This window comes from Pseudomonas sp. MIL9 (assembly GCF_016887925.1).
Lineage (GTDB): Bacteria > Pseudomonadota > Gammaproteobacteria > Pseudomonadales > Pseudomonadaceae > Aquipseudomonas > Aquipseudomonas mohnii.
Genome location: NZ_JAFEHE010000009.1, coordinates 112,599 through 163,825 on the forward strand (window position 1 = coordinate 112,599; position 51,227 = coordinate 163,825).

The window sequence follows — 51,227 nt, forward strand, 5'->3', positions numbered from 1 at the left end:
ACGCCTTCCCGTACATGTGGGGTTCGATCGGTATCGGTTTCAACGCCGAGAAGGTCAAGGCTGCACTGGGTGCCGACGCACCGACCGATTCCTGGGACCTGATCTTCAAGCCTGAGAACGCCGCCAAGTTGAAGTCGTGCGGTATCAGCCTGCTCGATTCGCCAACCGAGATGATTCCGGTGGCGCTGCACTACCTGGGCCTGCCAACCGACAGCCAGAAGAAAGAAGACATCGACAAGGCTGAAGCGCTGATCATGAAGGTTCGTCCTTCGATCGCTTATTTCCACTCTTCCAAGTACATCTCCGACCTGGCCAACGGCAACATCTGCGTGGCCGTGGGTTACTCGGGCGACATCTACCAGGCCAAGTCCCGCGCGGCTGAAGCCGGCGACAAGGTGAAAGTCAGCTACAACATTCCGAAAGAAGGTGCGGGCAGCTTCTACGACATGGTCGCCATCCCTAAAGATGCCGAAAACGTCGAAGGCGCCTACAAGTTCATGACCTTCCTGCAGAAGCCGGAAATCATGGCTGAAATCACCAACGCCGTGCGTTTCCCGAACGGTAACGCGGCTGCCACGCCACTGGTGGATAAAGACATCACCAGCGATCCAGGCATCTACCCGCCAGCGGACGTGCTGGCCAAGCTGTACGCGATTGCCGACTTGCCGGCCGCGACCCAGCGGATCCTGACTCGCAGCTGGACCAAGATCAAATCCGGTAAGTAACAAGTAAACCTTGTGGAAGCGAGCTTGCTCGCGATGAGCCTGAGAGCACCGCGGGGTGTCAGGCACCCCGCGTCATCGTTGACGACCATCGCGAGCCGGCTCGCTCCTGCAAGTATCTGCATAAAAGTTTTGCTGGAACGGTTTTTCGAGGGTAAGTTGCGCGCCGGTTTTGTTGCCAGGCAGCCATGGCTGTCATGTAACGCGGGGCAACTTGGGCCCAACTAATTTTAGAGGACCTCCACTTGCCTATTTTTTCTTTGTTGCGCAATGCCATGCTGGTTGCTGCCGGGTTGACGCTTGCCGTCAATGTTCAGGCCGCCGGCACCGTGCATATTTATAACTGGTCGGACTACATCGGTCAGACCACCCTGGCAGACTTTCAGAAAGAGACCGGCATCAAGCCGGTCTATGACGTCTTCGACTCCAACGAAACCCTGGAAGGCAAGTTGCTGGCCGGGCATACCGGGTATGACGTGGTCGTGCCTTCCAACCACTTCCTCGGCAAGCAGATCAAGGCCGGTGCTTTCCAGAAGCTCGACAAATCGCAGTTGCCGAACTATTCGAACCTCGACCCGGCGCTGCTCAAGCGCCTGGAGCAGAACGACCCGGGCAACCAGTATGCCGTGCCGTATCTGTGGGGCACCAACGGCATCGGTTACAACGTCGACAAAATCAAGGAAGTGTTAGGCGTCGACAAGATCGATTCCTGGAGCGTGTTGTTTGAGCCGCAGAACATCAAGAAACTGCAAAAATGCGGTGTGGCGTTCCTCGACTCCGCTGATGAAATGATGCCCACGGTCCTCAACTATATGGGCTTGAACGCCAACAGCACCGACCCCAAGGACTACGAAAAAGCGACCGCCAAGTTGCTGGCCGTGCGGCCTTACGTGACTTACTTCAACTCTTCCAAATACATCTCGGACCTGGCCAATGGCGATATCTGCATCGCCGTCGGATTCTCCGGCGATATTTTCCAGGCCCGCACCCGCGCCGAAGAAGCCAAGAAAGGCATCAACATCGCCTACACCATTCCGAAAGAAGGTGGCGCGCTCTGGTTCGACATGCTGGCGATTCCGAAGGACTCGGCCAACGTCAAAGAGGCCCATGCCTTCATCAACTATTTGCTGAAGCCTGAGGTGATCGCCCAGGTCAGTGATTACGTCGGCTATGCCAACCCTAATCCGGGGGCGGACAAACTGATGGAACAATCCATTCGCACCGACGAAGCGGTTTATCCACCGCAAACCGTGCTCGACAAGACCTACGTGTCCATCGAGTTACCACCGAAGATTCAGCGTTTGATGACCCGCAGCTGGACCACGGTCAAGTCGGGTAAATAGCTTCAAGGCTCAAACTATCCAAGGTTGGCTCACCTTGAGCGAACTGCACTCTTTTTTTCTGGGAGTTTCGTAAATGGCAGTTGCCTCCGGCGCCTATAAGAAAGCCCTCGAGGGCGACCAATCACCTAAAGAGGTGTTGGTCAAAATCGACCGGGTCACGAAGAAGTTCGACGAGACGATTGCCGTGGACGACGTGTCCCTGGAAATCAAGAAAGGCGAAATCTTCGCCCTGCTCGGCGGTTCGGGATCGGGCAAATCCACCTTGCTGCGCATGCTCGCAGGTTTCGAGCGTCCAACCGAAGGGCGGATCTTCCTCGATGGCGTAGACATCACCGATATGCCGCCGTACGAGCGGCCGATCAACATGATGTTCCAGTCCTACGCCTTGTTCCCGCACATGACCGTGGCGCAGAACATTGCCTTCGGCCTCAAGCAGGACAAGCTGCCGGCCGCGGAAATCGATGCGCGCGTGGCCGACATGCTCAAGCTGGTGCAGATGAGCCAGTACGCCAAGCGCAAACCGCATCAGCTGTCCGGTGGTCAGCGTCAGCGTGTGGCCCTGGCCCGCTCCCTGGCCAAGCGGCCGAAGCTGCTGCTGCTCGACGAACCGATGGGTGCACTGGACAAGAAGCTGCGTTCGCAAATGCAGCTGGAGCTGGTCGAGATCATCGAGCGCGTCGGCGTAACCTGCGTCATGGTGACCCACGACCAGGAAGAGGCCATGACCATGGCCGAGCGCATCGCGATCATGCACCTGGGCTGGATCGCCCAGATCGGCAGCCCGATCGACATCTACGAAACCCCGACCAGCCGCCTGGTCTGCGAATTCATCGGCAACGTCAACATCTTCGACGGTGAAGTGATCGATGACGCCGAAGGCCACGCGACCATCACCTGCAAGGACCTGGATCGCCAGATCTATGTCGGCCACGGCATCAGCACCTCGGTGCAAGACAAGTCCGTGACCTACGCGATCCGCCCGGAAAAACTGCTCGTGACCCCGACCATGCCGACCTGCGAATACAACTGGTCCAGCGGCAAGGTGCACGACATCGCCTACCTCGGCGGTCACTCGGTGTTCTACGTCGAGCTGCCGAGCGGCAAGATCGTCCAGTCGTTCGTCGCCAACGCCGAGCGCCGTGGCCAGCGGCCGACCTGGGGTGATCAGGTTTACGTTTGGTGGGAAGATGACAGCGGCGTGGTGCTTCGCTCATGAACATGCGCAAATTCAAACGCCGCCTCAATCGAATAATTCCCGGTGGCCGTCAGTTGGTCATCGGGGTTCCTTTCATCTGGCTGTTCCTGTTCTTCATGTTGCCGTTCTTCATCGTCCTGAAGATCAGCTTCGCCGAAGCCGACGTGGCCATTCCGCCGTACACCGAGATCTACAGCTACGCCGAGCAGAAGCTGCAGGTGCTGTTGAACCTGGGCAACTACGCGATGCTGGGCGACGACGAGCTGTACATCGCCGCCTACCTCGGCTCGTTGAAGATGGCGCTGATCAGCACCATCCTCTGTCTGCTGATCGGCTACCCGATGGCCTACGCCATCGCCAGTGCCCGCAAAGAGCTGCAAACGGTGCTGGTGCTGCTGATCATGATGCCGACCTGGACCGCGATCCTGATCCGCGTGTATGCGTGGATGGGGATCCTCAGCAACAACGGTCTGCTCAACGGTTTCCTGATGACAATGGGCTGGATCGACGAGCCGCTGCAGATCCTCAATACCAACCTGGCGGTCTACATCGGCGTGGTTTATTCGTACCTGCCGTTCATGATCCTGCCGCTCTACGCCAACCTGGTGAAGCACGACAACAGCCTGCTGGAAGCCGCTTCCGACCTCGGTTCGAGCACCTTCAACAGCTTCTGGAAGATCACGATCCCGCTGTCGAAAAACGGCATCGTCGCCGGCTGCATGCTGGTGTTCATCCCGGTGGTGGGTGAGTTCGTTATCCCGGAACTGCTCGGCGGTCCGGAAACCCTGATGATCGGTAAAGTGCTCTGGCAAGAATTCTTCAACAACCGTGACTGGCCGGTGGCGTCTGCCCTGGCGGTGGTGATGCTGGCGATCCTGATTGTGCCGATCATCCTGTTCAACCGCAGTCAGGCCAAGGAAATGGAGGGTAAAGAATGAAGCGCTTCCGTTTCTCCAGCCTGATGCTGGTACTGGGTCTGCTGTTCATTTATGCGCCGATGCTGATCCTGGTGATCTACTCGTTCAACGCCTCGAAACTGGTGACGGTGTGGGGCGGCTGGTCGATCAAGTGGTACGTCGGTCTGCTCGACAACACCCAGCTGATGGGCTCGGTGGTGCGCTCGCTGGAAATCGCCTGCTACACGGCGGTGGCGGCGGTGGCACTGGGCACACTGGCGGCATTCGTCCTGACCCGTATCACCCACTTCAAGGGGCGTACCCTGTTCGGCGGCCTGGTGACCGCGCCGCTGGTCATGCCCGAGGTGATCACCGGTCTGTCGCTGTTGCTGCTGTTCGTGGCCATGGCGCAGATGATCGGCTGGCCGCAGGAACGCGGCATCGTCACCATCTGGATCGCTCACACCACGTTCTGTGCGGCGTATGTGGCGGTGGTGGTCTCGGCGCGTTTGCGTGAGCTGGACCTGTCCATCGAAGAGGCCGCCATGGACCTCGGCGCACGGCCGTGGAAGGTGTTCTTCCTGATCACCATCCCGATGATCGCGCCATCCCTGGGTGCGGGCGGCATGATGTCCTTCGCCCTGTCCCTGGATGACCTGGTGTTGGCGAGCTTCGTGTCGGGGCCGGGTTCCACCACCCTGCCGATGGAAGTGTTCTCGGCGGTGCGCCTGGGCGTGAAGCCGGAGATCAACGCCGTGGCCAGTCTGATTCTGCTGGCGGTGTCGCTGATGACGTTCCTGGTCTGGTTCTTCAGCCGACGCGCAGAAGAAGCGCGCAAGCGTGCGATCCAGCAGGCCATCGAAGAAAGCGCGGCCGATTCGTGGAAGCAACCGGACGTGCGTCGTGCGCAGGCACCGGAAGCGGCTTGAGCTTGATGTGGGGTTGGCCACCATTTCGTGGCTGACCCTGATCCACTGTAGGAGCGAGCCTGCTCGCGATGGACTCCCAGTCGACATCTTCGTTGACTGACACTCCTTCGCGAGCAAGCTCGCTCCCACAGTTTTTTGCGGTCAGGCAACCCAGGGAGATTTGCGGATGACCTCGACAAAGTTCATCGGTTTGAACCCCGGCTCCTGATCCATCAACACATCCGTCTTCACGTTGCCGAACGTGGTCTGCGGACGATGGCGCAAGCCGTCGGCAAAGGCGCAGATGATGCATTCCTTGAACCCTTCACCCCGTGGATGCGCATGCACCACGGCTTCGCGCTGCGCGGTGGGAAACGCTGCGTAGTCCATCCCCAGCACGTCCATCTCGACACCGGCGGTCACCAGCGCGACGGTTGGCCGCAAATGTTGGGGCACGCCGGGGGTGGTGTGCAGGGCGATCGACAACCAGACTTGCTCGATATCGTCATCGCTGAGCCCGTAGGGCTTGAGGAACGCGGCCGCCGCATTGGCGCCATCGACTTCGAAGCGCTCGTTGTCGCTGCGGTAGCCTTCCACCAGGCCGAGGTCATGGAACATCGCGCCGACGTACAACAGCTCAGGGTTGTAGGCCAGTTGCTTGCGCTCGCCGCTTAGCGCGCCAAACAGAAACACCCGGCGCGAGTGGTGGTAGAGCAGGTCTGATTCGATGTCGCGGATGTATTCGGTGGTGGCTCTGGCCAACGCGCTGTCGGGGATTTTGATACCGGCAATGGTGGTGCTCATGGGAGTTCCCTCGTGATGAACGCCGTGACGGCGCTGAGGGTTTCAGTCTGTTCGTCCACCCCCAAACCGGACAATCGATCCATGGCTGCGATCACGGCCAATGAGCGTGCATATCGCGCCAACCTCGCTTGTTGAGTGTGGATTGGCTAAGTTTGCACACAGCCCCTGTAGGAGCGAGCCTGCTCGCGATGGACGTCAACGATGACGCGGGCTGTCTGGATAAACACAGCGCCCTCACGTCCATCGCGAGCGGGCTCGCTCCTACAGGCATCGGTGTGATCCGATCCATAAAAGGCAATTCACGTCATGAGTAAAACCGTTGCCATCGTGGTGTTCGCCGGCGTGCAGTCGCTGGACGTCACCGGTCCCATGGACGTGTTTTCCGAAGCCAATCGATTTCTCGCCCCCGAGGATCACTATCAGCTGGAAGTGATTGGCGTCGAGCGCGGTGCGATGGCGTGCTCCAACGGCCTGTCACTCAACGCCCACCGACATTTCAGCGAAGCATTGCTAGCCTGCGACTTGCTGCTGGTGGCGGGTGGACCTCAGTTGCCGTTCACGGATTTCGGTGCGGCATTCAATGCCTGGCTGCATGAGGCCTGTGGCCGGGCGCAACGTTTTGGCTCGATCTGCAATGGTGCATTCATGCTCGCCCGGGCGGGTTTGCTGGAGGGGCGCACCGTGACCACGCATTGGAATGATGCCGCCGCGTTGGCGGCGCTTTGCCCGACCACTCGGGTCGAAGCCGATCGCTTGTACGTGCAGGATGACGAGCTCTACACCTCGGCCGGCGTCACGGCGGGGATCGACTTGTCGTTGTACCTGCTGGGTCGCGACCATGGGCCGGAAGTGGCGTTGAGCGTGGCCAAACGACTGGTGGTGTTCACCCAGCGCTCGGGCGGCCAGTCACAGTTCAGCCCGTTCCTGACACCCCACGCCGAACCGACTTCGGCAGTGGCGATGGTTCAGCACTACGTGCTGGCCAACCTGACCGGCGACCTGACCATCGCCGATCTGGCCAACGCCGCCAACATGAGTGCGCGCAACTTTTCCCGAGTGTTCGCCAGAGAAGCGAAAATCACCCCGGCCGAATTCGTCGAGCGGGCCAGGGTGGACGCGGCGCGAGTGATGCTGGAAAGCACGGGTGCGCCGCTCAAGACCGTGGCCTATCAATGCGGCTTCCGCGATGCCCAGCACATGCGCAGTGTGTTCAACCGCAGGCTGGGGGTGACGCCGCAACAGTTCAGGCTGAACTTTGCGGCGATGGTTTGAGTCAGGAATTGCGTTGTTCTCGCGGGCCTCATCGCTAGCAGGCTAGCTCCCACAATGGATCTGCGTGCACCGGATCAATGTGGGAGCGAGCCTGCTCGCGATGAGGCCAGTCCAGCCAAAAAGATTTACTGAGCGCCCCGCGCCGGCAACAGCTTCAACGTACTGCGCGTATTGGCTGTCACCTCTTCATCATTGAGATGCGCCTGGTAGTAAACCCCTTCGATATACGCCTCGGCCTGATCGTCATAGTGACGGTCGAACAGTACGCCGCTCTGGCCGACCGGGTTGACGGTCAGGCTGTGAGCCGGGTCGGCGAAGTCGATCAGGCGTCGGGTCGACGGGCCATAAGTCACCGGCCAGGGTGCCGGACCGATCCTGGCCGACAGGTTATTCGGCACTTCATGACTGCCGGGGGCGGCGAAGGGGCCGATATTGAAGAGGCGGTCCAGCGGCTTTTGCTGCCCCAACGGATGACCATGGGTCAGCGTATGGGCCTTGCCCCACTGCCATTGCGCGAAGTCCGGACCGAGGGTGGTCTTGAGGTGGGCGATGCTGGCCCGCCACGCAGCCTTGACGGTATCGGCGCGGGTTTCCTTGCCAAGCGTGTTGCGATTGTCCCACCAGGGTGAGTCGGGGCTGGCGGCCAGGCGTGGTAGCGCGGCGTCGATCACGCGGGTCGAAAGCAGTGTTTCGAAGAAGTCGTTGCCCAATTCATCGTGCATCGTCGCGTCAGCCAGATTGAACAGGAACTGGTTGAACAGCGTGGCACTGGTGGATTCCAGCGGGTAGTCGCCCTTCCACTGGGCCAGTTGCTCCACCAGTTTGAGTTCGGCCGGGTCGCTGACCACCGAACGCAACACCGGCAGCAATGGCGCCAGGAGGCGAGGGCCGTAGGCGGTGGTGGTGCCCAGTTGCAGCTTCTGGCTGGATTCCAGGTCCCACTTGATGCCCTTGTCGCTGAGCTGCTGATTGAGCTGCTGACCACGGTCGGCGAGGTTGTAATAACCGGGAATCTCCATACCCGTCGGTGACACTGGCTGGAAGTTGGCCGAGACGATGTAGCCCCGCGCCGGATTCTCTTCCTGCGGGTTGGCGCTGAAGGGATAGAAACCGTCCTTGTCAGCATCAGCGGTGCTGCCGTCGAGGATAAAGCCGGGGCGCACACCCGCGGGGCGCTTGGGTAGCTGTGCGGCGGCCCACCAGCCGATGTCACCCTTGGCGTTGGCCCAGACGATGTTCAGGCCGGGTGCCTGGACCTTGGCGGCAGCGCTGCGGGCCTTGGCCAGGGTGTCGGCGCGATTGAGCTGATAGAAGCCCTCGAGGATCGGGTTCTGGCTTTCGAGAAAACCCCACCACATGGCGATCGGCGTCTTGCCCACACCGCTGCCCAGCGCATCGTTGACGATCGGGCCGTGGGGCGACTGGCGCAATACCAGTGTGACCGGTGCCTGACCCTTGACCGCGATTTGTTGTTCGCTGGTCACCATGTCCACCCATTTGCCGCGATACCAGACCTGGTTGGGGTTATCCGGATTGACCTTCTCGGCAATCAGGTCGAGGTCATCGTTCTGGAACATGGTGATGCTCCAGCCGAAGTCACGGTTCATGCCCAGCGAGGCGAAGGGCATCAACGCCTGATAGTGGCCGTAGAGTTCGAAACCCGGCGCCGAGAGTTGCGCTTCGTACCACACCGACGGTGCGGAAAAACGGATATGCGGGTCACCTGCCAGCAGCGGTTTGCCACTTTTGGTTCGGCTGCCGGCGACGACCCAGGCGTTGCTGCCTTCGAATTGCGGCAGGCCATTGTCGGCCAGCGCCTGTTCGCTGAGGCGGGCGAGGGCGTTCAGGTCTTTCCAGTCAGTACTGGCCAGCGACAGCGCCGTGCCGTTGTGACGCTTCGCCAATACGCCTTTGGGCTGCCAGTCGAGATCGAAAATGTTCAGGTAGTCGGCGCCCAACTGATCGCGCACGTAGGTCAGCAGGGGTTCGGTGCGAAACGCCGCGGCAAAACTGTAGGCCATGTAACCGGCGATGCTGATGGTGTCCCGGGCCGTGAACGGCCGCTTGGGGATGCCCAGTACGTCGAACTCCACGGGTTTCGCGTGAGTGTCCTGATACTGGTTGATGCCATCCAGATAGGCCTGCATGGCGATGAAAGCGGGGGATTGTTTGTCCAGGTTCGCGAGGTAGGTTTCGGCGCGCTCGCGAATGCGCAGGCTGCGCATCAACTTGTCAGTGTCGAGCAGTTTTGGCCCCAGCACTTCAGCCAGCTCGCCACGGGCCAGGCGACGCAGGATTTCCATCTGGAACAGCCGGTCCTGGGCATGGACGTAGCCGAGGGCGCGGTAAAGATCGGATTCGTTTTCGGCGCGGATGTGCGGGATGCCACGTTCGTCGTAGCGCACGGTGACCGAACCTTGCAGGTGTTGCAGTTCCACCATGCCCTGGCGTGACGGCTGCTTGCTGTAGACGTACCAGCCGGATCCAGCGGCAAGCACGACGATCAGCAAACCGAGTGCGGTCAGGCTACGTTTCATGGTGTCTCCTTGTTGTCATGTATGAACAGCGATTCCCAGGCGCCACTGTTTAACATGGCAGGCCGGTTTGGCCCATCGCCCGTAGGAGGGGTTCGTATGGCCCTGCGTTTCCCTACTTTGCGGTATCGACGCGCCAGGGGCAGTAACAACCCACCGCGAGCGTGTGCGTGGCACTCACTTCACGACCTTCGTTCAGTGCTTGCAGAATCGGTTCGATAAAGCTGTTGCTCGAGTTGCAGGTCAGGCCCTCGCTGTAGGGGCCGAAATACGCCAGTTTGCCGCTGCGATCCCAGATCGCCACGGCCGGGCTGGCAGGGATTTGCTCGGCACCGGGCAAAACCTCGATGCTTTTCAGGCGGCTCAAGGTGTCGGGTAGCTGGCCATGGCTGCCGGGCTTTTGAACCGCAAAAAACTCCACCCCCTGCGGTACGTAGCGCTCGACCAGTTCGATCAGGTGTTGTTGATTGCCGACGTTGCACGGACAGGACGGGTCCCAGAAATGCACCAGGCGGATGGCGCCAGGGCCGGCGAGGTCAGCGGGAAGGCGCAGCGGATCACCGGAGAACAAGGCGGTGTGATCGCTGAACGCACGCAGGTAACGCCCCTGAAACCAGTCGTAAGCAGCCCACAGCACCCCGGCACACACGAGCGCTAGCAGGGTGACAAACAGGGTGGCGCGGACGGGCGAGCGCATGGGTTCACTCCTTGAAAGTCGGCTAGCTTGCCATGCTTGCTGCGACAGATGAATATCGCAGATCCATAAAGTCCGTTTCACTCTCTGGAATAATTCATGCCGGCCACCTTCGACCCTGATCACCTGCGCGCCAGCCTGCGTCCATTGGCCGAGAGGCAGCCGCTGTCAGTAGAGGCACAGGCTTATCAGCGGTTTTACGGGCTGGACTTTTCTACGCGCAATGTACGCAGCGGACTGGGGCGTTTTCAGGTCGATGGCTATGAAATCGTCAGCCAGTTCTGGTGGCCCGAACGGGCGAAGGCGACGCTGTTTGTGTTTCATGGCTTTTATGACCACACCGGACTTTATCGGCACGTGATCGAGTGGGCGCTGGATCAGGGGTTTGCCGTGATTGCCTGCGATTTGCCGGGGCATGGGCTGTCCAGCGGCGAGCGGGCGAGCATCAGGGATTTCGCCGAGTACCAGGACACCCTGCAAGGGCTGTTCAACGAGGCGCAATCCCTGGAGCTGCCGCAACCGTGGCATTTGTGCGGGCAAAGCACCGGCGGCGCCATTGTGATCGATCATGTGCTGAATGCGGGGGCGAGCAGCCCGGCGCAGGGCCAGGTGATTCTGCTGGCACCGCTGGTGCGGCCGCGGGCGTGGGGTTGGTCGAAATTCAGCTATTACCTGCTCAAGCCTTTCGTCAAAGGCATTGCCCGACGTTTCAGCGAAAACTCCAACGACCCGGAATTTTTGCCCTTCCTGCAGGCCGATCCTTTGCAGCCACTGCGTCTGCCGACGGCTTGGGTAGGCGCGCTGGCACGCTGGATCAAACGCGTCGAAGCCGCACCGGCGAGCCCCCGGCGACCACTGATTGTGCAAGGCCAGGCGGACATGACCGTGGATTGGGAACATAACCTTGAGGTGTTGCGGGGCAAGTTTGATCGGCCGCAGGTGCTGATGCTGCCCGAGGCAAGGCATCATCTGGCGAATGAAATGCCGGCGTTGCGAGGGCAGTACTTCGGGTTCTTGACCAAGCGGATCAAGGGCCGGAATGGTCAGTGACCATACGTGCCCCATCGCGGGCAAGCCCGATCCCACAGGATGTGTGGCCTTTCAAAATTGACCAACGACCTGTGGGAGCGAGCCTGCTCGCGATGGCGATTGATCGGGCTCCCAAAAATTACTGGGCCAGGTTCGACGTGCTTTGCCCCACCGCCAGCCCCGCCCGAATCGCCGCCAGTGCCGCCTGGTAATAAGCCTTGCCCTCTGCCGACTCGGCAAATGTGGCGAACTCTTCCAGTTCTTCATCCGACAGGTCGCGATAGACATACAGCAGAGTGTTGTTCAGGTCGCTGCCGATCTGCTCCATCAAGCGCTGGCGCTGTCCGTTCAACATGCCTTGCGCCTGGCCGGCGCCGAGCAGGCCGGGGATCATCGCGCTCAGGCTGTCGGCCGCGACACCGGCAATCGCCAGGCTGACTTCCGCGCCGGCCTCGCGAGCGGGCAGGGCCTGGGCCAGGTGACCGATGATCAACAGGCGGCTGTCGCTGGCCTGCATCTTCGGCAAGCCCTTGGCGTTTTTCGCCAGTTGATCGCGGCGGGTCGCCAGCAATTCGGCGGTGACGATCTTCTTGCCCAGGGGCGACTGGAAGAAGTCCAGTGCCGGTTTCGGATCGGCGAGGTGCTTGCGCAGCTGCGATTCGGCGCGCTGGTCCATGGCTTTGGGGTCAAAGCGCTGATTGCTGTTGTTGATCAGTGCCTGGAACACGGCGGGTGGCAGGCTGCTCTGGTAGCGCTGCTGGGCGGCTGAAAGGGCATCGTTGAAATGCGCGCGTTGTTCTGGCCAGCCGGCGACCTTGTACAACTGGTCATGGCCGTCTGCCCAAGCGGGCAACACGCAGAACATCAGCAGGGAGAAAAGCAAACGGCGCATAGGGACTCCTGTCAGCAGGCGACTATTCTCCGTGTGGCATACGGACTTGTCGAGAATTCGTATCAACCCGCTGCGTGGCTCTGTCGGATTTTCAGGCGCAGGAATACTATGCGCGCCATGCAAATACCTTCTGATCACCCGTTGCTGTTACGAATCGTCGATGACCTGGCCGCCAATGGCTGGTCGCAGCAAAATATTTTCCTGCCTCTGGATCTGACCCGAGCACTGGCGGCCGAGTGCCGTAAACGTGCTGCCGAGGGTGAACTGGCCCCGGCTGCGGTAGGGCGCGGGCCCACCTCGGAGATTCGCGAGGGCATTCGCGGCGATCATATCCAGTGGATCGAGCCCGGCCAGGCCGAGGCTTGCGACAGCTATCTGGGATTGATGGACAGCCTGCGCGAGGCCATGAACCGCGATCTGTTCCTGGGCCTGGAAGATTTCGAAAGCCATTTCGCGATGTACCCGCCCGGGGCGTTCTACCTCCAGCACGTCGACCGGTTTCGCGATGACGACCGGCGCATGGTCTCGGCGGTGGTCTACCTCAACGACGCCTGGCTGCCCGAACACGGTGGTCAGTTGCGCATGTACCTGGATGAAGGTGCGGCATACGATGTGATACCGACTGGCGGCTGCCTGGTGGTCTTCCTGTCGGGCGAAGTTCCCCATGAAGTGTTGCCTGCGACCCGCGAGCGCCTGTCGCTGACCGGGTGGTTCCGGCGTCGCGGCAACGAGCCGTTCTGATCATGCAGAAAATTCTGGTAAGCCGCTGTCTGCTGGGGCATCGCGTACGTTACGACGGCGGGGCCAGCGGGCCGTTCGATCCGCTTCAGGCATGGCTCGACGAAGGCCGCGTCGTGCCGTTGTGCCCGGAGGTCGCCGGAGGATTGCCGACACCACGGGCCGCTGCCGAAATTCCCGGTGGGCAGGGTGGCGAGGTGCTGGATGGCCAGGCGTCGGTGCTGACGACCGAGGGTGAGGACGTCAGCGCGCAGTTCCTGAGTGGTGCCCGTCAGGCACTGGAACTGGTGCAGCAGCACGGCATCCGCATTGCCATCCTCAAGGCCAACAGCCCGTCCTGCGGCAATCTGCTGACCTATGACGGCACGTTCAGTGGGGTGAAGGTCAGTGGCGAAGGCGTGACGGCTGCACTGCTCAAGCGCCACGGCGTGCAAGTCTTCAGCGAGCTGGAGCTGGCTGAAGCGGCGGCAGCCCTGGAAAACCTGAGCTGACCCCGAACTCAAGGAGCTGGCTTGTCGGGTCGCCACATCGCAGCGATGGCCGTTAACGATAACGCGTGTGAGCTGGGTAAACGCGGCGCACTTGAGTCCTTCGCGCGCAAGCTCGCTCCTGCAGAGTCATTGTTTCAGCGTTGCATCCGCATCTGCCCCAAACCACTTCTCCTCCAGCGCCTGAAGCCGGCCATCGGCCTTGATCCGCTGCAATGCGTTTTCCAGGCTGGCATGAAATGCCGGATTGCCCTTCTGAAACGGAATCGCCAGGTTCACGGGTGAACCGGTTTTCGGCTTCTCTTCCGTCAGTGATTGCACCAGCAGCATTGAGCGTGGCTCATCCTTCTGCGCGATCAATTGTGCATCGGCGCGACCGTAAGGTTCGCTGAAGTCGAAACGTTCCTTGAGCGCCGGGGTCTCTGTTATGTGATTGATGGCGATGTCGTACTTGCCGCTTTCGACACCGGTCAGCAAATCGCTGCCGTCGGTGACGACGAAGTCAGCCCGAACATCCAGTTCGTCGGCGAGCAGTTGACCCAATTCAACTTCGAAGCCCTCAAGCTTGTCGTCTTTCTTGAAACTGAAAAGGGGTGTATTAGCCTCAAGGGCTATGCGCAGTTCGCCGCGGTCGTTTACGTCATCAATCAGTTCGGCATGAGCCAAAGGGCTCAGAAGGGGTAGCAGGCAGATCAGGCCAGGCAGAAAGCGCATGGTCACTCCTTTGAATTTTTTATCGCGACCCTCTGATTCAGGCTCGCTTTGCTATGGTTGTCGAGTGCCTTCGACAACGATTGACCATGAAGTTGTGATGGTCACGCGGATTTTACGGAAAAACTGGAGAAGAGAATGAAAACCTTTATGTCACGTGCTGCTTTGGCTGGCCTGCTGATGGGCGTTTCTGTGCTGGCCAGTGCTGCGACTCCGGCGCCTGCGGGTGCTGAAGTGTCCATCGTTTCTCCTAAAGACGGTGCGACGGTCCCACAGACTGTCGTCGTCAAGTTTGCTGTCGAGAATATCGCGCTGGCGCCGGCAGGCGATCCCACCAAGAACACGGGCCACCATCACCTGCTGATCGATGTGGACAAACTGCCGGCGGCGGGCGCGCCGATTCCGAACGATGCCAACCACCTGCACTTCGGCAAGGCGCAGACCCAGGCTGAAGTAACCCTGACACCGGGCAAGCACACCCTTCAACTGGAGTTGGGCGACAGCGGCCACATGCCGTTCGATCCGCCGATCGTTTCGAAGAAGATCACCGTAAACGTCAAATAACGCTGTTGCGCGCATGAAAAAGGGAGCCTTGAAGGCTCCCTTCTTTATCAGCTCACGATCAGAACAGCACGCGGCTACGGATGGTGCCGTTGACGTGTTGCAGCTTCTCTTGCGCCAGCTCCGAGTACTCGGCGTCTACGTCGATAACCACGTAGCCGACTTTCTCGTTGGTCTGCAGGAACTGACCGGAAATGTTGATGCCGTTTTCGGCGAAGACCTTGTTGATCTCGCTCATCACACCCGGAATGTTCTCGTGGATGTGCAACAGGCGATGCTTGCCAGGGTGAGCCGGCAGGGCCACTTCCGGGAAGTTCACGGACGATACCGAGGTACCGTTGTCGCTGTACTTGACCAGTTTTTCTGCCACTTCCAGACCGATGTTGGCTTGCGCCTCGGCGGTGGAACCACCGATGTGCGGGGTCAGGATCACGTTGTCCAGGCCACGCAGCGGGCTTTCGAACTCTTCATCGTTGGAGCGTGGCTCCACCGGGAATACGTCGATGGCAGCGCCGATCAGGTGCTTGTCCTTGATGGCAGCGGCCAGGTGGTCCAGTTCGACCACGGTGCCGCGCGCGGCGTTGATCAGGATGCCGCCCTTCTTGATGGCGCGGATTTCCTTCTCGCCGATCATCCACTGGGTCGCAGCGGTTTCCGGCACGTGCAGGGTCACGATGTCGGACATGCCCAGCAGCTCGTTCAGGCTGCCGACCTGGGTGGCGTTACCCAATGGCAGTTTGGTCACGGTGTCGTAGAAGTACACCTGCATGCCTAGGCCTTCAGCCAGGACCGACAGTTGAGTACCGATCGAGCCGTAGCCGACGATGCCCAGCTTCTTGCCACGGATTTCGAAGGAGTTGGCCGCGCTCTTGATCCAGCCGCCACGGTGGCAGGAAGCGTTCTTCTCAGGGATGCCGCGCAGCAACAGGATCGCCTCGGCGAGCACCAGCTCGGCAACGGAGCGCGTGTTGGAGTACGGTGCGTTGAACACAGCGATACCGCGCTCGCGGGCCGCGTCCAGGTCGACCTGGTTGGTGCCGATGCAGAAACACCCTACAGCCACGAGCTTTTTCGCGTGATCGAAGACTTCTTCGGTCAGTTGAGTGCGCGAACGAATGCCGATGAAGTGAGCATCAGCGATCTTTTCCTTGAGCTGGGCTTCCGGCAGAGAACCTGTGAGGTACTCGATGCTGGTGTAGCCCGCCGCCTTGAGGACGTCGACAGCCGATTGGTGGACGCCTTCGAGAAGAAGGAACTTGATCTTGCTCTTATCGAGAGAAGTCTTGCTCATCTGCGTAAACCTGTATCCCGGAGAAAAATGGCAGGGAAGGGAGCAGCCCGGAGCTGACCCGGACGGCAGGAAAGCCGTCGCCGCAGAACAGCCGTTGGGCACTATGCTGCGGGGTCGGTATGCTAGCATATGCGCCCCGCTAAACACTCATTCCTGCGACGTGAAGCGTTCTCAGGATGACCATGAATTGTTCGAGAGTTCTGTCGATGACCAATCCTGCCCTGATTGATGAGCTGAAGACCCTGGTTGAGCCCGGCAAGGTGCTGACCGATGCCGACTCCCTGAATGCTTACGGTAAGGATTGGACCAAGCATTTTGCCCCGGCCCCGACCGCCATCGTGTTCCCGAAGACCACCGAACAGGTCCAGGCCATTGTCCTGTGGGCCAATAAACACAAGGTGGCACTGGTGCCATCCGGCGGTCGTACCGGGCTTTCCGCCGCCGCCGTGGCCGCTAATGGCGAAGTGGTCGTGTCATTCGACTACATGAACCAGATTCTCGATGTGAACCTCACCGACCGCACCGCCGTTTGTCAGCCGGGCGTGGTGACCGAGCATCTGCAGAACGTGGCCGAAGAAAACGGCCTGTACTACCCGGTGGACTTCGCTTCGGCAGGTTCGAGCCAGATTGGCGGCAATATCGGCACCAATGCCGGCGGGATCAAGGTGATTCGCTACGGCATGACCCGTAACTGGGTGGCCGGCATGAAAGTGGTCACCGGCAAGGGCGACGTGCTGGAACTCAACCGCGACCTGATCAAGAACGCCACCGGCTACGACATGCGTCAGCTGTTCATCGGCGCCGAGGGCACCCTCGGATTTGTGGTCGAAGCGACCATGCGCCTGGATCGGGCACCTAAAAATCTCACCGCGATGGTCCTCGGCACCGCCGATTTCGACTCGATCATGCCGGTGCTACACGCGTTCCAGAGCAAGCTCGACCTGACCGCCTTCGAATTCTTCTCCGATAAAGCCCTGGCCAAAGTCATGGCCCGTGGCGACGTGCCGGCGCCGTTCGAATCCGATTGCCCGTTCTACGCGCTGCTCGAATTTGAAGCGACGACCGAAGAAGTGGCCAATCACGCGCTGGAAACCTTCGAGCACTGCGTCGAGCAGGGCTGGGTGCTGGACGGCGTCATGAGCCAGAGCGAAACCCAGCTGCAGAACTTGTGGAAGCTGCGCGAATACATCTCCGAAACCATTTCCCACTGGACGCCATACAAAAACGACATTTCGGTCACTGTGTCGAAAGTCCCGGCGTTCCTGAAGGAAATTGACGCGATCGTCGGCGAACACTACCCGGATTTCGAAATCGTCTGGTTCGGTCACATCGGTGACGGCAACCTGCACCTGAACATCCTCAAGCCGGATAACCTGAGCAAGGACGAGTTCTTCGCCAAGTGCGCGACCGTCAACAAGTGGGTATTCGAAACCGTCGAGAAGTACAACGGTTCGATCTCCGCCGAACACGGTGTTGGCATGACCAAGCGTGATTACTTGACCTACAGCCGTTCCCCGGTTGAGATCGAGTACATGAAAGCCGTCAAAGCGGTGTTCGACCCGAACGGCATCATGAACCCGGGCAAGATTTTCGCTGTTTGATTTTCGAATTTAAGCGCTACGAACCAGGAGTCGGTCCATGAGCTATCAGCACCAGTATGTCGACGGTACGCGTATTCATTTCCCGCTGGGGAAAGTGGTGTGCATCGGCCGTAACTACGCGGAACACGCCAAGGAACTGGATAACCCGGTCCCGACCGAGCCATTGCTGTTCATCAAGCCGGGCAGTTGCGTGGTGCCTCTGGAGGGTGGCTTCAGCATTCCGACCGACCGCGGTTCGGTGCATTACGAAGCGGAAATCGCGGTATTGATCGGCAAGCCATTGTCGACCAAGCCAAGCCGTGAAGAAGTGCTCGACGCCATCTCCGGTTTCGCCCCGGCCCTGGACCTGACCCTGCGCGACAAGCAGGCCGAGCTGAAATCCAAGGGCCTGCCCTGGGAAATCGCCAAGTCCTTCGACGGCGCGGCGGTGATTGCGCCTTTCGTCTCCGGCAGCACCTTCGCCGACCTCACCGACATCGGCATTCGCCTGACCATCAACGGCGAAGTTCGCCAGGATGGCAACAGCAGCGTGATGCTCAATCCGATCGTGCCGATGATCCAGCACATGGCCGGCTGCTTCTCGCTGCAGGCCGGTGATGTGATCCTCACTGGCACGCCAGTGGGCGTGGGGCCGTTGAATGTCGGTGATGAGATTGTCCTGGAACTGCCGGGCGCCAGCCGCTTCACCAGCAGCGTTCGTTAGTCGAGACACCGCTGAATCTTGTGGGGGCGAGTTTGTTCGCTCCCACAAGACGTTCCCGCCATTTCCCGTTTTTTTCACATTCTGTCTGGATAATTCCAGGGTTTCGGCATTTGAGCCGATCCCAACTGTGCTATTACCCATAGCCTGAATTTCTGGATGCATTCCCTGATGGCTACCCAACCGCTGCCCACGTCGAAACCTGCCCGTCGTTCGCGCTTCGTCATGCGTTGGTATTCCTGGCTTTTGCTGGTCGTCGCCGTCGCCTATGGCCTCGCGTATGCCATGCATTGGGGCAATCGTGGCGTGCTGTGGGTGCGCGAGCAGTTCAGGAGCCCGGCCGAGCGCCAGGCGAGCGTCTGGCTGCCGGATTATCGCGCGGTGATCGACGCCAAGCCCCTGTCGGGTATGGAAAAGGACGAAGCGTCGGACCTGGCCTACGATCCGCAGACCAAAACCCTGTTTTCGGTCATGGGCAAAAAACCGTTTCTGGTCGAGTTGACGTTGCAGGGCGATGTGCTGCGCAAAATGCCGCTGGTGGGCTGGAGTAATCCGGAAGGCGTCACGGTGCTGGGTAACGGCTTGTTGGCCATTGTCGATGAGCGCGCGCACTTGATTACCATCGTCAAGGTCGATGCCGATACCCGCGAGCTGAACATCGCCAATTTCCCGAAATACGACCTCGGCCCGTCGAAAGACCAGAACAAGGCGTTCGAAGGGGTCACTTGGGACTCGCGCAATCAGCAATTGATGCTGGGCGAAGAGCGCCCGCCAGCATTGTTTGCCTGGAAAGGCGACGGCAAGGTGCTCACCGGAGACAAGGTCAAGCTTGTCAGTCATGCACTGGACATGCGCAATCTCTCGGCCCTGACCATCGATCCGCGGACCGGGCACATGCTGGTGCTGTCCGCCGATTCCCATCTGTTGCTGGAGCTGGATAAAAAGGGCGAGCAGGTCAGCTTCATTGCCCTGCTGGGTGGTTTCAATGGCCTGAAAAACACCATTCCCCGCGCTGAAGGCGTGACCATGGACGACGCCGGCGCGCTGTACATGGTGAGTGAGCCCAACCTGTTCTACCGCTTCGAGAAACAACGCTGACCAGCGGCTGTTCCTGCATTGTTTTTCAGCGCTCATGACCTTTAAGCTTGAATTCAGACAGGCGTGATATTTCATCCGTCTGTTTTGATTCCGAGCTGCCTGAATGCGTCGACTTGCCCGCCCCAAACCATTGATATTGATTCTCTCGGTGATTGTGCTGATCGTGTTGTCTGCGATTGGCCAGTACCTGCGCCTGTTCGAGCGCGCCTGGTTCAACCTGAACACGCTTTGGCAGCCGATGAATGCGCAATCCATTGGCCTGGACCGCTATCAAGTGGTGCTGGAGGGACAAGTCATCGAAGGCCTGGATGACGATGTTTCGGCCTTGACCTTCGACCCGGTACGCAAAAGCCTGTTCACCGTGACCAATAAAAACGCCGAGCTGATCGAGCTGTCCCTGGACGGCAAAATTTTGCGTCGCGTGGCATTGATCGGCTTTGGCGATCCGGAGGCCGTTGAGTTCATCAGCGCCGACACCTACGTGATCACAGATGAGCGCCAGCAGCGCCTGATCAAGATTCATCTGGAGCAGGGCACCACTTTCCTCGATGCGGCGGACGCCGAACAGATGACGCTTGGCGTGCACATGAGCGGCAACAAGGGGTTTGAAGGACTGGCATACGACTCGGTGGGCAAGCGTCTGTTTGTCGCCAAGGAGCGCGACCCGATGTTGATCTACGAAGTGCACGGGTTTCCGCATTTCAACCCGGAAAAATCCTACGCGGTGCATGTCATCAACAATCCCAGGCGTGATGCCGGGATGTTCGTGCGGGACCTGTCGAGCCTGCAATATGACGAGCGCAGTGGCCACCTGTTGGCGCTGTCCGACGAGTCGAGGCTGATTCTTGAACTGGATGTGGACGGTCGACCGCTGAGCACCCTGTCGCTGAACAAGGGCCGGCAGGGGTTGCAAAAGACCGTTCCGCAAGCGGAGGGGATCGCCATGGACGACGACGGCACGATGTACCTGGTGAGCGAACCGAACTTGTTCTACGTCTTCAAGAAGCCGCCGCAGCCTTGACCAGCACTGCAAAACCAATGTGGGAGCGAGCCTGCTCGCGATTTCGGTCCATCATTCAACATCTGAGTCGACTGATCAGGCCTGATCGCGAGCAGACTCGCTCCCACAGTTTTTGTGTCTGGCTTACTCGGCGCGCAGGGTCTTCACGCCTTCACGGGTCCCCAGCAACAGCAAATCCGCAGGGCGCGCAGCGAACAGGCCATTGGTGACCACGCCGACAATCGCGTTGATCTGCTTTTCCAGTTCCACCGGGTTGGTGATCTGCATGTTGTAGACATCGAGAATGATATTGCCGTTGTCGGTCAGCACGCCTTCACGATAGACCGGGTCGCCGCCGAGCTTCACCAGTTCGCGGGCCACGTGGCTGCGGGCCATCGGGATCACTTCCACTGGCAGTGGGAAGTTGCCCAGCACCGGCACCAGTTTGCTGGCGTCGGCGATGCAGATGAAGGTCTTGGCCACGGCCGCGACGATCTTCTCGCGGGTCAAGGCTGCGCCACCGCCCTTGATCAGGTGCAGGTGTTCGTCGCTTTCATCGGCGCCGTCGACGTAGAACTCCAGGTCGCTGACGGTATTGAGCTCGTACACCGGAATGCCATGACCCTTGAGGCGGGCGGCCGTGGCTTCGGAGCTGGCAACCGCGCCGTCGAATGCGCCCTTGTGCTGGGCCAGGGCGTCGATGAAGCAGTTCGCGGTGGAGCCGGTGCCGACCCCGACGATGCTCTTGTCATCGAGTTTCGGGAGGATGAAGTCGACGGCGGCCTGAGCCACTGCCTGTTTGAGTTGATCCTGGGTCATGCGGGCTCCGAGGTGCCGAAGAGGGGAAACGAAAGGCCAGCATTATAGGCCTTGGGAGCGGCGCAGGTCATTGCCCGATTGGCGGGTCAGATGCACACCCAATTACTGTAGGAGCGAGCTTGCTCGCGATGGTCGTGAACGATAACGCGTAAAACCTGATGCCCCGCAGTGCCTTTGGTATTTTCGCGAGCATGCTCGCTCTTACAGGGAGTGATCTCTTTCGGGTGACTTAAAACCATCGGTTTAGTGTGGTCGTCTGCCCAAAAGCCGGGTTAGACTCCGTGGTCCTGCCCAACCCGCTCAGTGATGCTTTCCGATGCTTGAACAGTACGTCAAAAAGATCCTCACCTCGCGCGTTTATGACGTTGCCGTAGAAACCCCATTGCAGACTGCCCGTCAGCTCTCCGAGCGGCTGGGTAACAGTATTTTGCTCAAGCGCGAAGACTTGCAGCCGGTGTTCTCATTCAAGATTCGTGGCGCTTACAACAAGCTGACCCAATTGAGCGACGAAGAGCGCGCCCGTGGCGTGGTCACCGCTTCGGCGGGCAACCATGCGCAAGGCCTGGCCCTGGCGGCCAAGGTGTTGGGCGTGAAAGCGACCATCGTGATGCCCAAGACCACGCCCGAGATCAAGGTCGAAGGCGTGCGCTCCCGTGGCGGCAAAGTGGTGCTGCACGGCGATTCGTTCCCGGAAGCCCTGGCCTATTCGCTGAAACTGGTCGATGAAAAAGGCTACGTCTACATCCACCCTTATGACGATCCCCACACCATTGCCGGGCAGGGCACGGTGGCCATGGAGATTCTGCGCCAGCATCCAGGGCGCCTGGACGCGATTTTCGTCCCGGTGGGCGGTGGCGGGCTGATCGCCGGTATCGCGGCTTACGTGAAATACCTGCGTCCCGAAATCAAGATCATCGGCGTCGAGCCAGACGACTCCAACTGCCTGCAGGCCGCCATGGCGGCCGGTGAGCGCGTTGTGCTGCCGACCGTGGGCATCTTCGCCGACGGCGTCGCGGTGGCCCAGATCGGTCAGTACACCTTTGATATCTGCAAAGACCACGTCGATGAAGTGATTACTGTCAGCACCGACGAAATCTGCGCCGCGATCAAGGATATCTACGACGATACCCGCTCGATCACCGAACCTGCCGGCGCCTTGGGCGTGGCGGGCATCAAGAAGTACGTCGAGCAGCACGGCGTCACCGGGCACACCTTCGTGGCCATCGATTCCGGCGCCAACGTCAACTTCGACCGTTTGCGTCACGTGGCCGAGCGTGCCGAGCTGGGTGAAGGTCGCGAAGCCATCATCGCCGTGACCATTCCCGAGAAACCGGGCAGCTTCAAGGCGTTCTGCGAAGCCATCGGCAAGCGCCAGATCACCGAATTCAACTATCGCTACAACACCGGCAGCGAGGCGCACATCTTCGTTGGCGTGCAGACGCACCCCGAAACCGACCCGCGCAGTGCGCTGATTGCCAGCCTCAGCGAGCAAGGCTTCCCGGTGATCGACCTGACCGACAACGAACTGGCCAAGTTGCACATTCGCCACATGGTCGGCGGCCGCGCGGCCCAGGTGGTCGATGAAGTGATCCTGCGCTTCGAATTCCCTGAGCGTCCGGGGGCATTGTTCAACTTCCTCAACAAGCTCGGCGGGCGCTGGAACATTTCGATGTTCCACTACCGTAACCATGGTGCGGCGGATGGCCGTGTGGTTGCCGGCCTGCAGGTGCCGCACGATGAGCGTCACCTGGTACCCGCAGCGCTTGAGGAAATTGGCTATCCGTATTGGGACGAAAGCGACAACCCGGCCTATCGGCTGTTTCTTGGCTGAACGGCTACGCTGATGGGCAAGCCATAAGGAAATCGAGCCATGGAAACGTTGACTGCCCTGAAAGCGGCGCACATGGTGGCGACAGTCGTGTTGCTGCTGGGCGCATTGGGCTTGGGGATCTGGGTCTGGCGGGCCCGGCGCAACGGTGATGCGACGGCGGCAAGTCGCACCCTGCAAAGGCCGCGGGTGTTTGTCTGGCTGTTGATGGGGCTGGCGCTACTGAGCATGCCGTTTACCGGCTGGGGAATGGTCCACCTGGTGGGGTGGCCCTTGGGGCAGACCTGGCTGCTGGCATCGAGCGTGTTGTACACCGTGGCGGCGCTGGCGTGGTTCTGGCTGCTGGTGCGCTTGAACCGGTTGCGCAAGACGCCGGGCGGTGTCGGCAAGTTCAGCTTTGCCTTGGCGTTGTTCAGCTTTGTCTGTTTTATCGCCATTGCCGGCTTGATGGGCGCCAAGTCAGTGTAGGAGCGAGCCTGCTCGCGAAAAACCCAAGATCACCGCGGGGCATCAGGTGCCCCGCGTTTTCGTTAACGACCATCGCGAGCAGGCTCGCTCCTACAGTAGGGTCATCAGTCAGTCGCGCAGACTGATGACCGGCCAGCCACGCTTTTGGGCTTCAGCATGGAGGTTGGGGTCCGGATCGACGGCCACCGGATTCGCCACCTGCTCCAGTAACGCCAGGTCATTCATCGAGTCGCTATAGAAGTAGCTGTCTTCCAGCGAATGCCCAGTCTCGTCCAGCCAACGATTCAATCGCGTCACCTTGCCTTCACGGAAGCACGGCACGTCGGTGCTGCGCCCGGTGTAACGGCCGTCGACCATCTCGCATTCGGTGGCGATCAGGGTTTCGACGCCCAGGCGTGCGGCAATCGGCCCGGTCACGAAGCGATTGGTGGCGGTGATGATCACCAGTTTGTCGCCGGCTTCGCGGTGCCTGTCCAGCAGTTCAATCGCCTTGGGCAACATGATCGGCTCGATGCAATCGCGCATGTAGTCGTTGTGCCATTGATCCAGCGTGGCCATTTCGGTGCGGCCGAGGACCTCGAGACAGAAATTCAGGTAGGCGTCGTTATCCAGCTTGCCAGCCAGGTAATCCTGATAGAACTCGTCGTTGCGTGTCTTGTAGGCCACGGCGTCGAGGAAGCCGCGCTCACAAAGGTAATCGCCCCACGCGTGGTCGCTGTCGCCGCCCAGAAGGGTGTTGTCCAAGTCGAATAAAGCCAGCCGCATTGCAGTTACTCGCTGAAAAGTCTGTAGAAAGGCGTCCAGAATACGGACTTTTCACAAGAGTGCACATAAGGTAGGCCGGCGCGTTGCTGCCTTCACGACCTTTGTGGAACAATGCGACGACATGCGTTTGCGAGGTTGTTGCCGTGATCGACCCCGATGGTTTCCGTCCTAATGTCGGGATCATTCTCACGAATGATGCCGGACAGGTGCTATGGGCTCGCCGTATCAATCAAGATGCCTGGCAGTTTCCCCAAGGTGGAATCAACCCCCAGGAGACGCCGGAAGACGCCTTGTACCGCGAGTTGAACGAAGAAGTGGGCCTGGAGCGCGAAGATGTTGAAATTCTCGCCTGCACCCGGGGCTGGTTGCGCTATCGTTTGCCGCAACGTCTGGTCAGGACCCACAGCCAACCGCTGTGCATCGGCCAGAAGCAGAAATGGTTTCTCCTGCGCCTGATCTCCAACGAGCAGCGGGTGCGGATGGATTTGACCGGTAAACCGGAGTTCGATGGCTGGCGCTGGGTCAGCTATTGGTATCCGTTGGGCCAGGTTGTGACATTCAAGCGCGAGGTGTATCGACGCGCCCTCAAAGAGCTTGCCCCGCGCCTTTTAGCGCGCGACTGACGACGGAGTTCGACCCCGAGCCATGCTCAATACGCTGCGCAAGATCGTCCAGGAAGTTAACTCCGCCAAGGATCTCAAGGCGGCGTTGGGGATTATTGTGTTGCGCGTCAAAGAGGCCATGGGCAGCCAGGTCTGCTCGGTCTACCTGCTTGATCCCGAGACCAACCGTTTCGTGCTGATGGCCACCGAGGGCTTGAACAAGCGCTCGATCGGCAAGGTCAGCATGGCGCCCAATGAAGGTCTGGTCGGTCTGGTCGGCACGCGTGAAGAACCCCTGAACCTCGAAAATGCCGCGGATCACCCGCGCTACCGCTACTTCGCCGAAACCGGCGAAGAGCGCTACGCCTCGTTCCTCGGGGCGCCGATCATCCATCACCGTCGCGTCGTCGGCGTGTTGGTCATTCAGCAAAAAGAACGCCGCCAGTTCGATGAGGGTGAAGAAGCCTTCCTCGTGACCATGAGCGCGCAGCTCGCCGGAGTTATCGCCCACGCCGAGGCCACCGGTTCGATCCGTGGCCTGGGCCGTCAGGGCAAAGGCATTCAGGAAGCCAAGTTCGTCGGCGTACCGGGTTCGCCGGGCGCGGCGGTCGGTACGGCAGTGGTCATGCTGCCTCCGGCCGATCTGGACGTGGTGCCCGACAAGACCATCATCGACATCGACGCCGAGCTGGGGCTGTTCAAGACCGCCATCGAGGGTGTGCGCGCCGACATGCGCGCATTGTCCGCCAAGCTCGCCACCCAGTTGCGCCCCGAAGAGCGCGCCCTGTTCGACGTCTACCTGATGATGCTCGACGACGCGGCGCTCGGCAGTGAAGTGACCACCGTGATCAAGACCGGTCAGTGGGCCCAGGGCGCGTTGCGTCAGGTGGTCACCGATCACGTCAACCGTTTCGAATTGATGGACGACGCCTACTTGCGTGAGCGCGCCTCGGACGTCAAGGACCTGGGCCGGCGCTTGCTCGCTTACCTGCAGCAAGAGCGTCAGCAAACCCTGGTCTACCCCGACAACACCATTCTGGTCAGCGAAGAACTGACGCCGGCCATGCTCGGCGAGGTGCCGGAAGGCAAGCTGGCAGGTCTGGTCTCGGTACTCGGTTCGGGTAACTCCCACGTGGCGATCCTGGCGCGCGCCATGGGTATCCCGACGGTGATGGGCCTGGTCGACCTGCCGTATTCCAAGGTCGACGGCATCCAGATGATCGTCGACGGCTACCACGGCGAGGTCTACACCAACCCGAGTGACGTGCTGCGCAAGCAGTTCGCCGATGTGGTCGAGGAAGAGAAACAACTGGCACTGGGCCTCGATGCGCTGCGCGATCTACCGTGCGTGACCGTCGATGGCCACCGCATGCCGCTATGGGTCAACACCGGCCTGCTGGCGGATGTGGCGCGAGCGCAGAAGCGCGGGGCCGAAGGCGTTGGCCTGTACCGCACCGAAGTGCCGTTCATGATCAACCAGCGCTTCCCCAGCGAAAAGGAACAACTGGCGATCTACCGCGAGCAGCTCGCCGCGTTCCACCCGCAACCGGTGACCATGCGCAGTCTGGACATCGGCGGCGACAAGGCGCTGTCGTATTTCCCGATCAAGGAAGACAACCCGTTCCTCGGCTGGCGCGGCATTCGCGTGACGCTCGACCACCCGGAAATCTTCCTGGTCCAGACCCGCGCCATGCTCAAGGCCAGCGAAGGCTTGAACAACCTGCGAATCCTGCTGCCGATGATCTCCGGCACCCATGAACTCGAAGAAGCCCTGCACCTGATTCACCGGGCCTGGGGTGAAGTGCGCGACGAAGGCACCGACGTGCCGATGCCGCCCATTGGCGTGATGATCGAGATACCGGCGGCGGTGTACCAGACCAGGGAACTGGCGCGGCAGGTGGACTTCCTGTCGGTCGGCTCCAACGACCTGACCCAGTACCTGCTGGCCGTGGACCGTAACAACCCACGGGTAGCCGATCTCTACGACTACCTGCACCCGGCGGTACTGCAAGCACTGCAAAACGTGGTGCGCGACGCCCATGCCGAAGGCAAGCCGGTGAGCATTTGCGGTGAGATGGCCGGTGATCCGGCGGCGGCGGTGCTGTTGATGGCCATGGGTTTCGACAGCCTGTCGATGAACGCCACCAACTTGCCGAAAGTGAAGTGGATGCTGCGCCAGATCAACCTCAGCAAGGCCAAGGAATTGCTGGCCGAGCTGATGACCATCGACAACCCGCAAGTGATCCACAGCTCGCTGCAACTGGCGCTGAAGAACCTCGGGTTGTCGCGGATGATCAATCCGGCTTCGGTCAAAACCCTCTGAAACACTGACCGCCCCATCGCGAGACAAGCTCGCTCCCACACTGGATTTGCGAACGACGCAAACCCCTTGTGGGAGCGAGCTTGCTCGTGATGGGGCCTGTCCATGCACTACAAAATCAAAGCCTGATCTCTATCTCCCCCAAATGCCCGCCATAGGGCCCGAAACTCCTTTCGACCAAATGCCGCGAACCGTCCGCGTGCACGATCAGCGCCGTACTCGCCCGGGTGCCGTAACTCTGGCTGGCAATGAACACGCTCGACAGCAACGTCTCGGTCGCCAGTCCCACCCCCGTATCCGGCAACTCGGCGAACGGCGCGGTCTGCGGATCGCTCAGCAAGGCCAATAGCACCTCGGGTCGTGGATCATCCAAGGCTGCGCTCAACGCAGCCTTGGCCCTGAGCAGCTTCGGCCACGGTGTATCCAGACTGGCATTCGACACCCCGTAGATTCCCGGTTGCAGCATGACGGCTTCCGACTCCCGGGCATTGAAATGCCACAGCTCGTGCAGGTTGCCCACCAGCAGGTTAAAGCCACCATATTCCGGCGAACGTGCGACAACATCGGCTAAATACTCATCAATGGGTATTTCTCCGTCAAGAAAGCGTGCCACCAGTTCGCCGCGGGATCTGCGTCCGGGCGGTCGATGCGGATCGCGAATATTGGTCAGCGCGGCAAAGCGACCGTTGGCGCCGATGCCGAGCCAGGTTCCACCCGCCTCCAGGTCGCGTCCGGCGTGGACCTGCGGTGTTTCGGACCATTGCGCCAGCGGCAGGCTGGGGCGGGCGTAGAATTCGTCGCGGTTGGCCGCCACGATCAGTGGTTGGGCATGGTCCGGGCGCCAGGCGAAAACAATCAGGCACATAAGGTTGTCCTTGTGTGTTTTTTGCTCACTCTACGCAGTCATCGTGCGGGTATCCATCGCCATCCAGTGGAGCCGGGGGCCATGCATCCGTTACCATGCCGCTCCGGTTTTGGGGTTGGATGGTGAAGCACCATGGAATTTCTGCTCTATCTGGCGCTCGGCGCCTGTGCCGGCGTGCTGGCCGGGCTGTTTGGCGTCGGCGGCGGGATCATTATCGTCCCGGTGCTGGTCTTTAGTTTCAAGGCGCAAGGGTTCGATCCGTCGATCCTCACGCACCTGGCAGTCGGCACGTCCCTGGCGACCATCATTTTTACTTCGGTCAACGCCATTCGCGAGCATCACCGGCGCGGCGCCGTGCGTTGGCCGATTTTCGTCTGGCTGACCGTTGGCATCCTGATCGGCGCCGGTTTCGGCGCAGTGACGGCCGAAGCGATCTCCGGGCCAAACCTGCAAAAGATCATTGGTGTGTTCGCCCTGGTCATCGCCGCGCAGCTGGCGCTGGATTTCAAACCCAAGGCCAGTCGAACGGTGCCGGGTAAATTCGGTCTGACCGTGGCCGGCAGTGTCATTGGCTGGGCGTCGGCAATTTTCGGGATTGGCGGTGGCTCGCTGACCGTGCCGTTCCTGACCTGGCGCAGTGTGCCGATGCCGCAAGCGGTGGCCACGTCATCGGCCTGCGGCTTGCCGATTGCGTTGTCCAGTGCATTATTTTTCATGATTCTGGGCTGGCACGATCCATTGCTGCCGGCCCATAGTCTCGGTTTTGTTTATTTGCCGGCATTGCTGGGCATTGCCCTGACCAGCATGTTCTTCGCCCGCATCGGCGCGCGATTGGCTCACAAGCTGTCGCCGAAGTTGCTGAAAAGACTGTTTGCCGCTTTGCTGTTCTGCGTCGGCCTGAACTTCTTGCTCTGACGCACCGCGCAATCCTGGCTTAATCCTGAGGTGGCAGCGTCGCCCGGGAATTTTTGAGATTTGAACTCTAACGAGGAGTCGCAATGCTGCCTTACCCGCAGATCGACCCGGTGGCCCTGGCCATCGGTCCGCTGAAAATCCACTGGTACGGTCTGATGTACCTGATCGGCATCGGCGGCGCCTGGCTGCTGGCGTCGCGCCGGATGAACCGCTTCGATCCGACCTGGACCAAGGAAAAACTCTCCGACATGGTGTTCTGGATGTCGATGGGGGTGATCGTCGGTGGCCGCCTCGGCTACGTGCTGTTCTACGATCTGAGTGCGTACCTGGCCAACCCGACGCTGATTTTCGAGGTGTGGAAGGGCGGCATGTCGTTCCATGGCGGCTTCATCGGTGTGATGCTGGCGGCCTTGTGGTTCGGTAAAAAGAACAACAAGTCGTTCTTCCAGCTGATGGACTTCGTCGCGCCCATGGTGCCGATCGGCCTGGGTGCCGGGCGCATTGGCAACTTCATCAATGCCGAGCTGTGGGGCAAGCCGACCGACGTGCCGTGGGCAATGATCTTCCCGCCGTTCAGCGATCCGGCGCAGTTGCCGCGTCACCCGTCGCAGTTGTATCAGTTCGCCCTCGAAGGCGTGGCGCTGTTCCTGATCCTGTGGCTGTTCTCGCGCAAGCCGCGGCCAACCATGGCGGTCTCCGGGATGTTCGCGCTGTTCTATGGCATCTTCCGTTTCATCGTCGAATTCGTCCGCGTGCCGGACGCACAACTGGGCTATCTGGCCTGGAACTGGCTGACCATGGGCCAGGTGCTGTGCGTGCCGATGATCGTTGGCGGGCTGTTCCTGATCTGGCTGGCGTATCACCGCGCCCCGGCAGCTCCAGCGGCAGCCGTATAAATTCGAACCCCGCAGCGACGGCTGCGGGTTCAAGGACACAGGTAACTCATGAAGCAATATCTCGAACTGGTCGCCCACGTCATCAAGAACGGCACCAAACAGGCCAACCGCACGGGCGTGAACACCATCAGCTTCCCTGGGGCGATGCTGCGTTATGACCTCAAGGAAGGCTTCCCGGCGATCACCACGCGCAAGATGGCCTTCAAATCCGCCATCGGCGAGATGTGTGGCTTTCTGCGGGGCGTGAACAACGCGGCAGAATTCCGCGCCCTGGGCTGCAAGGTCTGGGACCAGAACGCCAACGAAAACGCCCAATGGCTGGCCAACCCGTTCCGCCAGGGTGAAGACGACCTCGGCGAGATCTACGGCGTGCAATGGCGCAAATGGCCGGCGTACAAGCAGATCCCGGTCAGCAACCAGGCCGCCATCGAGCAGACCCTGAAGCAAGGCTACCGCCGGATCGCCGAAGGCGAAGAAGACGGCCAGGCCTACGTGGTGCTGTACAAGGCCATCGACCAGGTTCGCCAATGCGTCGATACCATCATCAAGGACCCGGGCAGTCGCCGTATCCTGTTCCACGGCTGGAACGTTGCCCAGCTCGATGAAATGGCCCTGCCGCCGTGCCACCTGCTGTACCAGTTCCACCCGAATGTAGAGACCAAGGAGATTTCCTTGACCCTCTACATCCGCTCCAACGACCTGGGCCTTTTATATGACCACTCTGATTTTGCACAGTACGCAATAGCTGCGTGAAAAAAATTTGTCTTCATCTGTGGTTTATATGTAGCAGTCAGGATTGCACATAATGCATGGTGAGGGAGTGGAAGGTTCGGGAGCATGCAATGAAGGTAGTAGTAGTCAATCAGAGGAGGCTAGACCTTGGGGAATCGTTGCTGAATGAGGACGGGCCGACGGTCTCTGGCACACAGATGGTCGTGGGTGCCGCACTATTCGATGAGGATGAGCGCATTGTCCCCCTCGTATCGGAGTTCCTCACCAATGCAGCCAGAGAGCAGTCACTAGCGTTCCCATCCGTCAAAACCTATGGGCGCAACATTGGCTACTTCCTGTCCCATGCCCGCGCGCAGGATGCTTATAAACATCTGAGCCACGATGAGGTATTGCTAACCGTCAATCGCCTTACCATCGCTCAGTATCTGGAGCACCTGCGCAATGTAGAGGAGCTGGACTCTACGACAATACGCAATCGAGATGCATGCCTTCGGACGATCATCAGCGGCTACCTATGCGTTGCCCGGGACGATAGCCCAGCCCTAAGAACTACCGACCCATATTCATTGGGGTTCATCTCTCCCAAGCCCAAACGTAGGCTTGTTACTGCCTGCTCCCTGAGTGACCTCAAGGTGCTTATGCTCAGGTCGCCCTATGAGCGCGAAAGAGCAGTGTTGCAGTTCATTTTCGATACCGGCGTACGAAGATCTGAGCTTGGGCGGGTGACGGCAGAGGCTATCAATACGGCATTGTGTTTCGCCGCTTCTAATTTCATTTGCGATGGTGATGAGACGCCCATCAAGCCTGAGTATTGCCCGCTCTATATCCATGGCAGCAAGGGCCGAGGCAACGAAGAAAAGCCACGCTGGGCGGTGGTCAGCCGTATCACTCTAGAACGGGTCAAGAAGTACATGGCATCCCCGCTTTATCGCAAATATGCTCGTGGCTACAAACATGGTGAGGCGCCATGCTTCTTTAATGCCGATGGTCGAGCTTATACGGCTGATGCTATTAGCCAGCTCCTCCGGCGACTCTCTGAGAAGGCTGTGGCGAAACGACTGCTATCCAAGACGATTGCTCCTCACAAGCTTAGGCACGGGAATGCTTACGCAATCCTGAATAGCCCTGACCTTGGTGCGGATTTCCTTGAGCGCTTGGTGATCACTCAGAAGTCCCTTGGTCACTCTCGGATGGAAACTACTGAGGGCTATACCCTCGTTCCTCACGATATCTACACAGTTCTTTCGGCCGAAACTGGTGAAGTGATGACCCGCTCCGCTTTGATGGCGGAGCTGTATTCGCAAACCAAACTGAAAATTGATTTGGCGGCAAGAAAATGACCAGTTTCGAACCCCTTTCCCAAAATAGTTTGGTCGCGTTCATCCAGGCCCTGCGCAATGATCCGATGAATTACTACGACATCCGGTTCGCAGTAAGAACTCAGAAGTCCGATTTGGAGCTCTGCCCTAAATTCTGCGAAGAGCAGGGCCTAGATATGGCGACTGACTCTTTTCGCGTGTTTGAGACAACACTTGTTGAGGAGATGCTAGCGAGAGACCTTATCATCAAGGATGAAGCTGCAGCTGCATGCAACTGGCGACTTCGAATTCTCGGTTGGTTCAACCGTCTTACCGAAGAGGAGAAGCTGACCCTTCCGGTAATCAAGAACAGCGTGAACTATCGCCGCGCAGTCAAGACCATTCCCGGAATGAGGAGTATCGACCGGGCTATGGAGCGTCATCACGGTGCTCGGAAAGCGATGGACTACGTTAATTCTGAACTCAAGCGCTTGGGGGTCATTGGCGATACCTACCTGACTCAGAAGGAGAAAAAGCGTCTCCAAAAGGAAGCTGCCGCTAATCGTCCGGTTGGCCGCTTGGTTGAGCTGGTGAAGCTACAAGCCATGCCGGTTAAGTCTCGTGAAGACATTATTGAGCCAAGCGCTGAGTCGCCATTCGGTAACCTTCTTCATCTGTTCGCCATAGCCTCTTTGACCGCCAGCAGTGATTCTGGGATGAGCAATCATCAGCTTTCCTTCCAGTGGGTCGTGGCTATGCTCATCCGTACCGGGATGACTGGCACCGAACCATTGGAGCAGATCATGGATCAGTATCTGCTGTCTCGGTATAGGAATCTTCTGCAGCAGAAAATTCTGGCAAACGAGTGCTCACCGACCTCAGCGAATACTCTGCTGAGCGCCCTGCGCAAAGCCTTCAAAGCCGCGCGGGACATCCAGGGTCTTGAACATATCCGGTATGTGGACGTCCAGGGCTTCAGTCCTGACCGCACCAGCGATAACTTCAGGCCCTACAGCAAATCTGAACGGACGCGAATTGCTGAATCCATCGACGCAGACATTCTTTTCGCCGAGCGTTTGATGAGGCCCTACGTGATGTCAGGCGTAGGAGAGGATCCACTTACCCCGGAAGGTACCATCAAAAATGGCTGGGGCAAGATCCCAAATGCCCAATGGATTTTCGAGAATCGTTTGGGCTGCAGGGTGGTCACTGCCGCTGAACTGACGCCAGACTCGCATTACGAGCGGGCTTTTCTCAAGATCATGGGGCAATCGAAAGACGGCCTGCGTGGAACCCTCGAAAGCTGGGGGGTGATGTGGCGTGTCGATACTTCCATCCTTGCGCCCTTCGTCATCAAGCTGGCCCAGGTTACGGGTCTCAACGCGGATTCGGTCAAGACTCTGGATCTTGATGACTTCGTGAAGTCCCATCCGGCGACGGGCCGTCCATGCCTGCGGTATTGGAAGGAGAGGTCGACGGGGGAAAAGCTATACCACCTGGATCTGTTTCATGCAGAAATTACCTGGCTGACCACATCGCAGGCATCTGAGGTTTCGAAGATTTTTGATGCAGTGGACAGGCTGACTGCCGGGATCCGTGAGCAGGCTGACCCGGAGATTAATCCAAAGCTATTCATCTTCCAAGGTACCGGAGGTCTGGGTCATGGCGAAATCAAATCCCTTGAAAGCGCCAAGTCAGCAATCCTGAACAATGTCTTCGCGGCCTACACTACCCGCAAGGGGCTTGTGGATGACGAAGGCAACCGCCTAAGCATTACCTCAGCCAGGCTTCGTCCCAGCTTTGTGAGCGAACTGATTGAGGCCGGTGTTTCGATACGTGAGATTCAGTTGATCCTAGGCCACTCTCAGATCACTACGACAATTGGCTACCTAGACAGCCTCGACTTCAACCACATCGCCAGGCGCAAGCTTGATTTGGCCCTGAAGGATCTGCATAACGATGCAATGGAGAGCAAGCTCACTGAAGCGGAGCTTGAAGAGCAGCGTCGCAGGATCAGGCCTCAGCCCAAAAACGAAAACATTATCTTCAAGACGCCTTTGGCTTCCTGTTCCAACGTGCTTGACCCGCCAGATTTCATCAAGAAGCTGAGTTCCTACGTGCCAGGTCGTCCCTGCTCGCTGTACAACATGTGCCTTGGTTGCGACAACGTCCTGTTGACAGTCTCCAACCTGCCTGAGCTGTTTTCGATGCAGCGCGATTATCTCAAGATCGTGACCGTATCGAGGATCATGGACACGCCTTATGGCCGTGTGGTGCGAGAGAACTTGGCTCTGCTTGATGACATTTTGAATCCCGGGAGATCTGATTTTACACCCGAAGAACTGGAGAACGGAAAGCGACTCTCCGAATTTGTTGAAAGCACAATCTTGGTCGACGGGGTGAGCCTGTGAACACGAACGATATGGAAAAATTTGCTCCTTTGCTGGCGCTTGCGTCGATTCAAAAACAACTGCAGGGCATCCAAGCCTTCGGAGAGGTACAGGCTCAGCGCAACGCACTGGATGCAAAGGCGGCGGAATTCATCTCCTACCTGGGAAACCTCCAGGTCTCGAAACTATCGGTGTTCATTGAAGACTTGTGGGATTTCAATGCTGACTTCCTCAACGTAGCCTTTTCGGCGAAGGGGAAGCCTCAGCAGTTCGATTTTACGAGGTTCCCGAACCTTCCCCTGTGTGCTGCCTGGGAGCTCAAGGCGGTCTTGGCCCTGCGCCAGATGGCGCCAGGGTTGGCGCAGGCCGGCAAGGTGACTGGCGCTCATACCGAGCGCCCAATGAAGCCCAGAACCATCCTGGGTATTTTTTCCCACGGGTTCCGGTTCTTCGACAAGCTTTTTGAGCTGATTTCCGAAGACCTTGGTGCTGAGCATGTTGCGTTGCACCTGAACTCTGTATCGCAGATTCCTTCCCGCTACTACGAGCAGGCGGCGCGAGAATACGACTACGCGTACGAACCGGTGATGAATCAGTTTTTCAGCTTGATTCGTTCTCCCGAGTATGCCGATGCGATCTTTGGTAAGGCGCTGCCAAACGTTAACCTGGCAACGCTCCCATGGAAAAAAGTCGGAAAGACGTTGGGCGGTAAATCTTCCCGCAAGATATCTGAAGAGAAGGTGCTTGATAACAAGGTTTTCGAGCGGGCATCGCTGATTAGCTCGTTGGCCATTGTCGATTTCCTCGATGCGATGGGTGAACCTGTCATTGATCGCGCCTCGCTGGAAAGGCGTAATGCCAAGGGGTATCGTCTCTCTGCTGGCCAGGCATTGACTCGCGAAAAATTCGACATCTATATCTACAAACGGTTGATGAAAAAGGGCTATACCAAGGAGCAGGTTGTTGCTGCGATTGGCTACACCAATCCTAAGATTGATAGCTTGTTCGACTATCAAGAAGTCACGACCTTCCGAAAGCTCGCAGCACAAGGCATGACAATCGATGACGATTTTCGCGATTACATCAATTTCGTAAGCTATGCGGCCCAATACGTAGTAGGCCAGTACACCGGGATGCGTCCTTCTGAGCTCGCTGAAGTAGACGTAAACCGTCAACCCAAGGAAACCAGCAAAGATCTCTGGGTTATACAAAGCCAGGTCACGAAGCATCAGGAAAATTCCGTGATGTTGTTCGATGACTATTGGGTGGCGATTCCAATAGTGCGCGATGCTATGCGCGTCGGTGCACTGATCAGCAAATACAAGAATAACCCTTACCTGTTTTGTAATGCATTCACCATGGCGCCGGGTGAGGTGGCGAAGCCTGTGCTCAACATTGGTCACATGATGACCAGGTTCTTTGCTCGCATTACCCCAGAGGGCGAAGATGCTTGTCACTTCTATCCCTACATGCTTAGGCATACGCTGGCCCATCACCTTTACCGGGCTGACTTGGGACTGCCATTCATCTCTCACCAACTCAAGCACTTTGGTGAAATCACCGGCGGCCCAGGTCATGGCAAAGGCTTCAGTAAGACCACGCTAGCCTATGGTGAGATCGGTGACATGTTGGCGAAAGGGGGCGCCAAAAAAGGAACGGCGAGCAAGCTTCGCCATCAAGCCGAATTGGAATCCATCAAAAGTGTTTACGATCCCGACGCAAACTACGCCGGGGTCAACGCCGAGGTGCACAAGGCCAACCTTCAAAACCTCTTCCGAGGGTACATGGTCGCCGGCTATTCCAAGGACGAGATCTTTGAGGTCATGGCCTTTCAGAAGATCGCAATTGTCAGTGTAGGGCAGGGTTACTGCTACGGAAGCGGCGCACCTGAGGCCGCTGGCGAATTGCCTTGCATTGGCGGTCTGCGTTGTAATCCCAACCGGTGCAAAAACTCCGTCGTGAGTGCGGCGAATGCCCCGCGCTGGCGTGAGGTGTATCACCAGAACAAAATGAACCTCGACAAGCCCGAGTTTGCCCACAACCGCGCCCAGATGCTTGAGGCGATGGAGGAAGCGAAAGGGGTTCTGGAGTATCTCGGTGAGGCAGTTGAGGTCGATGTTGAGCTTACTCACGATTTCATTTCCGAATCTGAAGAAGAGGTTGAGGACTGAAATGGCGACCCGCGACTTTGATCAAAAAAATAGAGAGGACTTTGATCGCAATACCGCCATCCTCAATGATGCCCTGATGAAGATGGCTGGTAGTTCAAAAATTAAGGCCAGTATTTCCGAACTCGCGAGAATTAGTGGTATCCATCGAAATACCATTCGAGATCGAGGCTGGCCGCTGGAGCGGATCGAGGCGATTAAGAAGAATCGTCAGCTTGATGTTTATCGCCAGAAGCTGGAAAAGGAAAAGTCGGTCGACCCGCTTTCTGTTCTGTCTGACCGGCTTGAAGCCTCCCGGGTAGAGGTTATTCATTGGTTCAATAAGTGTCTTGATGCGGAGAAGAAGAGGCTCAAAACGGAAGATCAGCTGGCCATGATGAAAGAGTCCCGCGACACGTACATGAATTCTGCGAGCGTAGCTAGACAAGAGGTTTGGGCGAAAGAGGCAGAGATTGAAAAGCTCAGGAGCGTGATACAGGTTTTGGAGTCCGCCCGGGACGAAACGCCGCCCTAGCACGCTAGCGGGCCCTCACAGGGTGCCCAGGTGTTCTGTAACCCTGTACCCAAGTGCTCAGCCACGAATCACATTTCGCGGCTAGGCCATCAGTCTCGAAGCTTTGAAACAAACCCGGCCTACCATCCCGTTGCTCGGTTGAGACGGGTCGCAACTTTGCATTTTCGGTATCATCGTGTTTTTTGAGACGCAGGCGTCGAAGCTCGACAGACCAGAGGCCATCAAAGATAACCGCCGCATGGAAGTGCTTTATTGGTTCAATAGGTATCAGGAAGCTGAGAGCTCGTGGGCCTCACTTGATAAGTGGTTGGCCACTGTCCGTGAGTCTAGGGATTACTACGTACAGGTCACCGACGAGCTGCGTTTGAAGATCAAACAGCAGGATACTGAAATTCAGAAATTGCGTGACGCGCTGTGCTTGGTCAGCGCGAATCTAGAGGAATTGAAATGAAGATGTACCACGATTTGCTGGCCGACGTGCTGGAGAACGGCGTCGAGAAAGGCGATCGCACAGGAACGGGCACGCTGAGCGTCTTTGGTCGCCAGTTCCGTCATAATTTGGAGGATGGCTTCCCTCTCCTCACCACCAAGAAGCTGCATTTTAAGAGCATCATCAATGAGATGATCTGGTTCTTGAACGGCGACACCAACACCAAATGGCTTAAGGAGCATGGTGTCAGCATCTGGGATGAGTGGGCGACTGAAGATGGTGATTTAGGGCCAATCTACGGTAAGCAGTGGACTGCCTGGCCGACCCAGGATGGCAAGACCATCAACCAGATCGACTATGTCGTTCATACGCTCAAGACCAATCCGAACAGCCGCCGTATCCTCTTCCATGGGTGGAACGTCGAGTACTTGCCAGATGAGTCTGTAAGTCCTCAAGAGAATGCGCGGAACGGAAAAATGGCTTTGCCTCCCTGCCATTTGCTTTACCAGTTCTATGTTGCAAACAACAAATTGTCGGCGCATTTATATATTCGATCTAGCGATCTACTACTATTATACCCCCTCGAAGAACCTGCACAGTACGCAATGGCTGCGTAGTAAGGCTTTACCTTCCAAGCTCATTTATTGTGCCCCGGTACGAAATGCACATTGTGTATAGTACGGGCCGCTTTGAGGAGAGAGGAAGCCGTGAAGGTCATCGCAGTTAGGGGCACCCCCCTAGATTTCAGAGAGTCCCCAACCAGGCGGGACGACCCATCCGAAGAATCCCCAATTCAGGAAGCCGTGAACGTCACAGGGACAGCCGTCTTTGATGATGATGAGCGCCTAATGCCTTTGATTTCGGGTTACCTATCCTACGCGCTCCGGGAAGCCGATATATCCCAGCAGACGGCCATCACCTATGGTCGCAACCTTGGGTACACCTGCGAGTACCTGATGAACCGCCGTGAGTTTCGAGATTGCGAGCGTGACTCTGCATTCTTGGAAATCCGCACCCACGTGATCGAGGAGTACTTCGCTCACCTGCGCGAGGCGGAAGGCCTTTCCAAGAAGACGGTGCGCAACCGGGATTCGTCTTTGATGGCGTTTTTCAACGATTCTCTATGCCGGGGAGTGGACGACGTACCCGCGCCTCGTACCGCGCCTAACCCTTACATTGCCGGGTACCTATCTCCCCGTCCTAACAAGAACTTGGTGGTGGCCTGTTCCCTGAATAATCTCAGAGAGCTCATCCTGGCCACGCAGAGTGAGCGTGAGCGTTGCTTGCTCCAGTTCATGTACGACGCAGGCGTGCGCCGCTCAGAAGTCCCGCGAGTGACCCTCAAGGCCATCGATGATGCCCTTCAATTCCAGGACACGCTGTTCATCTCGCCTGGTGTCTCAGAGCCGGTGAACGCGGACTACTGCCCGCTGCATATTGATGGAAGCAAAGGCCCTGCGGACTCCTTCAAACCCCGTCAGACGTTGGTCAGCCGCGCCACGCTGCTGCGCATCAAGAAGTACCATGCTTCGCCGCTGTACAAAATGACTAAGCGTCAATTCAAGGGGGCTGAGAACACCCCTGCTTTCCTGAACGCGGAGGGGGGTGAGTACACCCCTCGCTCGATCTCCAAGCTCTTGGAGCGCACATCCGAGCGAGCGCTGAACCGGCTGAAAATCGACAGGATGATCTCTCCCCACAAGTTGAGGCACGGGAACGCCTATGCCCTGTTGAGGACGCCAGACATTGGTAGTGATTACCTTGACCGGCTAGTGACCGTGCAAAAGACGCTGGGTCACTCGCGCCTCAGCACTTCGGAAACCTATACCCAGATCCCCTACGACCTCTACCAGAAGCTCGTACGCCCCGGAACTGAAACCAAGACGAAAGCAGGCGAGATGGCTGAGCTTTCCCAACAGACGCGCCTGAGAATTGATGCGGGAGATATGAAATGAGTCGGCTGACTAAGGATCAGGCAGACGCCGTCATTGAGTCATTTGTGGCTCGCGCCACTGATGATCGGGAGTCGTTGCTGAAGGTATGTCTGAGCAGGGGGGACGAATTGGCGGTGGCTCCTAAATACGTCATCGAACAGACCAATCTAAACCCCGCGACGATCTCGAAGCGCGCTCCAAGCTTTGAGCCGATCTTCGATGCGATGCGCGCTGAAGGAATTATTGTACCTGGCCATCCGCCCACTGCCTGCGATTGGCGCCGTAGGTTGCTTGCCTGGTACGAAGGCATGTCTATGGAGGAGAAACTGGCCATTCCAGTGACTGCCAATACCATCAGAGATCGTGGCTTCATGAGCGAGATCCCCGAGCTGGCAGGCCTTAAAACAGCGAGGGCGAGCTTCGAACTGGTGCGGATCACGTTTGAGGAGATCCTCGATGATCTTCGCAGACTTGGAGTTCTTGACCCTAACTATCAAACCGTCGAGCAGCGTATCGCCTCGAAGACGGTAGTCCAAAAGACTGAGTCATTGCGAGACGTCTTCAGCGCTTTGCGCTCAGTCCGCATCCATCGCCTGTCTGACCTCGTGAGCCCGGAAGCGGAGCGCCCCTTCCAGCACTTGCTGCACCTCTTCAGCGCTTCATCAATGAAGAGCAGTAGTACGTCTGGTCAAAACAATTTCATCGAGGCTTTCAAAAACTTCCGAGCCTATCTCAAGGAGGCCAACCACACAGGCTTGGAGGATATCCGGGAGTTGGTAACCCCGTACTCCCTTCCCAAGTTCAGGGGATATCTCCAGAACAAGATCCTTGAACGTTCACTTTCGACCAGTCACTGCAGTGCGATGATGAGCTCAGCTCGGAAGATGATGGGCCGTGCAATCCAGATCGAAGGCCTGGGGCTGACTAGCTTCGTCGCCACTGCAGGCTTCGATGCTGAACGTGAAACTGACCAGTACAAGCCTTACCCCCAAGTTGTGCGGAACCGAATCTCGCAGGTCATTGAGCAAGAGATTGAGGAAACCAATCGCTTGGCCCAGCCTTACGTTCCAAGTCAGGCAGGGGAAGACCCGCTGAACGCTGACGGAAGAGTACGCCGAGGCTTTAATACGCTCGATAACGCTCGATGGATTTTTGAAAACAAACTCGGCTGTAAGCCCCTGAGCTTCGAATCCGTAGATAAAAACGACCTCTATCAACGGGCGTTTATGTCGATTATTTCGACTTCGTCAATGTCGATCTTCGAGGTTTATAAAAGCTGGGGCGTGCAGTATCAGATCGATGGTCGAGTCATTGCGCCATACATCGCTCGGCTTGCCCAAGTTACCGGGATGAACGCTGACTCGCTGTTGGGACTGGAGCTGGATGATTTCATTGAGCGCCATGACTTAACTGATCGGCCTTGCTTGCTGTATTGGAAAGAGCGCTCTGAAGGCGCGAAGATGCTTCATCTAGATATCTTCCATGCGGAGATCTCTTGGCTGACCACCTCTCAAGGCCGTGTGGTCAAGAAAATCTTTGATGATGTGAAGCACCTGACCCGTGAAATCCGCTTGAATGCGCCTGTCGAGGCTCAGAACAAGCTCTTCATCTACCGCTCAAGCTCTCCCAGGAAATACGGGGTTGTAGATTCCTTTGAGAACTCTGGTGGCAACCAGCTCATTAGAAGCCTAGAGAAGTTCTCCCAGGATCACGGGCTGCTGGACGAAGATGGCAATCCACTCAAGCTCTCACCGTCACGTTTCCGGCCAAGCTTCGTGAGCGAGCTGATTGAGCGCGGCGTATCTCCACGTGAGATCCAGGTGCTTCTGGGTCATAAGAACCTCAGCACCACCATGGCCTATCTGGATCAGATGGACTTCAATCCCATGGCGCGTCGGATGCTGAATAAGGTTCTCCATGAAATGCAGCAAGACACGCTGGAGGAGGCTCCGAAGCTCATCCCGACCAAGACTATCGAGTCCACGCCCGAGGCGATGCCGCTGCGGTCTGGCCTGGCTACCTGCATGAACGTTTTTGACCCGCCTGCTTTCATCAAGGCGTTGGCGAGCTATGACCCCAGCAAGCCCTGCACGCTGTTCAACAAATGCCTTTCATGTAGCAACAGCATCATCACGGTATCGCACCTGCCGGAGCTTTTTGCCATGCGGCGCGACTACCAACGGATGATTGAGGTCAACCGGGTGCTCGATACGCCCTACGGAGCCGTCATCCTGGACAACCTTGATGTGCTCAACAACATCCTCGACCCGGAGACATCGGACTTCTCCGTGGAGGAGCTGACAAAGGCTGAGCGCCTCTCTGAAAACCTGCAGGTCAGTATTTTGACCGAGGGGGTAACGCTATGAACCACGCCCTGATCCCTGAACTCGCTGCGTACAAAAAGTGGCGAACAGCTGCTCACACCCTGTTGGTTGAGTTGCGCAAGAACATCGCCGATCCGACCCCTGTGTCGCTGGAAGCGCTCTCTTGGTACCAGGCTCTGATGGCGTTGCCTGTCAGTAAGACATCCGTCCTGGGTGACCCCGTTTGGGACTTCAATGACGATCACCCGAACGCCGCTAGGAACGTCAAAGGAGCCAAGCTACGACTGAATTTCGATTCGTATCCATTGCTCAATCAGTCGGCGGTCTTGGAGGTCAAGGTGGCCCTGTATTGTTGGCTGAAGATGCCGGCAGCAACGCGCTCGTTTGCCTCGCCAAGGAACATCAAGGCCAACACCGCCATTTCATGTATGAAGGCTGGATTGAGCTTCCTGGATACGATGTCAGGGCAGGCGCGCCAGCTGATGACTGATGAGTTCTTCGAGGTTGGACACCATGGCCTGACGTACTTCGACGCGGGTATGTACCGGGAGGCAGCGCTCGTTCATCCCCACGCCTTTGGGCCTGATCTCAAGAAGTTCTTTACCTTGGTCAGGTCGCCATTTTTCGAGGAGCAGATTTTTGAAGAGCCACTGCCTTACGTTCAGCTGGAATCACTCGCCTGGGCCAAGGTAATCAAGCACGTCCCTGATTCCGAGCGCACATACCGTATTCTGCCAAACGATGTGTTCGAGAAGGCTTCCCGCGAGGCGTCGTTCGCAGTCGTCGATTTCCTAAGCACTCTAGGGGAGCCTGTAGATGACTTGGTAGCCCTGACCCGCCAAAACGCCAGCGGTTACTCGCTGGCCGATGCTCAAGAACTGTCGCGTTACAATTTCGAGTTGTACGTAGCGCTGAGGCTGCGGAGAAAAGGCTATGACTCCGGTGCGATGGCGAATGCACTGTCCGCAGCTTTTGGCTGCATTCCATCTACGTTCCAATCTGGCTCTGGTCGACATGATTTTAAGGCGACCGAAACGTTACTCAAGCTCTCAGATTCCAAACTGGACGATGATTTTCGCAGGTACATCAATTTCGTCTCGTACAGTGCCTGCTATCTCGTGGCGCAGTACACCGGCATGCGGCCTTCAGAGCTATCAGAGATTCTGGTCGAGTCGTGCATGGAGCAGGAGAGCGATTACTGGTTGCTGATCAGCAATGTGATCAAACATCGCCAAGGCCTGGCCAAGCTGTTCGACGACAAGTGGATCGCGATCCCGATTGTGCGTGACGCTATCCGTGCGGCTTGCCTCATCGCTAAGGTAAAGCAGAATCCTTACCTGTTCTCCAATGTGGATACTGTCGCGCAGGACGCCAAACCAAACTCAATGTCCTCGATTGGAATCAGTCACCAGTTCAGAGCTTTCTTCGAGGATATTCTGACGGATGAGGAGTTCGAGTCGCTGGAATTCTCGCCTTACACGTTGCGACACACCCTGGCTTACCAGATGGCCAGGGCTGAGCTAGGGCTCCCATTCATCTCCCACCAGTTGAAGCACTTTGGTGACCTCATTGGTGGTGCTGGCCAGAATAAGGCGTTCAGTGCGGTGACGCTTGGGTACGGAGCAATCGCTGAGATCTTGTCCAAGGGTGGGCGTTCATCTAGCAAGACGCCGACGCAAATGGCAGAGGAGGAGTACATCCAGAGCTATTGCGATCCTGACGGGAACTACGCCGGCCCCAATGCAGAGAGCCACAAGGCGCGGATGAAGAAGGTGTTCAGTGGGTACATGGCGGCTGGCTACACCAAAGAGCAAATCATCGCCCAGATGGCCAAGAAGCGCATGGCGATCATCAACGTGGGACAAGGCTTCTGCTATGGCGGTCAGCGCGAGGTATTTGACGAGTCTTTGCCCTGCATCGGATCGCTGCGTTGCAATCCGAATCGGTGCAAAAACGCCGTGGTCACCAAGGCTCACGCTCCTAAATGGCGGGAGATCTATGTGCAGAACAACTTGGCCTTAAGCTCTCCTAACTCAGCAGGCGCGGAGGAGGAATTGCGTGCGGCGATGGAGGAAGCCAAGGGTGTGTTGGAGCATCTCGGTGAGGAGGTCGAGGTATGACAGGCCAGGCGTTTGATGCCAAGAATAAGCTGGACTACGACCGGAACACGGAGCTGCTGGCTCAGGGGCTTATGCAGATTGCCTCTGATCCGAAATTGAAGCCAACGATGGCCGAGCTGAGCCGCATCACGGGCATTCATCGCAACACTATCCGGCAGCGTGACTTCCCGGCGCAGCGGCTTGAGGCGATCAAGGACAACCGCCGCATTGCAGTGCTCGCTCAGAGGGTCAAGGCTGAGAAGAAGCAGGATCCCAAGACGATTCTGATGCAACGCCTTGAAAAGAGTCGATTGGAAGTGCTTTATTGGTTCAATAGGTATCAGGAATCTGAGAACTCTTGTGCCACGCTCGACAAGAGATTGGACACTGTCCGCGAGTCGAGGGACTACTACGTCCAGCTCGCAGATGAGCTGCGTAAGAAGATCAAAGAGCAAGAGACTGAAATTTTGAAATTGCGTGACGCGCTGGATTTGGTCAGCGCGAACCTTGAGGAACCGAAATGAAGATGTACCACGATTTGCTGGCCGACGTGCTAGAGAATGGCGTCGAGAAAGGCGATCGCACCGGCACAGGCACGCTGAGTGTCTTTGGTCGCCAATTCCGCCACAACCTGGAAGATGGCTTCCCGCTGCTCACCACCAAGAAGCTGCATTTCAAGAGCATCATCAACGAGATGATCTGGTTCCTGAATGGTGACACCAACACCAAATGGCTCAAGGAGCACGGTGTCAGCATCTGGGATGAGTGGGCAACTGAAGACGGTGACCTCGGCCCGATCTACGGCAAGCAGTGGACAGCCTGGCCTACCCAGGACGGCAAGACCATCAATCAGATCGACTACGTCGTCAACACACTCAAGACGAACCCGAATAGCCGTCGCATTCTCTTCCACGGGTGGAACGTCGAGTATCTTCCCGATGAGTCGGTGAGCCCACAAGAAAATGCACGTAATGGGAAGATGGCATTGCCACCATGCCATTTGCTCTATCAATTCTATGTAGCCAACAATAAGTTGTCGGCGCATCTATATATTCGGTCGTCAGATCTACTGCTCGGAAATCCCTATAATTTGGCTGGGGTTAGTTTTCTAACTCATATGTTGGCGCAGCAGTGCGATTTGGGAGTTGGCGAAGTTGTAGTTACCATGGGGGACGCGCATATTTACTTGAATCATATTGAGCAAGTAAAACTGCAACTTACTCGTGAGCCGCGCCCTCTTCCAAAGTTGGTGTTCAAGCGTAAGCCAGAGAGCATCTACGACTACAAATTTGAAGACTTTGAGATTGTGGGCTATGACCCACATCCTCATATCCCCGCTCCTGTATCGATTTAACTGAATCGATGCCTGGCTAGCCAAATCTTGGTTGGCCAGGATGGGGTATCGGTGGGGAAGACCAGGCCTAGCATAATCGCTTTAGACGTCGCTCCTGCTGCGGCCTTGGAAGCGCATAAAAACCGTTTGATCCGAGCACCTTCCTGCGGAGCCTATCTCCAGGAAGTTAAGGGGATGTTGTCTATCATTGCCCAACGAACTGGAGGTTTGTGGATGTCTGATGTGCTCACAGAAGAGCAGATGCGGGACGCGCTATTCAGCGGCTTACCACCTAGCAGCTTCAAACCCAGGCAAAACCCTGCAGCACCGAAGGCCTCTGAGCAACCGCGCCCAAGCAAATTGCGGGTTACCCTTCACGTCACCAAGGTGTTCGAAGGGCATATGGATGTTTTCGTTTATGAATCGAACACCCTGAGCCGATTGGTCGCTGAATTGGAGGCCAAGAACGCGGCGCGTAAGAAGAAGTACAAGTACATCGACGTTGTCTCCGTCCAACAGATCTGAGGATCAATGGCGGTAGCCGGGCAGGCCTGCTCCAAGGGGCTACTTCGATCTTGATATACCAGTGAGCTGCTATCTCTCGGGCGACCTCCAGCGTAGGCTTCAGGTTATGCAGGACGCAATCAGGCAGCCGCCAAGGAGTTCACATGTACCTCACGATCATGAAGCCACAAGCGCTTCAGCAAATAGCTGTCTTAGCCCGTGGATTATGGATCGTTGAAGGCCCTGAAGGCTTCGTGTTGGTAATCAAGGCAGGGAAAGAGCTGATCCTGGCCGCTCAGCAAAGGCGTGAATTGAAGCTTTACCTCGCGCCATACAAGGCAGGCGAAACGATGGGGCTCACGCTTCTCACAGCCTGCTTTGATGACCCACAAAGCCCGCTATTGATCAAAACCCCACTCATCCCTGGTGACCCTCTCACCGAGGCACTGCAGAGCTTCCCTGACGAGTTCAGTGTGTGCTTTTTCGACGAGCACAACCGTGAGCTGTTCAGTTGTAAGGCCCAGGCCAAGCTAAGTCAGCTCCGCAAGGAGCTTGGTACACTCAGCCCCATTGGAGCAGATCACTGGCCCAAGATGTATGAGCAGGCGGACAGATGGTTCAGCCTCACGACCTATGAGGACGACGCTCGTGCCACAACGGTGTTCCTGCAGGAAGATCTGTTCCCCTCGGACTATTTGATCACTGACCTGACCCGCCAGGACTTTCGAGGCTCCAAAGGCTTCTCCAATACACAGTTGGAGCGCACTGAGCCGGGTACGTTTCAGGAGCTGGATATCATCTATCTGCTCCAGCGGGCATATACCTCCGAGCGGATCATCCATGGCCCGCTGAAGGTCTCCGATGGCGAGGAGCTGGCTGACGTAGTGGTGATGGGCGACGAAGTGACTTTACTGCTGCAGGCGAAGGACAGTCCCAATACCCCAGCGACGTTGAACACAACGCTTGAGAGAAAGCGAAAGAAGGCTACAGGTCAGTTGAAGAACGGTCTTCAGCAACTACGTGGCGCTATTTCAACGATCAAGCGAGAAGGCAATCCAGCCTTGGCGCTTGTGGACGGCACGCCCTTGGACATTGATCTTGCTGCACGCCCCCTGGTGGGAGTTGTCGTGGTCAGAGAGTTTTTTATCGACAACTACGATGAATACAGCACCATGATTTTGAAGTTCATGGATGAGGTCGGTGTCCGCGTCCTAGCGTTCGATTACAACGAGTTCGAGGTCATGACCCGGCACTGCCCTTCGGAAGATGCACTGCTGTCAGCGTTCTTCCAGATTTCCAAATGCGCTGAGGAAAGGCGGATCTATCCCAGGCTGCGCTTCACGGATCTGCCGCCGCGCTAAATCGAATCGGACAAGTGGAGAGCTTCTCTGCTCGTACCCCACAACTCCCTTTCTAGCCAGGCAGTTCTTTGAGCCAGTAACGCCTGACAGTCGCTTCAGGCAACCCCAGCGCTCGACTCACCTCCGCCTTCGACATGCCACTAGCCTTGAGCTCTAGTACCGCTCGGATTCGATCTGGGCTGCTGGGTTTGCCTCGCGTGCGCTTCACCAGCCCTTCACCAGCGTCCCAGTGCTTGTTCAGGCCCTGCAAGCCTCCCAGGGCTATGAAGCCCTCCAAATCCTTCGAAGCCTTGGCCATGACATCGATAGGTGATGACCCATCCTGGAGGGCCTGACACAGCGCGACGAGAGCCACGAGATCGAAATCTAGGGTGCGTGCGATCTTGCTCAGCTTGACCAAAGAGACCTGCGTTTTCCCCTGCTCCAATCGCGACAGATTGGCTTGGGAGCTGATCTCGGCAAGCTCCTCCTGAGCCGATCCTCTCAGGTCGCGCAGAGCTCGGACTATTGCTGCTATCTCGTTCTGCATGCTGAGCGCTCAAAACGAAGAATAGGGCCACAGCGCCATGCGTCGATAAATATCGAAAGCTAGCAATAATGGCGATCATCGTTTATCGTGGGCCTACTGATGGCAGTCTCGCCGCGTCCGAGCGACCGGGCCAGGGGATGATCAATTTATTAGAAAGTCGACGTCAGCAGGCTTGGGATGAAGCTTCATGTACTGTCTGATCTGCATTGTGAGTTCGCCGATTTCGTCCCCCCTGTGGTGGACTGTGACGTGGTCGTACTGGCCGGTGACATCCACGTGAAGTCGAGGGGGGCCAGATGGGCCAGCCTGACCTTCAGCACGCCTGTCATATATGCCATGGGCAATCATGAGCACTACAGCGGGAATATAGATCGAACCCACAGCAAGCTGCTTGTCGCTGCTGAGGCACACGTCCACGTCTTGGAAAATCAGGTTTTAGAACACCGTGATGTGCAGTTTCTCTGCGCTACGGGTTGGACGAGCCTGGCCGCGACCGGAGACCCTGTAGCTGCTTCTTGGTGCGCTCGTAACTCACTGAATGACTTTCGCGCGATCCGTGTCGGTGAACAGTATCGGCGTTTGCGCCCTGATGATCTGATCGCGAGAAATCGAGAGACGAAGGAGTGGTTGGAGGGCCAGCTGTCGGTGCCATTCAACGGTAAGCGTGTAGTTGTGACTCACCATCCGCCCCTTATGAAGTTCGTGAGTGACCAAGGAGCCGATCCTCACTTGCGAGCAGCCTATGGCAACAACTGGGATGGCCTGATGGATTTTAAGATCGATCTATGGATCTTTGGCCATACCCACGAAGCCGTGGATGAGGTGGTTAATGGCGTCCGGTTTGTGAGTAATCCTCGTGGTTACCCCTCTGAACAAACTGGCTTTCGGCCAGACCTAGTTATCAGTGTATGAGGACTGATAAGGCTGCTGGTGTTTAGCTTTGTTCAGCAAGTGAGTAGGTTTCAAATTCGAACGTGATGGAGAGTCCATGAGTTGTCTGAATTCCCAGGACTGGACGGCTGAGGGCGGGCGACTGCCTAGTCTGGTGTCAGCTAAGTTGTTGATTGCGCAGGCTCATGATTGGGGCGCACTGGTGGACGCGTACCTGGTAGATGCAGCTGAAGTTGGCGATCGTTTTGTTGCGTATGTCTATGGCGACCTTTCAGGGCAACTGGTTGATGGGATGACAATTGTCACACCCCCTAGTGAGGTAATAGCGGAGGTCGAAGGCATGGCGTTATTGCGGACAGTGTCAGGCAACGATCATTACGTCCTGGTCAGCCGATTGCCTGCCGCCGCTTGAGTGCCCCCCGCGTCGTCGAGGCCGCTGTCTCAGCCTGCTTCAGTAGGCCCCACCGTCATCTAATCCATTAATAGTTAATGTGTGTTTAAGGGAAGAAGCATGTCCGAGTTAAAGAAATTGACATTGACTGTTAAGAACTATGATGCTCAAGCGAGCGGTGATCTAGACGCTCTCTATCGACGTGTTAGATATGAAGATGAACACGGCGCTACGCTCTATTTCAAGGAGGTTGTGATGCTGAAGTATCTTGCGAAGCATGGTGCTTTGGCGACTGATGTTCCGCGAACTTGGTACTATAAACATGCCTCAAAGAAATCGATAATTGTTGTCGCTTTTGAGAAGGCTGGTGGGAAAGTTGAGTGCGACTTGGATGATCTGCGAATTATTGCAAGGTCGACTTTGGTAAAGGGTGTGGTTATTTCGCTAGCAGCGGTTCCAGCTGGGATTATTGCTGCAACGGCCACCTTTGGAGTTGGGCTTGTCATTATTCCTATGTTTTTGTGGTATGGGTACAGGAACGTCTTCAAGCTTCCGAAAATGCTGGGTCGAAAAACGCTGGTGGATGATTTTTCAAAATTTGGCGTTACTCTTCGGTAGATTGGTTATTTGGTTGTTGAGCTTGATTCTCGTTAGAGTGGCTGGCTGTCTTGCGGGCGGTGACCAGCGAAGGAAACTCAGATGAAGACCAGTGCCGTAATCTTTGACGCCTTCGGAACGCTGGTAGAGATACAGCAGCCGACACATCCGTTTCGACAGTTGCTTCGAGAGGGGCGACGCCAAGGCCGCTTGCCTCGCGCTGATGACATCCGAACGATCATGACCCATTGCCTTTCTCTAAGCGAGGCTGCGCTGGCCTTTGGTATCAAGATCTCGCCCTCCCAACTCGCATTTCTTGATCAATGCTTGGAGGAAGAGCTGGCAAGCATTCAGCCTTATCCAGACGCGGTTGAGGCCGTTGGGCTACTGCAAGCTGCAGGGGTGAGACTGGCCGTATGTTCAAACCTGGCAATGGCCTACGGCCCCGTAGTGGAAAGGATTTTCCCGCACCTTGGGGCCTATGGTTTCAGCTATCGCATTGGTGTTATGAAACCGCAAGCCGGCATCTATCAGCACACCTGCGATCTGCTTAATGTCCGGCCAGAAAATGAGCTCAGTGGTCAGAGGCGGATCGTCATGATTGGCGACTCAGAAAGGTGTGATCGGGATGGGCCTGGCCAGGTTGGTATCAAGGGTTACCTGTTGCGCAGGAATGGAGACGGGGCTTCCAATCTTTCCCACTTTGCACGATCAGTGCTGAGTGATAGGTAGCTGCGAGCAGATCTTCAATTCGATGGTAAGCGTTGCGTCTGAGCTAAAGGGCCGCGCCACGAGGTGGCCCTGCCGGGATGCCCCCTGCACAGAGTACGAGGGGCGACCAGACCAGTATCACCAGAGGGTGAAGCATGAATGAGCTTAGGATTGTCGGGCGATGTGTTCGCTCCCCGATTGGCTGCTGGAGTGCTAGGCATCGCTGTTTTCAGACGCGTTACGAGCAAGTCTTCTCAATCGCACTTGAAGTGTTTGGAAGCCGAAAGAAGGCGCAGCGATGGCTTGTAAGATCTGTAGCAGGTGTAGGCCGTCAGACACCCTGCAGGGTGCTGTGCACACCTATGGGATTCACAATTATCCATGACGAGATTATGCGGCTTGATCACGGCATACGTGCCTAATCCCATTTAGCCAGTCATTTGGCAGGGAGAGCAAGGCTCGTAATAAAGCTTATTGCTACTAGAATGCACATTCCAACTAACAGCGGAATTGATCCAAATCTTTCTAGAGCAAGTGCTGCTGCTATGGGGCCTACAGCCTGGGCAATCAGCATCGGGCGAGCCAGCAGCCCCATACGTGCTCCGTAGCCATCCGCGCCGAATAGAGCCAAGGGTAATGTTCCGCGAGCAATGGTCAGAATTCCATTACCTGCTCCGTAAAGCGCCAAGGCTACGAAGGCCAGCCACGGGATGGCCGGTAACAGCAGCGCAATACCCACCCCGCATAGCAGGATGGCGATACGAGCCGACCAGGTAGGGTGTAGGTTTCGCCCAATCGAAAACTCTGCAAGGCGTGCCATGACTTGAGATGGCCCAATCATCATTCCTATGGCCAGTGCTGTTGAAGTTGCGATGCCAAGCAGTTTTAGCACATCAAGTAGGTGGACTGAGACGGAAGAAATAACCAGCGACTGGAATGTCAGCAGCGCTGCCAGCAGGATGAATATGCGATTGGTTAGTTTGCTGGAACTAGGCTTTGTACGAAAAGTATTGCCGCATGCAACGTAGGCTGCAGGCCAAGGTGACCATGGCTGCAAAGCTCTTGG

At 57.6% G+C, this 51,227-nt stretch carries 47 protein-coding genes and 3 pseudogenes (1 of these 50 only partly in view); 38 read left to right on the top strand and 12 right to left on the bottom strand.

The features are described 5' to 3' along the window. The 5 genes from JQF37_RS12360 to JQF37_RS12380 all read left to right on the top strand — a co-directional run. Nucleotides 1–725: the 3' portion of a polyamine ABC transporter substrate-binding protein gene (locus tag JQF37_RS12360; RefSeq protein WP_130205760.1), read on the top strand. Its footprint begins 388 nt before the window's first position; 725 of the gene's 1,113 nt are visible here — the last part of the coding sequence; its start codon lies beyond the left edge, outside the window; the stop codon is at nt 723–725. 242 nt (nt 726–967) lie between these two features. Further along, nucleotides 968–2,065, top strand: a complete 1,098-nt coding sequence (locus tag JQF37_RS12365; protein WP_130205764.1) for a polyamine ABC transporter substrate-binding protein — start codon at nt 968–970, stop codon at nt 2,063–2,065. Between the two features lie 73 nt (nt 2,066–2,138). After that, nucleotides 2,139–3,281, top strand: a complete 1,143-nt coding sequence (potA, locus tag JQF37_RS12370) for a polyamine ABC transporter ATP-binding protein (protein WP_130205766.1) — start codon at nt 2,139–2,141, stop codon at nt 3,279–3,281. A gap of 35 nt (nt 3,282–3,316) precedes the next feature. Further along, the gene (locus JQF37_RS12375) at nt 3,317–4,198 is read left to right on the top strand and encodes an ABC transporter permease subunit (RefSeq protein ID WP_189340347.1); all 882 of its coding nucleotides are present in this window, start codon (nt 3,317–3,319) and stop codon (nt 4,196–4,198) included. Next, entirely contained in the window at nt 4,195–5,085 is an 891-nt protein-coding gene (locus JQF37_RS12380; RefSeq protein ID WP_047534698.1) for an ABC transporter permease subunit, read from the top strand. Before JQF37_RS12375 ends, JQF37_RS12380 begins: the two co-directional genes overlap by 4 nt. 141 nt (nt 5,086–5,226) lie before the next feature. Here JQF37_RS12380 and JQF37_RS12385 read toward each other — a convergent pair whose 3' ends face one another. Beyond that, entirely contained in the window at nt 5,227–5,868 is a 642-nt protein-coding gene (locus JQF37_RS12385; protein WP_130205770.1) for an HD domain-containing protein, read from the bottom strand. Between the two features lie 306 nt (nt 5,869–6,174). Here JQF37_RS12385 and JQF37_RS12390 point away from each other — a divergent pair, with 306 nt between their 5' ends. Further along, nucleotides 6,175–7,140 carry a helix-turn-helix domain-containing protein gene (locus JQF37_RS12390; RefSeq protein WP_130205772.1) on the top strand — a complete coding sequence of 322 codons (966 nt, stop codon included), beginning with the start codon at nt 6,175–6,177 and terminating at the stop codon, nt 7,138–7,140. A gap of 125 nt (nt 7,141–7,265) precedes the next feature. Here the strand turns inward: JQF37_RS12390 and JQF37_RS12395 are convergent, their stop codons facing one another. Together JQF37_RS12395 and JQF37_RS12400 are read right to left on the bottom strand one after the other, a co-directional pair. Beyond that, nucleotides 7,266–9,677: a penicillin acylase family protein gene (locus JQF37_RS12395; protein WP_130205774.1), complete on the bottom strand. Its 2,412-nt coding sequence runs from the start codon at nt 9,675–9,677 to the stop codon at nt 7,266–7,268. Nucleotides 9,678–9,789: 112 nt separating this feature from the next. Further along, complete coding sequence (locus tag JQF37_RS12400) at nt 9,790–10,371, bottom strand: DUF6436 domain-containing protein (protein WP_130205776.1); 582 nt, start codon at nt 10,369–10,371, stop codon at nt 9,790–9,792. A 96-nt stretch (nt 10,372–10,467) separates the two neighbouring features. Between JQF37_RS12400 and JQF37_RS12405 the strand changes: the two genes are divergently transcribed. Beyond that, nucleotides 10,468–11,418: an alpha/beta hydrolase gene (locus tag JQF37_RS12405; RefSeq protein ID WP_130205778.1), complete on the top strand. Its 951-nt coding sequence runs from the start codon at nt 10,468–10,470 to the stop codon at nt 11,416–11,418. 118 nt (nt 11,419–11,536) lie between these two features. On the opposite strand, the gene JQF37_RS12410 is transcribed toward JQF37_RS12405, so the two are convergent. Next, complete coding sequence (locus tag JQF37_RS12410; RefSeq protein WP_130205780.1) at nt 11,537–12,289, bottom strand: DUF2059 domain-containing protein; 753 nt, start codon at nt 12,287–12,289, stop codon at nt 11,537–11,539. Nucleotides 12,290–12,397: 108 nt separating this feature from the next. Between JQF37_RS12410 and JQF37_RS12415 the strand changes: the two genes are divergently transcribed. Then, nucleotides 12,398–13,030, top strand: a complete 633-nt coding sequence (locus tag JQF37_RS12415) for a 2OG-Fe(II) oxygenase (RefSeq protein ID WP_103402857.1) — start codon at nt 12,398–12,400, stop codon at nt 13,028–13,030. A gap of 2 nt (nt 13,031–13,032) precedes the next feature. Next, nucleotides 13,033–13,518, top strand: a complete 486-nt coding sequence (locus tag JQF37_RS12420) for a DUF523 domain-containing protein (RefSeq protein ID WP_130205782.1) — start codon at nt 13,033–13,035, stop codon at nt 13,516–13,518. A 126-nt stretch (nt 13,519–13,644) separates the two neighbouring features. Here JQF37_RS12420 and JQF37_RS12425 read toward each other — a convergent pair whose 3' ends face one another. Beyond that, nucleotides 13,645–14,229, bottom strand: a complete 585-nt coding sequence (locus JQF37_RS12425; RefSeq protein WP_130205784.1) for a transporter substrate-binding domain-containing protein — start codon at nt 14,227–14,229, stop codon at nt 13,645–13,647. Nucleotides 14,230–14,364: 135 nt separating this feature from the next. Between JQF37_RS12425 and JQF37_RS12430 the strand changes: the two genes are divergently transcribed. After that, nucleotides 14,365–14,790, top strand: a complete 426-nt coding sequence (locus JQF37_RS12430) for a DUF4399 domain-containing protein (RefSeq protein WP_130205786.1) — start codon at nt 14,365–14,367, stop codon at nt 14,788–14,790. A 58-nt stretch (nt 14,791–14,848) separates the two neighbouring features. Here JQF37_RS12430 and serA read toward each other — a convergent pair whose 3' ends face one another. Further along, nucleotides 14,849–16,078 carry a phosphoglycerate dehydrogenase gene (gene serA / locus JQF37_RS12435; RefSeq protein ID WP_130205788.1) on the bottom strand — a complete coding sequence of 410 codons (1,230 nt, stop codon included), beginning with the start codon at nt 16,076–16,078 and terminating at the stop codon, nt 14,849–14,851. A 206-nt stretch (nt 16,079–16,284) separates the two neighbouring features. On the opposite strand from serA, the gene JQF37_RS12440 reads away from it, so the two are divergent. The 4 genes from JQF37_RS12440 (at nt 16,285) to JQF37_RS12455 (ending at nt 20,498) form a co-directional block, all read left to right on the top strand. After that, nucleotides 16,285–17,679, top strand: coding sequence for an FAD-binding oxidoreductase (locus JQF37_RS12440; RefSeq protein WP_103402854.1), 1,395 nt, complete (start codon nt 16,285–16,287; stop codon nt 17,677–17,679). 37 nt (nt 17,680–17,716) lie between these two features. Next, complete coding sequence (locus tag JQF37_RS12445; RefSeq protein ID WP_130205790.1) at nt 17,717–18,382, top strand: fumarylacetoacetate hydrolase family protein; 666 nt, start codon at nt 17,717–17,719, stop codon at nt 18,380–18,382. A gap of 168 nt (nt 18,383–18,550) precedes the next feature. Then, nucleotides 18,551–19,477, top strand: coding sequence for an SdiA-regulated domain-containing protein (locus tag JQF37_RS12450; RefSeq protein ID WP_130205791.1), 927 nt, complete (start codon nt 18,551–18,553; stop codon nt 19,475–19,477). Between the two features lie 103 nt (nt 19,478–19,580). Continuing rightward, nucleotides 19,581–20,498 (top strand): SdiA-regulated domain-containing protein, encoded by a 918-nt coding sequence (locus JQF37_RS12455; RefSeq protein ID WP_130205793.1) that lies wholly within the window; start codon nt 19,581–19,583, stop codon nt 20,496–20,498. Between the two features lie 123 nt (nt 20,499–20,621). Here the strand turns inward: JQF37_RS12455 and rpiA are convergent, their stop codons facing one another. Beyond that, on the bottom strand, nt 20,622–21,296 hold the full coding sequence (gene rpiA / locus JQF37_RS12460) for a ribose-5-phosphate isomerase RpiA (protein ID WP_130205795.1): 675 nt from the start codon (nt 21,294–21,296) through the stop codon (nt 20,622–20,624). 316 nt (nt 21,297–21,612) lie between these two features. Here rpiA and ilvA point away from each other — a divergent pair, with 316 nt between their 5' ends. Then, on the top strand, nt 21,613–23,127 hold the full coding sequence (gene ilvA, locus JQF37_RS12465) for a threonine ammonia-lyase, biosynthetic (protein ID WP_130205797.1): 1,515 nt from the start codon (nt 21,613–21,615) through the stop codon (nt 23,125–23,127). Between the two features lie 39 nt (nt 23,128–23,166). Beyond that, nucleotides 23,167–23,592, top strand: a complete 426-nt coding sequence (locus JQF37_RS12470; protein WP_130205799.1) for a DUF2269 family protein — start codon at nt 23,167–23,169, stop codon at nt 23,590–23,592. Here the strand turns inward: JQF37_RS12470 and JQF37_RS31360 are convergent. Then, nucleotides 23,585–23,665 (bottom strand): annotated as a pseudogene (locus JQF37_RS31360) (outer membrane lipoprotein carrier protein LolA); the annotation flags it as partial. The gene JQF37_RS12470 and the pseudogene JQF37_RS31360 sit on opposite strands and share 8 nt — an antisense overlap. A gap of 35 nt (nt 23,666–23,700) precedes the next feature. Further along, entirely contained in the window at nt 23,701–24,357 is a 657-nt protein-coding gene (locus JQF37_RS12475; RefSeq protein WP_130205801.1) for an HAD family hydrolase, read from the bottom strand. A 143-nt stretch (nt 24,358–24,500) separates the two neighbouring features. Between JQF37_RS12475 and JQF37_RS12480 the strand changes: the two genes are divergently transcribed. Then, nucleotides 24,501–24,980, top strand: coding sequence for an RNA pyrophosphohydrolase (locus tag JQF37_RS12480; protein ID WP_007897732.1), 480 nt, complete (start codon nt 24,501–24,503; stop codon nt 24,978–24,980). A gap of 22 nt (nt 24,981–25,002) precedes the next feature. Further along, nucleotides 25,003–27,282, top strand: a complete 2,280-nt coding sequence (gene ptsP, locus JQF37_RS12485; RefSeq protein WP_130205803.1) for a phosphoenolpyruvate--protein phosphotransferase — start codon at nt 25,003–25,005, stop codon at nt 27,280–27,282. A 115-nt stretch (nt 27,283–27,397) separates the two neighbouring features. On the opposite strand, the gene JQF37_RS12490 is transcribed toward ptsP, so the two are convergent. Then, a complete protein-coding gene (locus tag JQF37_RS12490; protein WP_130205805.1) occupies nt 27,398–28,144 on the bottom strand; it encodes an NRDE family protein in 747 nt (248 codons plus the stop codon). Between the two features lie 132 nt (nt 28,145–28,276). On the opposite strand from JQF37_RS12490, the gene JQF37_RS12495 reads away from it, so the two are divergent. The 16 genes and pseudogenes from JQF37_RS12495 (at nt 28,277) to JQF37_RS31365 (ending at nt 47,042) form a co-directional block, all read left to right on the top strand. Then, nucleotides 28,277–29,059: a sulfite exporter TauE/SafE family protein gene (locus JQF37_RS12495; RefSeq protein ID WP_130205807.1), complete on the top strand. Its 783-nt coding sequence runs from the start codon at nt 28,277–28,279 to the stop codon at nt 29,057–29,059. Between the two features lie 83 nt (nt 29,060–29,142). Further along, entirely contained in the window at nt 29,143–29,955 is an 813-nt protein-coding gene (gene lgt / locus JQF37_RS12500; protein WP_103402844.1) for a prolipoprotein diacylglyceryl transferase, read from the top strand. Between the two features lie 48 nt (nt 29,956–30,003). After that, nucleotides 30,004–30,663, top strand: a pseudogene (gene thyA, locus JQF37_RS12505) (thymidylate synthase); the annotation flags it as partial. A 134-nt stretch (nt 30,664–30,797) separates the two neighbouring features. Then, nucleotides 30,798–32,027 (top strand): tyrosine-type recombinase/integrase, encoded by a 1,230-nt coding sequence (locus JQF37_RS12510; protein WP_204149659.1) that lies wholly within the window; start codon nt 30,798–30,800, stop codon nt 32,025–32,027. Continuing rightward, entirely contained in the window at nt 32,024–34,396 is a 2,373-nt protein-coding gene (locus JQF37_RS12515) for a site-specific integrase (RefSeq protein WP_204149660.1), read from the top strand. The genes JQF37_RS12510 and JQF37_RS12515 overlap by 4 nt, the downstream gene beginning before the upstream one ends. Further along, nucleotides 34,393–36,546 (top strand): site-specific integrase, encoded by a 2,154-nt coding sequence (locus JQF37_RS12520; RefSeq protein WP_204149661.1) that lies wholly within the window; start codon nt 34,393–34,395, stop codon nt 36,544–36,546. Before JQF37_RS12515 ends, JQF37_RS12520 begins: the two co-directional genes overlap by 4 nt. A gap of 1 nt (nt 36,547) precedes the next feature. Further along, nucleotides 36,548–37,057: a hypothetical protein gene (locus JQF37_RS12525; RefSeq protein WP_204149662.1), complete on the top strand. Its 510-nt coding sequence runs from the start codon at nt 36,548–36,550 to the stop codon at nt 37,055–37,057. 175 nt (nt 37,058–37,232) lie between these two features. Continuing rightward, nucleotides 37,233–37,508, top strand: coding sequence for a hypothetical protein (locus JQF37_RS12530; RefSeq protein WP_204149663.1), 276 nt, complete (start codon nt 37,233–37,235; stop codon nt 37,506–37,508). Beyond that, nucleotides 37,505–38,104: a thymidylate synthase gene (gene thyA / locus JQF37_RS12535; protein WP_275424140.1), complete on the top strand. Its 600-nt coding sequence runs from the start codon at nt 37,505–37,507 to the stop codon at nt 38,102–38,104. The genes JQF37_RS12530 and thyA (JQF37_RS12535) overlap by 4 nt, the downstream gene beginning before the upstream one ends. Before the next feature lie 231 nt (nt 38,105–38,335). Then, nucleotides 38,336–39,442: a tyrosine-type recombinase/integrase gene (locus tag JQF37_RS12540; protein ID WP_204149664.1), complete on the top strand. Its 1,107-nt coding sequence runs from the start codon at nt 38,336–38,338 to the stop codon at nt 39,440–39,442. Beyond that, the gene (locus JQF37_RS12545; protein ID WP_204149665.1) at nt 39,439–41,787 is read left to right on the top strand and encodes a site-specific integrase; all 2,349 of its coding nucleotides are present in this window, start codon (nt 39,439–39,441) and stop codon (nt 41,785–41,787) included. The genes JQF37_RS12540 and JQF37_RS12545 overlap by 4 nt, the downstream gene beginning before the upstream one ends. Beyond that, on the top strand, nt 41,784–43,865 hold the full coding sequence (locus JQF37_RS12550) for a tyrosine-type recombinase/integrase (RefSeq protein WP_204149666.1): 2,082 nt from the start codon (nt 41,784–41,786) through the stop codon (nt 43,863–43,865). The genes JQF37_RS12545 and JQF37_RS12550 overlap by 4 nt, the downstream gene beginning before the upstream one ends. Then, on the top strand, nt 43,862–44,368 hold the full coding sequence (locus JQF37_RS12555) for a hypothetical protein (protein ID WP_204149667.1): 507 nt from the start codon (nt 43,862–43,864) through the stop codon (nt 44,366–44,368). The genes JQF37_RS12550 and JQF37_RS12555 overlap by 4 nt, the downstream gene beginning before the upstream one ends. Beyond that, on the top strand, nt 44,365–45,198 hold the full coding sequence (locus tag JQF37_RS12560) for a thymidylate synthase (RefSeq protein WP_204149668.1): 834 nt from the start codon (nt 44,365–44,367) through the stop codon (nt 45,196–45,198). The genes JQF37_RS12555 and JQF37_RS12560 overlap by 4 nt, the downstream gene beginning before the upstream one ends. 213 nt (nt 45,199–45,411) lie before the next feature. Next, a complete protein-coding gene (locus JQF37_RS12565; protein ID WP_204149669.1) occupies nt 45,412–45,702 on the top strand; it encodes a hypothetical protein in 291 nt (96 codons plus the stop codon). 143 nt (nt 45,703–45,845) lie between these two features. Next, nucleotides 45,846–47,042: a hypothetical protein gene (locus JQF37_RS31365; RefSeq protein ID WP_239142518.1), complete on the top strand. Its 1,197-nt coding sequence runs from the start codon at nt 45,846–45,848 to the stop codon at nt 47,040–47,042. Between the two features lie 52 nt (nt 47,043–47,094). Here JQF37_RS31365 and JQF37_RS12575 read toward each other — a convergent pair whose 3' ends face one another. Then, nucleotides 47,095–47,571: a helix-turn-helix domain-containing protein gene (locus tag JQF37_RS12575; protein ID WP_204149670.1), complete on the bottom strand. Its 477-nt coding sequence runs from the start codon at nt 47,569–47,571 to the stop codon at nt 47,095–47,097. Between the two features lie 177 nt (nt 47,572–47,748). Here JQF37_RS12575 and JQF37_RS12580 point away from each other — a divergent pair, with 177 nt between their 5' ends. The 4 genes from JQF37_RS12580 (at nt 47,749) to JQF37_RS12595 (ending at nt 50,182) form a co-directional block, all read left to right on the top strand. Then, the gene (locus JQF37_RS12580; RefSeq protein WP_204149671.1) at nt 47,749–48,483 is read left to right on the top strand and encodes a metallophosphoesterase; all 735 of its coding nucleotides are present in this window, start codon (nt 47,749–47,751) and stop codon (nt 48,481–48,483) included. 76 nt (nt 48,484–48,559) lie between these two features. Further along, nucleotides 48,560–48,874 (top strand): hypothetical protein, encoded by a 315-nt coding sequence (locus JQF37_RS12585; protein ID WP_204149672.1) that lies wholly within the window; start codon nt 48,560–48,562, stop codon nt 48,872–48,874. A 99-nt stretch (nt 48,875–48,973) separates the two neighbouring features. Next, entirely contained in the window at nt 48,974–49,471 is a 498-nt protein-coding gene (locus JQF37_RS12590; RefSeq protein WP_033901917.1) for a hypothetical protein, read from the top strand. Between the two features lie 81 nt (nt 49,472–49,552). Continuing rightward, nucleotides 49,553–50,182 carry an HAD family hydrolase gene (locus tag JQF37_RS12595; protein ID WP_033901918.1) on the top strand — a complete coding sequence of 210 codons (630 nt, stop codon included), beginning with the start codon at nt 49,553–49,555 and terminating at the stop codon, nt 50,180–50,182. Between the two features lie 415 nt (nt 50,183–50,597). Here JQF37_RS12595 and JQF37_RS12605 read toward each other — a convergent pair. After that, nucleotides 50,598–51,131, bottom strand: a pseudogene (locus JQF37_RS12605) (MFS transporter); the annotation flags it as partial. Nucleotides 51,132–51,227: the final 96 nt, after the last annotated feature.

Excerpts from the sequence above, each read along its gene's own strand:
- potA (WP_130205766.1), top strand. The coding sequence starts at position 2,139 with ATGGCAGTTGCCTCCGGCGCCTATAAGAAAGCCCTCGAGGGCGACCAA.
- JQF37_RS12380 (WP_047534698.1), top strand. The coding sequence starts at position 4,195 with ATGAAGCGCTTCCGTTTCTCCAGCCTGATGCTGGTACTGGGTCTGCTG.
- JQF37_RS12385 (WP_130205770.1), bottom strand. The coding sequence starts at position 5,868 with ATGAGCACCACCATTGCCGGTATCAAAATCCCCGACAGCGCGTTGGCC.
- JQF37_RS12390 (WP_130205772.1), top strand. The coding sequence starts at position 6,175 with ATGAGTAAAACCGTTGCCATCGTGGTGTTCGCCGGCGTGCAGTCGCTG.
- JQF37_RS12395 (WP_130205774.1), bottom strand. The coding sequence starts at position 9,677 with ATGAAACGTAGCCTGACCGCACTCGGTTTGCTGATCGTCGTGCTTGCC.
- JQF37_RS12400 (WP_130205776.1), bottom strand. The coding sequence starts at position 10,371 with ATGCGCTCGCCCGTCCGCGCCACCCTGTTTGTCACCCTGCTAGCGCTC.
- JQF37_RS12405 (WP_130205778.1), top strand. The coding sequence starts at position 10,468 with ATGCCGGCCACCTTCGACCCTGATCACCTGCGCGCCAGCCTGCGTCCA.
- JQF37_RS12410 (WP_130205780.1), bottom strand. The coding sequence starts at position 12,289 with ATGCGCCGTTTGCTTTTCTCCCTGCTGATGTTCTGCGTGTTGCCCGCT.
- JQF37_RS12415 (WP_103402857.1), top strand. The coding sequence starts at position 12,398 with ATGCGCGCCATGCAAATACCTTCTGATCACCCGTTGCTGTTACGAATC.
- JQF37_RS12420 (WP_130205782.1), top strand. The coding sequence starts at position 13,033 with ATGCAGAAAATTCTGGTAAGCCGCTGTCTGCTGGGGCATCGCGTACGT.
- JQF37_RS12425 (WP_130205784.1), bottom strand. The coding sequence starts at position 14,229 with ATGCGCTTTCTGCCTGGCCTGATCTGCCTGCTACCCCTTCTGAGCCCT.
- JQF37_RS12430 (WP_130205786.1), top strand. The coding sequence starts at position 14,365 with ATGAAAACCTTTATGTCACGTGCTGCTTTGGCTGGCCTGCTGATGGGC.
- serA (WP_130205788.1), bottom strand. The coding sequence starts at position 16,078 with ATGAGCAAGACTTCTCTCGATAAGAGCAAGATCAAGTTCCTTCTTCTC.
- JQF37_RS12440 (WP_103402854.1), top strand. The coding sequence starts at position 16,285 with ATGACCAATCCTGCCCTGATTGATGAGCTGAAGACCCTGGTTGAGCCC.
- JQF37_RS12445 (WP_130205790.1), top strand. The coding sequence starts at position 17,717 with ATGAGCTATCAGCACCAGTATGTCGACGGTACGCGTATTCATTTCCCG.
- JQF37_RS12450 (WP_130205791.1), top strand. The coding sequence starts at position 18,551 with ATGGCTACCCAACCGCTGCCCACGTCGAAACCTGCCCGTCGTTCGCGC.
- JQF37_RS12455 (WP_130205793.1), top strand. The coding sequence starts at position 19,581 with ATGCGTCGACTTGCCCGCCCCAAACCATTGATATTGATTCTCTCGGTG.
- rpiA (WP_130205795.1), bottom strand. The coding sequence starts at position 21,296 with ATGACCCAGGATCAACTCAAACAGGCAGTGGCTCAGGCCGCCGTCGAC.
- ilvA (WP_130205797.1), top strand. The coding sequence starts at position 21,613 with ATGCTTGAACAGTACGTCAAAAAGATCCTCACCTCGCGCGTTTATGAC.
- JQF37_RS12470 (WP_130205799.1), top strand. The coding sequence starts at position 23,167 with ATGGAAACGTTGACTGCCCTGAAAGCGGCGCACATGGTGGCGACAGTC.
- JQF37_RS12475 (WP_130205801.1), bottom strand. The coding sequence starts at position 24,357 with ATGCGGCTGGCTTTATTCGACTTGGACAACACCCTTCTGGGCGGCGAC.
- ptsP (WP_130205803.1), top strand. The coding sequence starts at position 25,003 with ATGCTCAATACGCTGCGCAAGATCGTCCAGGAAGTTAACTCCGCCAAG.
- JQF37_RS12490 (WP_130205805.1), bottom strand. The coding sequence starts at position 28,144 with ATGTGCCTGATTGTTTTCGCCTGGCGCCCGGACCATGCCCAACCACTG.
- JQF37_RS12495 (WP_130205807.1), top strand. The coding sequence starts at position 28,277 with ATGGAATTTCTGCTCTATCTGGCGCTCGGCGCCTGTGCCGGCGTGCTG.
- lgt (WP_103402844.1), top strand. The coding sequence starts at position 29,143 with ATGCTGCCTTACCCGCAGATCGACCCGGTGGCCCTGGCCATCGGTCCG.
- JQF37_RS12510 (WP_204149659.1), top strand. The coding sequence starts at position 30,798 with ATGAAGGTAGTAGTAGTCAATCAGAGGAGGCTAGACCTTGGGGAATCG.
- JQF37_RS12515 (WP_204149660.1), top strand. The coding sequence starts at position 32,024 with ATGACCAGTTTCGAACCCCTTTCCCAAAATAGTTTGGTCGCGTTCATC.
- JQF37_RS12525 (WP_204149662.1), top strand. The coding sequence starts at position 36,548 with ATGGCGACCCGCGACTTTGATCAAAAAAATAGAGAGGACTTTGATCGC.
- thyA (WP_275424140.1), top strand. The coding sequence starts at position 37,505 with ATGAAGATGTACCACGATTTGCTGGCCGACGTGCTGGAGAACGGCGTC.
- JQF37_RS12540 (WP_204149664.1), top strand. The coding sequence starts at position 38,336 with ATGCCTTTGATTTCGGGTTACCTATCCTACGCGCTCCGGGAAGCCGAT.
- JQF37_RS12545 (WP_204149665.1), top strand. The coding sequence starts at position 39,439 with ATGAGTCGGCTGACTAAGGATCAGGCAGACGCCGTCATTGAGTCATTT.
- JQF37_RS12550 (WP_204149666.1), top strand. The coding sequence starts at position 41,784 with ATGAACCACGCCCTGATCCCTGAACTCGCTGCGTACAAAAAGTGGCGA.
- JQF37_RS12555 (WP_204149667.1), top strand. The coding sequence starts at position 43,862 with ATGACAGGCCAGGCGTTTGATGCCAAGAATAAGCTGGACTACGACCGG.
- JQF37_RS12560 (WP_204149668.1), top strand. The coding sequence starts at position 44,365 with ATGAAGATGTACCACGATTTGCTGGCCGACGTGCTAGAGAATGGCGTC.
- JQF37_RS12565 (WP_204149669.1), top strand. The coding sequence starts at position 45,412 with ATGTCTGATGTGCTCACAGAAGAGCAGATGCGGGACGCGCTATTCAGC.
- JQF37_RS31365 (WP_239142518.1), top strand. The coding sequence starts at position 45,846 with ATGTACCTCACGATCATGAAGCCACAAGCGCTTCAGCAAATAGCTGTC.
- JQF37_RS12575 (WP_204149670.1), bottom strand. The coding sequence starts at position 47,571 with ATGCAGAACGAGATAGCAGCAATAGTCCGAGCTCTGCGCGACCTGAGA.
- JQF37_RS12580 (WP_204149671.1), top strand. The coding sequence starts at position 47,749 with ATGAAGCTTCATGTACTGTCTGATCTGCATTGTGAGTTCGCCGATTTC.
- JQF37_RS12585 (WP_204149672.1), top strand. The coding sequence starts at position 48,560 with ATGAGTTGTCTGAATTCCCAGGACTGGACGGCTGAGGGCGGGCGACTG.
- JQF37_RS12590 (WP_033901917.1), top strand. The coding sequence starts at position 48,974 with ATGTCCGAGTTAAAGAAATTGACATTGACTGTTAAGAACTATGATGCT.
- JQF37_RS12595 (WP_033901918.1), top strand. The coding sequence starts at position 49,553 with ATGAAGACCAGTGCCGTAATCTTTGACGCCTTCGGAACGCTGGTAGAG.